We start from the raw sequence: 51,552 nt of genomic DNA, 5'->3' as shown, positions 1-51,552 counted from the left end.
GGCTGGAAGCGCCCGACGGGCTGGTTCGGCTGGCCTCTGATCTGGGTATCTCGGACCGGGTGACGTTCCTGCCGCCGCAGTCGCGCGAACAGTTGGTCGACGTGTACCGGGCTGCGGACCTGGTCGCGGTGCCCAGCTATTCGGAGTCCTTCGGACTGGTCGCGATCGAAGCTCAGGCGTGCGGCACTCCCGTGGTGGCCGCGGCGGTCGGTGGGTTGCCGGTCGCGGTGCGCGACGGTGTCACCGGCACGCTGGTCGCCGGACACGACGACGGTGACTGGGCGCACGCCATCGACGACCTGCTGGCGCGCGGCACCGCGGCCATGGCACCGGCCGCGGTGGAGCACGCCGCCACGTTCTCGTGGGCGCACACGGTCGACGCGCTACTCGGCAGCTACGGGCATGCGATCGCCGACTTCCGGGCGCATCGCCCGCCGGTCGTGCGCCGGAACGGTCGCCTGTTCAGCCGGCGGCGGGGGGTGCGGGCGTGAGCTCAACGGCGGCAAAGGTCATCGAGGAGGCGTGCAAGGAGAACGGCCTGGTCTGCACGCACCACGATGGTGCGCACGGTGGCCTGCCCGGCATCATCGTCGAACTGCCCGGCGAGCGACGGCTGAAGACGAACACGATCCTGTCCATCGGCGAACACTCGGTGCGCATCGAGGCGTTCGTATGCCGCAAGCCCGACGAGAACCACGAGGGCGTGTACCGGTTCCTGCTCAAGCGCAACCGCCGGCTCTACGGCGTGGCCTACACCCTCGACAACGTCGGCGACATCTACCTCGTCGGCCGGATGTCGCTGGAATCGGTCACCTCAGCCGAAGTGGACCGCATCCTCGGCCAGGTGCTCGAAGCCGTCGACAACGACTTCAACACGTTGCTGGAGTTGGGTTTTCGCTCGTCGATCCAGAAGGAATGGGAGTGGCGGGTGTCGCGGGGCGAGTCGCTCAAGAACCTGCAGGCGTTCGCCCACCTCATCGACGAGGACGACTGACTCTCCCTCGCCGAGACCTACGTTTTGGCGGATTTTCCCGACCGGATACCGCCATTTCGTCGATCTCGGCGCGGACCGTGGGCGATCCGAATGCCGTGAGAGGATTGCCCGCATGGGTGACTGCACGCTGATTTTGCTTCGCCACGGCGAGAGCGAGTGGAACGAGAAGAACCTGTTCACCGGCTGGGTCGACGTCGACCTCACCGAGAAGGGCCGCGCCGAAGCGGTGCGGGCCGGCGAGCTGATCAAGGAACTCGACCGGCAGCCCGACGTGCTCTACACCTCGCTGCTGCGCCGGGCCATCACGACCGCGAACCTGGCGCTGGACAAGGCCGACCGGCACTGGATACCGGTGCACCGCGACTGGCGGCTCAACGAGCGGCATTACGGCGCGCTGCAAGGACTGAACAAGGCCGAGACCAAGGAGAAGTACGGCGAGGAGCAGTTCATGGCGTGGCGACGCAGCTACGACACGCCGCCGCCGCCGATCGAGCCGGGCAGCCCCTACAGCCAGGACGGCGACCCGCGGTATGCGGACGTGCCCGGCGGCCCGCCGCGCACCGAATGCCTCAAAGACGTCGTCGAGCGGTTCGTGCCGTACTACACCGAGACCATCGAACCCGACCTGCGGGCGGGCAAGACCGTGCTGATCGCCGCGCACGGCAACTCGCTGCGCGCGCTGGTCAAGCACCTCGACGGCATGTCCGACGAGGAGGTCGTCGGCCTCAACATCCCGACCGGCATCCCGCTGCGCTACGACCTGGACTCCGACCTCAAACCGACCGTGGTCGGCGGCACCTACCTGGATCCCGAGGCCGCGGCCGCGGGCGCCGCCGCCGTCGCATCGCAAGGTGCGAAGTAGGCCGTCGACAGGCGGCACGGCGAACAACGGGTTAACGGAGCAAGACCGCAGCCCGAATTTCGCTCTTTGTGTGTGTGACTTGTCCCGAATCGGCCGCACGCTGCTGGGATGACGTTCACCGGATGCGTACGATTTCCGCGTGAGTGTCGCTACGGCACTGCTGTTCGCAGCGGTGGTCGCACTGCTCGCTTCGGTGACCGGTGTGGCGCTGGGGGCGGCGCTGACGCCCCGGCTAGCCGACCGCAGGCAGCGCCGGGCCGCCGCGCAGACCGGGATCACGGTCTCGCAGATGCTCTCCCACGTCGCTTCGCGCTCGCCGACCGGAATCGTAGTGGTCGATCACTTCCGTGACGTCGTGTACGCCAACGACCGGGCCCGCGAGCTGGGTCTGGTCCGCGACCGGTTGCTCGACGAGCGCGCGTGGCTGGCGGCCGAGCGCACGCTGGCCACCGGCGAGCCCACCGAGGTCGATCTCGCGGCGGACAAGCGGGCCACTCCCGGACGCTCCGGGCTCTCGGTGCGCGGCCACGTGCGGCTGCTGACCGAACAGGACCGCCGGTTCGCGGTCGTCTACGTCGACGACCAGTCCGAACACGCCCGCATGGAAGCCACGCGCCGGGACTTCGTGGCCAACGTCAGCCACGAGCTCAAGACGCCGGTCGGCGCGATGAGCGTGCTGGCGGAGGCGCTGCTCGCCTCGGCCGACGACCCCGCCACCGTGCGCAGGTTCGCCGAGAAGATGGTGGCCGAGTCCAACCGGCTGGCCGACATGATCGGGGAGCTGATCGAGTTGTCGCGGTTGCAGGGTGCCGAGGCGCTGCCGCACCTGGAGGCCGTCGACGTCGACACCGTGGTGGCCGAGGCGCTGTCCCGGCACAAGGTGCCCGCCGACAACGCCGACATCAGGATCACCACCGACGCGCCGACCGGTTTCCAGGTGTGGGGCGATCAACCACTGTTGGTCACCGCGGTGGCGAACCTCGTGTCCAACGCGATCGCGTACTCGCCGAACGGGTCGTCGGTGTCGATCAGCCGCAGGCGGCGCGGCGACGACATCGAGATCGCGGTGACCGACCGCGGTATCGGGATCGCCCGCGAGGACCAGGAGCGGGTGTTCGAGCGATTCTTCCGCGTCGACAAGGCGCGCTCCCGGGCCACCGGCGGCACCGGGCTGGGGTTGGCGATCGTCAAGCATGTGGCGGCCAACCACAACGGAAGCATCCGGCTGTGGAGTCAGCCGGGAACGGGATCGACGTTCACGCTGTCGATTCCGGCCTATCCCCATCCGGAAAGCGATCCGGATGAGCACGTCGAACGAGAGGACCAGCGAGACCAATGACCAGTGTGCTGATCGTGGAGGACGAGGAGTCCTTGGCCGATCCCCTGGCCTTTCTGCTTCGCAAGGAGGGTTTCGAGGCCACCGTCGTCACCGACGGGCCGACCGCGCTCGCCGAGTTCGAGCGCGCCGGCGCCGACATCGTGCTGCTCGACTTGATGCTGCCGGGCATGAGCGGAACGGACGTCTGCAAGCAGTTGCGTTCGCGCTCAAGCGTTCCGGTGATCATGGTGACCGCCCGCGACAGCGAGATCGACAAGGTTGTCGGCCTCGAGCTCGGCGCCGACGACTACGTCACCAAGCCGTATTCGGCGCGTGAGCTGATCGCGCGCATCCGCGCTGTGCTGCGGCGCGGCGCGGACAACGACGACTCGGGCCTCGGCGATGCGGTGCTGGAAGCCGGACCCGTCCGGATGGATGTCGAGCGCCACGTGGTCTCGGTCAACGGGGAGCCGATCACGTTGCCGCTCAAGGAGTTCGACCTGCTCGAGTACCTGATGCGCAACAGCGGCCGGGTGCTGACCCGCGGCCAGCTCATCGACCGGGTATGGGGCGCCGACTACGTCGGCGACACCAAAACCCTTGACGTGCATGTCAAGCGGTTGCGGTCCAAGATCGAGGCGGACCCGGCCAACCCGGTGCACCTGATCACCGTGCGGGGTCTCGGCTACAAACTCGAGGGCTGAGTCCCGTTCAGCCCGTGGCGCCGCCGAGGATCTCGAACACCTCGAAGGTGTTGACCCCGGCGGTGATCGACGGGTCGGCCTCGCCGATGGCCAGCACCTCGGCGCGGTCGGCGGCCCGCAACACGCCCAATCCCCATACGCCTTCGGGATCCGCGACCGGACCGTAGACGACCACCCGGCCGTCGGCCAGCAGCTGCCGCCAGTAATCCTGATGCCCGGCCATCGCCTGCTGTTCGGCCGGCGTCATGGTCTGTGCGAAATCGGCGCGCGGCGGGATCAGCCGGAACAGGAAGAGCGTCATTCGGCGGCCCGGGTCGCCGGATGCACGGCGATGAGCCCTAAAGCGCTGCGCCGCTTGCACATTGCGGCCAGCTCGGCATAAGCCTTCTCGCCGAGCAGTTCGATCAGTTCGGGCCGGTAGGACTCCCACACCGGCTTCACGCCGACGTGCGCGTTCGGGTCACCCGTGCAGTACCAGTGCAGATCCGCACCGCCCTCGCCCCAGCCGCGACGGTCGTACTCGGTGATCCACGTCTTGAGGATCTCCGAGCCGTCGGGGCGCTCGACCCATTCCTGGGTGCGCCGGATCGGCAGTTGCCAGCACACGTCGGGCTTCATGGTCAACGGCTCGACGCCGAGCTTGAGCGCCTTGCTGTGCAGCGCGCATCCGATGCCGCCGGGAAATCCTGGACGATTGAGGAATATGCAGGCGCCCTTGTACTTTCGGGTCCGCAGGTTGGGCTGGTCGTCGTACTCGTCCATCTCGAGGTAGCCCTTCTTGCCGAGGCCCTTCTCGCGGAACTGCCAGTCCTCGTCGGTGAGCGCTTTCACGGCGTCGTCGAGCCGGGCGATGTCGTCGTCGTCGGACATGAACGCGCCGTGCGAACAGCACCCGTCGTCCGGGCGGCCCTCGACGGTGCCCTTGCACGCCGGGGTGCCGAACACGCAGGTCCAGCGGGACAACAGCCACGTCATGTCGGCGGCGATCAGATGCTCGGGGTTGTCCGGGTCGTAGAACTCGACCCACTCCCGCGCGAAGTCCAGTTCGACCTCTCCCGGCCCGGGTTGTTTGCTCTTCGCCTCAGGTTCGACGGCCGATGCGCTCACGGTTTTCCACGGTAGACCCATTAAGTTGGGTGAGTGCGATTAGGCGTGCTCGACGTGGGCAGCAATACCGTCCACCTTCTGGTGGTGGACGCACGCCGCGGCGGGCACCCCACGCCGATGAGTTCGACCAAGGCGTCGTTACGGCTCGCCGAGGCGATCGACGGCTCGGGCAAGCTGACCCGCAAGGGCGCCGACAAGTTGATCGGCACCATCGACGAATTCGCGAAAATCGCCACCAGTTCCGGTTGTTCGGAGTTGATGGCGTTCGCCACCTCGGCGGTGCGTGACGCGAAGAACTCCGAGGAGTTGCTCGCCCGGGTGCTCGCCGAGACGGGAGTGTCGCTGCGCGTGCTGTCCGGTGTCGACGAGTCGCGGTTGACGTTCCTGGCGGTCCGGCGCTGGTACGGCTGGAGCGCCGGGCGCATCATCAACATCGACATCGGCGGCGGGTCGCTCGAGCTGTCCAACGGGGTGGACGAGGAGCCGGAGGTGGCGCTGTCGCTACCGCTCGGGGCGGGCCGGCTCACCCGCGAGTGGCTGCCCGACGATCCGCCCGGCCGCCGCCGGGTGGCGATGCTGCGGGACTGGCTGGCCACCGAACTGGCCGACGCCGGCACCGAGCTGCTCAAGGCCGGTGCCCCGGACCTCGCGGTCGCGTCGTCGAAGACCTTCCGCTCGCTGGCCCGCCTGACCGGAGCTGCGCCGTCCGGGGCCGGCCCGCGGGTCAAGCGGACGCTGACGGCGACCGGTCTTCGGCAACTCATAAATTTCATCTCTAGGATGACCGCGGCTGACCGTGCCGAACTGGAAGGGGTGAGTGCCGATCGGGCGCCACAGATCGTGGCCGGAGCTTTGGTAGCCGAGGCGAGCATGAAGGCCCTCGCCGTCGAGAGCGTCGACATCTGTCCCTGGGCGTTGCGAGAGGGGCTGATCCTGCGGAGACTCGACAGCGAAGCCGACGGCAACGCCCACAGTCCGTCGAACGTCGGCGGCGCCGAGAATCTGGCCTCAGCACAGCCGTTTGTGCGCAATGCTGGACGATAGGTGACGAGGCCAGAAGGCAACTACACGATGACAGGACCAGAAGACGACCACAGCAACACGCGGCCCATCTCGGTCGCGGAGTTGCTGGCGCGCAACGGCACGATCGGTGCCCCGCCGGTCGGCGGGCGGCGCCGGCGTCGCCGCGGCGACACCGACTCCATCTCGGTCGCCGAACTGACCGGTGAGATCCCCGTCGTCCGCGACCATGACGACGCGCCCGCGACCGGGCCCTCTGCCACCGCGGTCGAGACCGCGCCAGAACCTGAGACAGAACCCGAACCGGAAGCCGAAGCGCAGCCGGAACCGGAACCGGAAGCCGAACCGGAACCTGCCGCCGAAACCCCGGCCGACATCGAGGGCGACGTCGCCGCAGAGCCCGACGGCGAGACCACCGAGCCGGCATCCGAGGGCGATGACGACGACGCCGTCGCCGACTACGAAGCCCATGTCGAGCGCCGTGACGCCGACGACGACCTGGACTTCTTCGCACCGCCGCGCCGCTCCAAGTTCGCCTGGCGCCGGTCCCGCGCACAGGCCCCGGTCGATGCCGAGAAGGCCGATGCCGAGAAGGTCGATGCCGGGACGATCGATGCCGGGACGGTCGATGCCGAGACGGTCGATGCCGAGGAGATGAGCCCGGATCCGCTCGAATGGGCTGATTCAGAAGCCGACGAGGAGGACGCCGCCGACGCGGCCGTCGACCTTGCGGAGCCGAATGACGACGACGACCGTGAGGCCTCGCGGACGTTCCTTGGTTCCCCCGACAATGAGCTGTTCGGCGGGCACGACGTCGCCGGCGACGTCGCTCGGCGTGGCCATCCGGACAGCATCGACCTGGACGACGACGCGGCCCCGGCCGGTGCGATGTCGTCGTTCCTGCGCGCGCTCTGGGTCGTCGGCCAGTGCGTGGTCGCGGTCGCGTTCGGGGCAGGCTTGTTCATCGCCTTCGACCAGCTGTGGAAGTGGAACAGCATCATCGCTCTGGTGCTCGGCGTGCTGGTGATCCTCGGCCTGGTGGTCGGCGTCCGGGTGGTGCGCAAGACCGAGGACATCGGCAGCACGCTGATCGCCGTCGCGGTCGGGGCGATGGTCACATTCGGGCCGCTCGCACTGATGCAGGCGGGTTGAGGCGTCCAATAACCCGTGCGTCCAGCCATCAAGGTCGGTCTGTCGACGGCCTCGGTCTACCCGCTGAGAACCGAGGCGGCCTTCGAGTACGCGGCCCGGCTCGGCTACGACGGTGTCGAGCTCATGGTGTGGGCCGAGACGGTCAGCCAGGACGTGGAGGCCGTCGCCCGGTTGTCCGAGCAGTACAACATGCCGGTGCTTTCGGTGCATGCGCCGTGCCTGCTGATCTCTCAGCGGGTGTGGGGCGCCAACCCGATTCCCAAACTCGAACGCAGCGTGCGCGCGGCCGAGGAGCTGGGCGCGCAGACCGTCGTCGTGCACCCGCCGTTCCGGTGGCAGCGTCGCTACGCCGAAGGCTTCTCCGAGCAGGTCGCCCAGCTCGAAGCGGACAGCGAAGTGATGGTCGCCGTGGAGAACATGTTCCCTTTCCGCGCCGACCGGTTCTTCGGCTCGGGCCAGACCTCGATCGAGCGCATGCGCAAACGCGGCGGCAGGCCGGGACCGGGCATCTCGGCGTTCGCACCGTCCTATGACCCGCTCGACGGCAACCACGCCCACTACACCCTCGACTTGTCGCACACGGCGACCGCGGGCTCCGATGCGGTCGACATGGCTCGCCGGATGGGAGAGGGGCTGGTGCACCTGCACCTGTGCGACGGCAGCGGCGCCTCCACCGACGAACATCTGGTGCCGGGCCGCGGCACACAGCCCACGGTGGAGGTCTGCGAGATGCTGGCCGGAAGCGACTTCGCCGGGCATGTGATCCTCGAGGTCACCACGTCGGGCGCACGCACCGCCGCCGAACGCGAGGAGTTGCTGCTCGAGTCGTTGCAGTTCGCCCGCGCGCACCTGCTGCGCTGACACTTTCGAAGGAAACCAACCGATGGCAGGCTCCGCCTTGTTCACCGACGCCATGGCGCTCACCGCCGCCGGAGACGGCGTGTATCACGGTGAGCTGAACGAACATTGGACGATCGGCCCGAAGGTGCACGGCGGCGCGATGCTGGCCTTGTGCGCGAACGCCGCGCGCATCGAACATGGCGCAGACGTCCAGCCGATCGCGGTGTCCGGCAACTTCCTGTGGGCGCCCGACCCCGGCCCGATGCAGGTCGTCACCACGGTGCGCAAACGTGGTCGCCGCATCAGCCTGATCGACGTCGAACTCAACCAGGGTGAGCGGACGGCGGTGCGGGTCGCGGTGACTCTCGGCGACCCCGAGCGCCATGTGGCGCCCCTGCTGAGCGTCAATCCCGTGATCCCGTTGATGCAACCCGAGCCGCCGCCGGGCCTGGAGCCGATCGACGAGAGCCATCCGATGGCGAGCATCGTCCATCTCGCGCACGGCTGCGACATCCGGCCCTCGCTGACCACCATGGAACCGCGCTCCGACGGCGGGCCGCCGGTGATCGAGTACTGGGTGCGGCCGAAGGGCGTCGCCCCGGACGCCCTGTTCGCCCTGCTGTGCGGCGACGTGTCGGCGCCGGTGACGTTCGGTGTCAACCGGTTCGGCTGGGCCCCGACCGTGCAGCTGACAGCCTACCTGCGGGCCCTGCCCGCCGACGGGTGGCTGCGGGTGCTCTGCACGACGGTCCAGATCGGCCAGGACTGGTTCGACGAGGATCACATCGTCGTCGACTCCGAGGGCCACATCGTCGTGCAGAGCCGCCAACTGGCGCTGGTGCCGCAGGCCTAGGGCTCGTCTGCAATGCTTTCCGGCATGGCCAGAATCGCGATCGTCGGCGGGGGAAGCATCGGTGAGGCGCTGCTGTCCGGACTGCTGCGCGCCGGGCGGCAGGTCAAGGACCTGGTGGTAGCGGAGAAGAATCCGGACCGGGCCAAGTACCTGGCCGACACATACTCCGTTCTGGTGACGACGGTGGCCAACGCGGTCGACCACGCCGGCTACGTGATCGTGGCCGTCAAACCCGCCGATGTGGGAGGCCTCGTCGACGAGATCGTCGATGCGGCCGCTCAAGCCGAAAGCGACACGGACGAACAGGTTTTCGTGACCGTCGCCGCCGGAGTCACCACCGACTACTACGAGAACAAGCTGCCCGTCGGCTCGCCCGTGATCCGCGTCATGCCCAACGCGCCGATCGTCGTCGGCGGGGGCGTCAGTGCGCTGTCCGCGGGCCGGTTCGCCACCGAAGAGCAGATGAAAGAGGTCGCCGCGATCTTCGACGCGGTCGGCGGGGTGCTGACGGTACCGGAGACCCAACTCGACGCGGTCACCGCGATCTCGGGGTCGGGTCCGGCGTACTTCTTCCTGATGGTCGAGGCGCTCGTCGACGCCGGCGTCGACGTCGGGTTGTCGCGCTCGGTGGCCACCGATCTGGTCGCGCACACGATGGCCGGCTCGGCCGCGATGCTGCTCGATCGGCTGGACGAGGCCACCGCGCCGGCGGGGTCATCGACGGGTATCACCATGGACACCACGCCCGCGCAGCTGCGCGCGACGGTTACCTCGCCGGGTGGCACCACGGCGGCTGGTCTGCGCGAACTCGAGCGCAGCGGTTTGCGGGCAGCGGTCGCCGATGCGGTGACGGCCGCGAAAACCCGCTCTGAGCAGCTCGGAGTTACATATGAGTAATTCGTTTAATTACCCACACCCGTCGCAGTAACACCATCTGCCACGCTATTCTCCTCGTGTAAGCACGGGTGGGTGCCAGCGGTGGGGAAGCCGCTGGGACTGCCCGTGCCCTGAATGATTGGGTTGCGATGACGTCTATGAACGGGCCCTCCTCGCGGGATTCGGCCAGTGGAAAGTCGGGTCGGGACACCGGATCCGATGGTCAACAGCCACGAGCTCAATTCCTCACCGTCGCCGAAGTGGCCAGCCTGATGCGGGTCAGCAAGATGACGGTCTACCGGTTGGTGCACAACGGGGAGCTGCCAGCCGTCCGTGTCGGCCGCTCGTTCCGCGTGCACGCCAAAGCCGTTCACGACATGTTGGAGAGTTCGTACTTCGACGCAGGCTGATCTTCTGCGTCTGCTCCGCGCCGGCTGGGCACGGTTCGCGGTTACCTGCGCATCCCGGTAAAGTGGCCGGGTCAGTCAACAGTGCTTGTTAGGCAAGTAAGTCACAGGTAGCGGAGTTCATGGGTTCAGTCATCAAGAAGCGGCGTAAGCGCATGTCGAAGAAGAAGCACCGCAAGCTGCTTCGTCGCACCCGGGTTCAGCGCAGAAAACTCGGTAAGTAACCTCCGCGCGCGGTCGTTAGGCTGACCGGTCATGGATTCCGAGGGCCCCGTGCCCTATCCGAAGGTCGTCCTGGTCACCGGGGCGTGCCGGTTCCTCGGCGGCTATCTGACGGCCCGGCTCGCGCAGAACCCGTTGATCAACCACGTGATCGCCGTCGACGCGATCGCGCCGAGCAAGGACCTGCTGCGCCGGATGGGCCGCGCCGAGTTCGTCCGCGCCGACATCCGGAATCCCTTCATCGCCAAGGTGATCCGCAACGGTGATGTCGACACCGTGGTGCACGCCGCCGCGGCGTCCTACGCACCGCGCTCCGGTGGTCGCGCGACGCTCAAGGAACTCAACGTGATGGGCGCGATCCAGCTGTTCGCGGCCTGTCAGAAAGCGCCGTCGGTGCGACGCGTGGTGCTGAAGTCGACGTCGGAGGTGTACGGCTCGAGCTCACGGGACCCGGTGCGGTTCACCGAGGACAGCAGCGCGCGACGGCCGCCGGGTGAAGGGTTCGCCCGCGACAGCATCGACATCGAGGGTTACGCCCGCGGGCTGGGGCGACGCCGGCCCGACATCGCGGTCACCATCCTGCGGCTGGCCAACATGATCGGTCCGGCGATGGACACCGCGTTGTCGCGCTATCTCGCCGGACCGGTGGTGCCGACCGTCGTCGGCCACGACCCCCGGCTGCAGCTGCTGCACGAGCAGGACGCGCTCGGGGCGCTCGAGCGGGCCACGATGGCAGGCAAATCGGGCACCTACAACGTCGGGGCTGCCGGCATCATCATGATGAGCCAGGCGATCCGGCGCGCGGGCCGTATCGCACTTCCCGTACCCAGGCCAGCGCTGTGGGCTGTGGATTCGCTGAGACGCGCGACTAGCTACACTGAACTCGATCGCGAGCAGCTGAACTACATGAGTTATGGCAGGGTCATGGACACCTCGCGAATGCGAAATGACCTCGGCTTCAACCCGAAGTGGACCACGGCGGAAGCTTTCGACGATTACGTCCGGGGTCGCGGATTGACTCCGATCGTCGACCCGCGATGGGTACGCTCAATGGAGAGCCGCGCCGTATCTGCGGCGCAACGGTGGGGACGCTAGGCGCTTTAACTTATCGGGTGGGGAGAAGGTAACGATCGTGGCGGGCGAGTCCAAGGCGAAAGTCATTCCGCTGCACGCGAATTCAGGCCGTGCAGCGGCTCAGCGGCGTAGCGCCGCCCGCGCGCAGGACTCGCGCCGACATCCCTCGCAGTTCTCGGATTCGGTGGGGCGCGCCTCTGCCGAGGAGATCGCCGCCGTCGTCCGCGAGATCGACGACCGCAGGGGCGGTGCTGCCGGGGGCGCTTCGAGCGCCGAGGAGACACCGAACGAACTGGCCAAGGCAATCGCCGCTGTCGCCGAATTCGTGCGCAAGCGGATGTCGGGCGATTACACCGTCGACGAATTCGGCTTCGACAGCCACCTCAACAACGCAATCTTTTTGCCTTTGCTGAGAGTGCTTTTCAAGCAGTGGTTCCGGGTCGAGGTCAGCGGTGTCGAGCACCTGCCCGAGACCGGTGCCGCGCTCGTGGTCGCCAACCACGCCGGGGTGCTGCCGTTCGACGGGCTGATGGCATCGGTCGCGGTCCACGATCACCACCCGTCGCACCGCGACCTGCGACTGCTGGCCGCCGACATGGTGTTCGACCTGCCGATGGTGGGGCAGGCGGCGCGCAAGGCCGGCCACACGATGGCCTGCACCTCCGATGCGCACCGGTTACTGGCCGCGGGTGAGCTGACCGCGGTGTTCCCGGAGGGTTACAAGGGGCTGGGCAAGCACTTCAAGGACCGGTACAAGCTGCAGCGCTTCGGCCGCGGCGGCTTCGTCTCGGCCGCGATTCGCACCAAGGCGCCCATCGTGCCGTGCTCGATCGTCGGCTCCGAGGAGATCTACCCGATGATCGCCGACGTCAAGCTGCTGGCCCGGCTGCTCGGGCTGCCTTACTTCCCGATTACGCCGCTCTTCCCGCTCGCCGGTCCGGCGGGGATGGTCCCGCTGCCGTCGAAGTGGTACATCAAGTTCGGCGAGCCCATCCAGACGGCCGACTACGACGAGTCGGCCGCCGACGACCCGATGGTCACCTTTGAGCTCACCGACCAGGTGCGCGAGACCATCCAGCAGACGCTCTACCAACTGCTCGCGCAGCGCCGCAACACGTTCCTGGGTTGACGCCGAAGCTTCGTCGGGCTAAGGGCTAGCTTCCCGAACGAGTTTGCTTGGCAATCATTTTCGCGATCGCCTCGTCGCGCGCGGCGGCGATGCGCTCGCTCACCTCGTCGGCCTCGGTGTCGGAAGCTGCCTCGCCCATCACCGTCACGACGCTGGTGAGCACGGGGTTGCCGTCGGCGTCGGTGACCTCGCCGCGAACCTCGGTGACGACGGCCCCGTGCGACTCGGTCACCGAGTCGAGGTAGGAGTCGAAGAACAGCTTGTCGCCGGCCACGATCGGGCGGTGGAAGGTGATCTTCTGGTCCCGGTGCAGGACCCGCTCCATGTTGATCGGCACGTCGAACTGGTTGAAGATCTCGAGCTGCACGCGACGGCCGGCGACCGCGAGGAACGTCAGCGGGGCGATCAGCGTGTCGTAGCCGCACTCCTGGGCGGCTTCCTCGGTGAAGTGCGCCGGGTGGTCGTCTTTGACCGCGCGCGCGAACTCACGGATCTTCTCCCGGTCGACCTCGAAGTAGTCGGGGTAGCGGTAGTGCGTTCCGATGATGTTCTCTGCGATGGCCATACGCGGTCTTTCTGCTCGAAAGTTGCGGCGCGAGCCTATCAGCGGCTCGTCAGCGGCCCTCCTGGCGACGGGAGACGACGGCCGCCAAGGCGCCGCCGGCCGCGCCGAGCGCCAGCGCCGACGGCACGCCGATGCGCGCGGCCTTGCGGGCGGTGCGAAAGTCACGGATCTCCCAGCCCCGCTCGCGGGCCAGGTCACGCAGGTCCGCATCCGGGTTGATCGCCACCGCGGTGCCGACCAGCGACAGCATCGGCACGTCGTTGAAGCTGTCCGAGTAGGCCGTGCAGCGCCGCAGGTTGAGCCCTTCGCGGATCGCCAGCGACCGCACCGCATGCGCCTTGCCGGTGCCGTGCAGGATTTCGCCGACCAGGCGCCCGGTGAACACCCCGTCCACCGACTCCGCGACCGTGCCCAGCGCCCCGGTCAGGCCCAACCGCTTGGCGATCGTCGCCGCCAGCTCGTAAGGCGTGGCGGTCACCAGCCACACCTGTTGGCCCGCGTCGAGGTGCATCTGCGCCAACGCGCGGGTGCCGGGCCAGATCTTGTCGGCGATGATCTCGTCGTAGATCTCCTCGCCGACGGCCATCAACTCGGCCGTCGACCGGCCTTCGATGAACGCCAGCGCCTTTCGGCGGCCCTCGGCGACGTCGTCGCTGTTCTCCCGGCCGGTCAGCTGGAACTTGGCCTGCGCGTAGACGAACTTCGCGATGTCGCCGTAGGTGAAGTACTTGCGGGCGGCCAGGCCGCGGGCGAAGTGCAGCAGCGAGGAACCCTGCACCAGCGTGTTGTCGACGTCGAAGAACGCGGCGGCGGTCAGGTCGGGCGGGGGTGGCGGCGGCACGGTGGGCGCATCGAGGACCAGCCCGGTCACGGCCTGCTCGGCGCTCGCCTCGCCGGCACGCTGCTGTCCCTCGGGCGAGGCTGGTCGCGCCAACTGCTCGCCTTCGACGCGACCGGGCTCGGACACGCAGTCAACCCTAAGTCACGCTCGCGGGATACTGGCGGAGTGGATCGGCACAGGGTGGAGCTGCTGACGCGCGACGGTTGCACGATCTGTGAGCGGGTCGCCGGCCAGCTGGCCGGGCTGGCGGCCGAGCTCGGATTCGAGCTGACCGTCACGGACGTCGACGCCACAGCGGCGGCCGGCGCGACCGCGCTGCGGGCCGAGTTCGGCGACCGGTTGCCGGTCGTGCTGCTCGACGGCGCCGAGCACAGCTACTGGGAGGTCGACGAGCCGCGGCTGCGCGCCGACCTGGCGCGGTGAGCTGACTGGGCGGAAATTGCAGGAATTTGGCCGCCTAACTGGTCACCGACTACCGTGGTTGTCGTTCCTGGGGCGAGCGAAGCGACGGGGAGAGATCGGGTGATGAAGCCGTGAGCGTGCTGCTTTTCGGGGTTTCGCACCGCAGCGCGCCGGTGTCGGTGCTCGAGCAACTCAGCACCGACGAAGCCGATCAGGCCAAGATCGTCGAGAAGGTGCTGCAGTCCTCTCTCGTCACCGAGGCGATGGTCCTGTCGACGTGCAACCGCGTCGAGGTCTACGCCGTTGTCGAGGCGTTTCACGGCGGCTTGTCGGTCATCGGGCAGGTGCTCTCCGAGCACTCCGGCATGGGCCTGGGCGATCTGACCAAGTACGCCTACGTCCGCTACGCCGAAGCCGCGGTCGAGCACCTGTTCGCGGTCGCCTCGGGGCTGGACTCCGCGGTCATCGGCGAACAGCAGGTGCTCGGTCAGGTGCGCCGCGCCTACGCGACGGCCGAGACCAACCACACCGTCGGGCGCACCCTGCACGAACTGGCGCAGCGGGCGTTGTCGGTGGGCAAGCGGGTGCACTCCGAGACCGGGATCGACGCCGCAGGCGCCTCGGTGGTGTCCGTCGCGCTCGGCATGGCCGAGGGCAAGCTGGGCTCCCTGGCGGGCCGCACCGCGGTGGTGATCGGCGCGGGCTCGATGGGCTCGCTGGCCGCCAAGCACCTCGCCCGCGCGGGAGTCGACCGCATCCACATCGTGAACCGGAGCCTGCCCCGCGCCAAGCGCCTCGCCGCCAACGTCCGCGACCTCGGCATCGAGGCGCACGCCTTCCCGTTCGACCATCTGCCGCCGCTGCTCACCGACGCCGACGTGGTCGTCAGCTGCACCGGCGCAGTGCGGCCGGTGGTCTCTTTGGCCGACGTCCATCGCGGCCTGGCGCACGGTCAAGAGCCCAAGCAGCTGGTCATCTGCGACCTCGGCATGCCCCGCGACGTCGACCAGGCCGTCGCCGGCCTGCCAGGGGTCTACGTCGTCGACATGGAGCGCATCCAGCGCGAACCGTCGGCGCGTGCGGCCGCCTCCGACGCCGAAGCCGCGCGCACGATCGTCGCCGCCGAAGTCGCCAACTACCTGGCCGGCCAGCGGATGGCCGAGGTGACCCCGACCGTCACCGCGCTGCGGCAGCGCGCCGCCGACGTGGTCGAGGCCGAACTGCTGAGGCTGGACAACCGGCTGCCGCATCTGGACGCCGCGCACCGCGACGAGGTCGCCAAGACCGTCCGGCGCGTCGTCGACAAGTTGCTGCACGCGCCGACGGTGCGCGTCAAGCAACTGGCCAGCGCACCGGGCGGCGACAGCTACGCCGAGGCGCTGCGCGAGCTCTTCGAGCTCGACCAGCAGGCCGTCGACGCCGTCGCTGGGCCCGAAATGCCTTTCATCACAACCGATCTCGACAAGGCCGAGTAACGTTTGACTGCAATTCGGATAGGCACCCGGGGCAGCCTTCTGGCGACCACCCAGGCCGGCACGGTCAGAGATGCGCTCATCGCCAACGGGCACGCCGCAGAACTGGTCACCATCTCCACCGAGGGCGACCGCAACCAGGGCCCGATCGCCGACATCGGCGTCGGGGTCTTCACCGCGGCCCTGCGCGACGCCATCCTCGACGGCCGGGTCGACATGGCCGTGCATTCCCACAAGGATCTGCCGACCGCGTACGACCCCCGGTTCAACATCGCCGCGATCCCGCAGCGCGAAGACCCGCGCGACGCGCTGGTGGCCCGCGACGGGCTGGTGCTCGGGGAGTTGCCGGCCGGCTCACTGATCGGCACGTCGAGCCCGCGACGGATCGCGCAGCTTAGAGCACTGGGTCTCGGTTTGGAAATCCGCCCCCTAAGAGGCAACCTTGATACCAGGTTGAACAGGGTTAGCAACGGTGATCTCGACGGCATCGTAGTCGCGCGGGCGGGACTGGCTCGCATCGGGCGGCTCTCCGATGTCACCGAGACGCTCGAGCCGGTGCAGATGTTGCCGGCGCCGGCTCAAGGTGCGCTCGCGGTCGAGTGCCGCGCAGACGCCACCGAGCTTGCTGCGCTGCTGGCGGAGTTGGACGACGCCGACACGCGCGCCGCAGTCACCGCTGAACGGGCCCTGCTCGCCCGACTGGAGGCGGGTTGCTCCGCGCCGGTGGGTGCGATCGCTGAGGTGGTCGAGTCCATCGACGAGGACGGCAACGTCTTCGAAGAGGTGTCGCTGCGCGGCTGCGTGGCGGCGCTGGACGGATCCGACGTGATCCGCGCGTCCGGTGTCGGCACCCCCGACCGGGCCCGGGAGCTGGGGCTCTCGGTGGCCGAGGAGTTGTTCGACCTCGGAGCGCGCGAGGTCATGGCGGACGGCAACTGAAGCAGTTAGAGCGGAGTGACTGAGATGACAGGCCAGACCAGCGGGCGGGGGCGCAAGCCGAAGCCGGGCCGCATCACGTTCGTCGGTTCGGGTCCGGGTGACCCCGGGCTGCTGACGACGCGGGCCCGCGCCGTGCTCGCCAACGCCGCCCTGGTGTTCACCGATCCCGACGTGCCCGAAGCGGTGCTCGCGCTGGCGGGTTGCGAGTTGCCGCCACCCTCCGGCCCGGAACCCGCGCAGGCCGCGTCGGCCAAGGACGGCGACGCACCGGCCGGCGAGGCGCCGGCGCTACCAGGCGGGCCCGACGTCCGGTCGGCCGTCGGCGATCCGGCCGAGGTCGCCAAGACGCTGATCACCGAGGCGCGCACGGGCGTCGACGTGGTGCGACTGGTCGCCGGTGACCCGTTGTCGGTGGACGCGGTCATCACCGAGGTTTCGGCACTGGCGAAGTCGCACTTGAACTTCGAGATCGTGCCAGGCCTGCCGGACACCACGGCGGTGCCGACGTACGCGGGCCTGCCGCTGGGGTCCTCGCACACCGTCGCCGATGTCCGCGCGCCGGATGTCGACTGGGCGGCGCTGGCCGCCGCGCCGGGGCCGCTGATCCTGCACGCGACGGCGACCCATCTGCCGGATGCGGCACGCACGCTGATCGAATACGGCCTGACGCCGACAACGCCGGTTGTGGTGACCGCGAACGGCACGACGTGCCAACAGCGTTCGGTCGAGACGACGCTGTCCGGGCTGCTCGACAAGGCTGTGCTGGACAAGCCTGCCGGCACCGAGCCGGCAGGCCCGCTGGCCGGTCCGCTCGTCGTGACGATCGGCAAGACCGTCGCCAACCGCGCCAAGCTGAACTGGTGGGAGAGCCGCGCCCTGTACGGCTGGACCGTGCTGGTGCCGCGCACCAAGGACCAGGCCGGCGAGATGAGCGAGCGGCTGGTGTGCCACGGTGCCCTGCCGATCGAGGTGCCCACGATCGCGGTGGAGCCGCCGCGCAGCCCCGCGCAGATGGAGCGCGCGGTCAAGGGTCTGGTCGACGGCCGCTTCCAGTGGGTCGTTTTCACCTCCACCAACGCCGTGCGTGCGGTGTGGGAGAAGTTCAAGGAGTTCGGCCTCGACGCCCGTGCCTTCTCAGGCGTGAAGATCGCCTGCGTCGGCCAGGCGACCGCCGACCGGGTGCGCGCGTTCGGCATCGACCCCGAACTGGTGCCGGCCGGTGAGCAGTCCTCGCTGGGCCTGCTCGACGAGTTCCCGCCGTATGACGACGTTTTCGACCCGGTGAACCGGGTGCTGCTGCCCCGCGCCGACATCGCCACCGAGACGCTGGCCGAGGGCCTGCGTGAACGCGGTTGGGAGATCGAGGACGTCACGGCGTACCGCACGGTGCGAGCCGCGCCGCCGCCCGCGCACACCCGCGAGATGATCAAGACCGGTGGCTTCGACGCGGTCTGTTTCACCTCGAGCTCGACGGTTCGCAACCTGGTTGGCATCGCCGGCAAGCCGCATGCGCGCACCATCGTCGCCTGCATCGGGCCCAAGACCGCCGAGACCGCAGCGGAGTTCGGTCTCCGGGTGGATGTGCAGCCCGAAGTCGCCGCGGTCGGGCCGCTGGTGGAGGCGCTCGCCGAGCACGCCGCCCGGCTGCGCGCCGAGGGTGCGCTGCCGCCGCCGCGCAAGAAGAGCCGCCGCCGCTGATCACGAGGCCGGAAGTGGGTTGGCATGGGTTTTCCTAGGCACCGCCCCCGCAGGCTTCGCGCAACGCCGGCGCTGCGGCGCCTCGTTGCGGAGACCTCCGTGGAGCCAAGGCATCTGGTGCTGCCGATGTTCGTCGCCGACGGCATTACGGAACCGCGCCCGATCTCCTCGATGCCAGGGGTCTACCAGCACACCCGGGACTCGCTGCGCCGGGCCGCCGCCGATGCCGTGTCCGCCGGGGTGGGCGGTCTGATGCTGTTCGGCGTGCCCCGTGACGAGGACAAGGATGCCAGCGGCTCGGTCGGCGTCGCCGAGGACGGCATCCTCAACGTCGCGCTGCGCGAGCTGGCCGGCGACCTCGGCGACGACACCGTGCTGATGGCCGACACCTGCCTCGACGAGTTCACCGACCACGGCCACTGCGGGGTGCTCGACGCCGCGGGACGTGTCGACAACGACCTGACGACGAAGCGTTACGTGGAACTCGCTGTCGCGCAAGCGGATTCGGGTGCCCATGTGGTCGGCCCGAGCGGCATGATGGACGGTCAGGTCGCGGCGATCCGCGACGGGCTGGACGCTGCCGGTCACACCGACACGGTCATCCTCGCCTATGCGGCGAAGTTCGCTTCGGGTTTCTACGGCCCGTTCCGGGAGGCGGTCGGGTCCAGCCTGCGCGGCGATCGTCGTACGTACCAACAGAATCCGGGCAATGCGCGCGAAGCGCTGCACGAGGTGGAACTCGACATCGACGAAGGCGCCGACATCGTGATGGTCAAACCCGCACTGGGTTACCTCGACGTCGTGCGCGCCGCGGCCGATCTCTCGCCGGTTCCGGTGGCGGCCTACCAGGTGTCCGGCGAGTACTCGATGATCAGCGCAGCGGCGGCGAACGGGTGGATCGACCTGCAGACGGTCGCGCTGGAGACGCTGACCGGTATCCGGCGGGCCGGTGCCGACATCGTGCTGACGTACTGGGCGGCCGACGTCGCCGGTTGGCTGGCGTGAGCGAGGATCAGGCCGCCCGACCGGTTGACGTCGACACCGGCTTCTGGCTCTGGGTGACCGCGCTGCCGTTGATGGTCGTCGGGCAAGTCGTCGACCTGCTCGTCACCGCGCGCTCGGCGAAGCTACCGGCGCCGGTGCTGGCGATCTCGGTGGTCTTCGTGATCGTCGTCGCCACCGTCGTGCTGACATTCCAGATCCTGATGCGGCACGGCTACCGGTGGGCCCGCACCGTCTTGACGGGTGCCGGCCTGGCGGCTGTGGTCTATGTGACGACCAGCCTGTTCAACGTCGACCGGCCGCCCGCCGCAGCGCTGACCTACGCCGTCACCGCAATCCTCGGTTCCGTGCTCATCCTCGGCGGCGCCTACTTGTTGCACCGCAAAGACGCCAGCGAATACTTCGTGCGCTGAGGCGCTAGGCTGACCCGACCATGACCGCTCCTGCGCCGCGAACCCGCGTCGGCACCGCCGCCTTCTGGTGCTGGGTCGTCGCTTCGGCGATGCTGATGGCCGGTGGTCTCATTGCCGCCTCCTGGCAGAACGCCCATCCGTTGTTGCGCGGTGCTGGCGTCATCTCCGCCGTCGCCGGCGCCGGGGTCGCGTTCCTGGCCGGTCGCAGCCGGGCCGGAGATGCGCGGTATCGCCGGGCGCTGATCGCGCTCTCGTTGACGATCGTGGGGCTGATCTCGATCTCCGCGGTGGCAGGCATCGGCAACGTAGTCACGCTGCTCGCCGTCATTCCGTTGCTCGCGGGGGTCGTCCTCGTCAGCCGGGCGGGTGCGGCAGAACAGGGGGAGGTTTCGTGACCGAGAACGCCACCCGTCCGCAGGTGCTGTTCTACGAGCAGGGGGCCAGCTGGTGGTGGGTGGCGGCCGGGCCCGTTTCGGCGATCGCCATGGGGCTGATCCAGGCGTCCGCGGGCTACGGCTTCCAGGTGCTGATGCCGGGTATCTTTCTCGTCCTGGTCACCGGCTTCCTCGGGATCCAGGTGAAGGCCGCGCGCATCCACACCTCGGTAAAGCTGACGCCGGAGACCCTGCGCCAGGGCACCGAACGCATCCGCACCGACGAGATCGTCCGGGTCTACCCCGAAGCGACCGGTTCCGAGGCGCCGAAATGGCAGACGGCCAGGGCGCTCGGCGAGCTCACCGGCGTGCCGCGCGGCCGCACCGGCATCGGGCTGAAGATGACCAACGACCGGACGGCGCAAGCGTGGGCCCGCAAACATCAGCGGCTGCGCGAGACGCTGACCCAGCTGATCGAAGAGCGCATCCCGCCGGTATGAGAGCCCGGACAGCGTTGATGCTGGTGCTGGCCGTCGCCGCTGCGATTGGCTGCGTGCTGAGCTGGCTGGCCGCCGTCACGACGGTGGAGGTCGCGCCGATCCTGAAGGACGAGCCGCTCACGACATCGATGCAGTACAACCCGCCGCTGATCGGGCTGGCATTGGTGCTGGCGACCGTGGCGGGCGTCTTGGCCGTCCTGGGGCTTTCCTCCTTTTCCCCGCGAGTGACCGCGTCTGCACGGCGACACGCCGATGCGCGGGGGACAAATGCGGCCGCTCGGCGCGGGTGAGAGACCGCTCACAACCGCTTGGTACAAAGTGCGGAATTTGTAACACTGTGCCAATGACCGAGTTGGCCGAGACGAACAAGTCCATCGACAGCCGATCGGAGGACGCACTGCCGTTGGGTCCGCTATCGCTGGTGTGGCGTTACTTCGGGGACAACCGGATGTATCTGATCGGGCCGCGGCCGGCGGTGCTGCAGAACATGCTCGCCGAACTCGGCCAGGGCGTGCTCGACCACTCGGTGTTCTTCGACGACACCGCCGCCAGGGTCAAACGCTCCCTGCCGCCGATCTTCAACACCGTCTACGGTCTCGATGACGACCACCCCGGCTCCCAGGTGCGCGACTTCCACACCGAGATCAAAGGCGAGATGCCGGACGGCAAGCGCTACCACGCGCTCGACCCGGAGACCTACTTCTGGGCACACGCGACGTTCGTCGAGCAGGTGCTCTATTTCGCCGACACCTTCGTCAAGCGGCTGAGCCGCGAGGAGAAGGAACAGATCTACCTCGAATCGAAGACGTGGTACCGCCGCTACGGCGTGAGTGACCGGCCGATGCCGGCCGACTACGACGAGTTCGAACGCTACTGGGACCGCATGCTCGACGAGATCGTCGTCGCCCATCAGACCGCGCGGTACGGCGTCGGCTACGTGACGAAGGGCTTCCCGTGCCCGAAAGGCGTTCCGCCGTGGGCGTGGCGGCTGATCGCTCCGGTGTTCAACCCCGTCGCGGCGTTCCTCACGACCGGCGGCCTGCCGCCGCGCGCTCGCGAACTGCTCGAACTGCCCTGGAGCGAGCGCCAGGAGCGGCGCTACCAGCGCTTCGCGGCGTTCTGGCGGTCGCGGCCGGTCAACTGGTTGTGGGATCGCCTGCCGATGCGGTTGCGCTACAACGGATATGCGCAAAGAGGCTATGCCCGGGCCTGACTCGGCGACCGAGGCGATCCTCGACGCCGCAGTCATCGAGTTCGAACGCCACGGTGTCCGCCGGGTCGCACTCGACGACGTCGCCCGTCGCGCCGGAGTCAGCCGCACCACGATCTACCGACGATTCGCCAATCGTGACGAACTCGTCGCCGCGGTGATCGAGCGCGAGAACATCGCGCTGTTCGCCGACATCGCCGAAGAGGTGAAACGTGCTGGGCCGCAATCGAATTACTATGTCGAAGCCTTCACCATCTCGATCCTGAAGTTTCGTCGCCACCGTGTGCTGCACCGGATGCTGGCCGACGAGCCCGCGCTGCTGCTGGATCTCGCCCGCACGCACTACGAGGCCGCGATCGAGCGGATGGCCGCCGCGTTGCGCATCATCTTTCCGGCCGGCTTCGCCGAGCGGATCGGGGAGCGGGCCGTCGACGAGCTGGCCGACACCATCCTGCGGTACGCCGCGATGGTCCTCTTGCTGCCGAGCGCACAACCGCTGGAATCGGCCGACGACATCCGGGCCTTCGCCCGCCGGCACTTCCTGCCCAGCCTGCCCGCCGCATTGCGCGCCGTGCCGACTTCTTAGCGCATCTCTGTTTCGTCGATCACACCTTCGGGCAGATATAGGCAATGAGCACCGACGACAAGCAGCAGGAAGACGAACGGCTGACCGAGGAACAGCGGAAAGCCGAACCGGAGACCGACGAGCACCACCAGGTCACCAGCGAGCCGGAGGAATCCGAGCCGACAGAGAAACCCGAGATCACCGACGAGCATCGGGAAAAGGCCAAAGAGATGCACAAGGCCTACGAGGAGGAACGGCCGACGACCAAGATGCCCGGCACCGGCGGCGCGGTTGCCGGTACCGCCGTGAACGACTGGCTCGACGACGACGGCAACCCCAAATACGACGAGAACTCGACCGACGAGTCGAGTGACAAGTCAGACGACACGTCGAAAGACAAGTCGGACGACAAGCCAGACAAGGCGAGCGATACGTCCAAAGACGAGGCCGAAAAGCCCGCGTAGAGTGCCGGCGTGACTTCGCCGAGCACGCTCGACGTCCACGCGTTGCCGCTGGCTCCCCGTAACCCGCTGCCGATCCGGCAACTGGTCAAGCTGGTCCGCAGGCTCGACACCGGGCAGGAACTGATCCGCGACGCCGGTGGGCCGATCACACGGATTCAGTTCGGGCCGAAGAAGGTGATCCCGCCGATCGTCGCCGTGATGTCGCCGAACGGCATGCGTGACGTGCTGGGACGATCCGACGCCTCCTCGGAGCGGTGCATCTACCACGACGAAGTGCGCCACATGGCCGGCGACAGTCTCTTCGTGCTGCCCAACGCTCTGTGGCGCCCACGCAAACGCGCGTTGCAGCCGGTGTTCACCAAGCAGAACGTGCGCAACTTCGGCGGCCAGATGGCTGCGGCGGCACAAGCATTCGTCCAGCGGTGGCCCATCGGCGGTGACGTCGACCTCGACGTCGAATGCCGAAGAGTCGCAATGCAATCGCTGGGTCGTTCGGTGCTGGGCGTCGACCTCAACGAGCGTGCCGACACCATCGCCCGATGCATGCACGTCGCGTCGTCGTACACCGCCGACCGCGCGCTGCGCCCGGTGCGCGCGCCGCGCTGGCTGCCCACGCCCGCGCGCAGGCGCACCCGCAGAGCGGTCGCCGAGATGAAGCAGATCACCGACGAGATGGTGCGCGCCTGCCGCACCGATCCGGGACGCGACGCCCCGCTGGTGCGGGCGTTGATGGCGGCGCGGGACCCGGACACGGGTTCGCCGATCTCCGACGACGACATCTCCAACGACCTGCTGATCTTCATGCTGGCGGGGCACGACACGACGTCGACGGCGCTGACGTACTCGCTGTGGGCGCTCGGGCATCACTCCGAGGTCCAGGCGCGGGTCGCTGCGGAGGCCGACGCCATCGGCGACCGGCAGTTGACGCCCGACGACGTTCCCCGGCTCGGATACACCGTGCAGGTGCTGCATGAGGCGCTTCGGTTGTGCCCGCCCGCGGCAGGAGTCGCGAGGCTGGCGACCCGCGACATCGCGGTCGACGGCTATCGCGTGGAAGCCGGCACGCTGGTGGCGGTGGGATTGTATGCGCTGCACCATGATCCGGCGCTGTGGCCGAACCCGATGAAGTTCGATCCGGACCGCTTCAGCCCGCAGAACACCCGCGACCGCGACCGCTGGCAGTTCCTGCCGTTCCTCGGCGGCGGGCGGCCGTGCATCGGTGAACATTTCGCGCGGCTGGAGACGACGCTGGCGCTGGCCACCATCGTGCGCGCCATGGAGATCCGGTCGCTCGACGGCACTTTCGAGTGTGACGTCCCGTTCACGACTGTCGCGAAGGGGCCGATCCGGGCCCGGCTGCGGCCCCGTGACTCCTCGGCTACGGCCGAATAGCGGTTCGCGGGAAAACGCGTTTCGGGCAATTGCTCAGCGTGGCTTCTGCGCAATTGAAAAGCCCCGGCGAACTTCAGTTCATCGAAAAGGTGCGCCGGCCGGGGCGGATCCCGGCCGGTCGCGAAATCCGCTAATTAGCGGCTTATTTGCTTGCGCCGCGGAATGCTCTCCTGAGCGGTTCTTTCCCGCTTGGCGGCGCGGCGTTCCTTGAGGGTCATCGACGGCTTTTTCAGGTTTTGAGACTTGGCCACAATTTCTCCTTCCGCCTTTTTTCGTGGCGTCCGCATCAAATCGCGACCATACCCGAGAAAAAATTAAAAGCCAGTCGCCCGAAAATTGCGAAACGACGTCAGACGTATCGGTTGCGGCCGGCCAGCATTCCGGCGCCGATCTGCACGGCGTAGACGGCGAGCACCATCAGCCATGGCACGGTCCAGCCGCCTGTCGCGTCGTGCAGCACACCGAACAGGAACGGGCCGATCCCGGCCAGCAGATAGCCGATGCCCTGCGCCATGCCGGACAGCCGGGCCGTGTCTGCGGAGTCGCGCGCTCGCAGCGCGATGATCGTCAAGGCAAGTGAGAAGGCGCCCAGGCCGATTCCGAACAGCGTGCTCCACAGCAGCGGTGCGGCGGCCGGCGCGAGAAGCAGGCCGACGACGCCGGTCACTCCCGCCACGCCCAGTGCCAGAACCCACGGTGCCTGACTCGACGACCGAGCGGCGAGCGGAGAGCCGATCAGCGCGATCGGCACCCCGAGCAGCGACGTCAGACCGCTCAGCAGACCCGCCTGCGTCGAGGACAGGCCGCTGTCGATGAGGACCTCGGGCAGCCAACCCATCGCGATGTAAGCCAGACACGCCTGACTGCCGAAGAACAACGTCACCGTCCACGCCAGCCCGCTGCGCATCAGCGAACGTTCTCGCGGCGCGGCGGTCACGCCGACATCGGCCTTGCCGAGATTCCTGCCGCCGAGCAGCCAGGCCGCCAAGGCCAGCACCGCGAGCAACGCCCAGCCGCCCAGGGCTTCGCGCCACCCGCCGAGCACCTTCTCGAGCACCGGACTGGCCGACGCGCCCAACGCGCCGCCGCCTTGGAGTGCGGCGGTGTAGACGCCGGTCATCACGCCGATCTGGGCGGGGAACGCGTCCTTGATGACAACCGGGATCAGCACGTTGATCAGCGCGATGCCCGCGGTGGCGACGAGGGTGCCGCCCAGGACGACGAAGGCGCCGTCGAAGGGCCGCACGACGAGCCCGACGATCAGGACCACCAGCGCGCCGGCGATCCCGCGTCCGAGTCCGAACCGCCGGGCCAGCGCCGGCGCCGCGAGGCCCGCGCCCGCGAAGCACAATCCGGGCAGCGTGGTCAGCAGGCCGGCCCACGTCGCCGAGGCGTCCAGCGAGGTGCGCATGTGCCCGAGCAGCGGCCCGACGCTGGTGATCGCGGGACGCAGATTGAGCGCGGTGAGCACGACCGCGACGACCAGCAACGCCCGCCCGGCCAGCACCGGCGTCTGGTCGGCGCCGTGGCCGTTCTCGTCGACCGCGTCGCCGAGCCTGCTGGAAGTCACGTGTTGTAGGGTCTCATACATCCCATGATCGGATGAAAGGCGTCGGCTGTGACTCTCGCGACAACGCGCCGGACCGGCCTCGTCGACCAGGTCATCGAGCAGCTGCGCGCGTCGGTGGCGTCGGGCGAATGGCCGGTCGACACCCGCGTCCCCACCGAGCCGGAACTGGCCGCAGCGCTCGGCGTGGGCCGCAACACCGTGCGTGAGGCGGTTCGGGCGCTGGCGCACAGCGGCTTGCTGGAGGTCCGCCAGGGCGACGGCACCTATGTCCGCGCCACCAGCGAGGTGTCCGGCGCCGTTCGCCGACTGTGCGGCGCCGAACTGCGCGAAGTGCTCCAGGTGCGGCGCTGTCTGGAGGTGGAGGGGGCGCGGTTGGCCGCTCGCGCCAGAACCGCCGCTGACCTGGCCGAGCTGCGACGGCTACTCGAGCGCCGTGACGAGATCTCCCCGGCCGACGACCCTGAGGCGTTCGCGCGGGCGGACACCGAATTCCACATGGCCGTCGTGCAGACGTCGCACAACGTCGTGCTGAGCGAGCTGTACCGCGGGCTCACCGAGGTGGTGCGGGCCAGCGTCGCGACCGCGGCCGAGCAGCCGGCGACCGCCGTCATCGACCACGGCCGGCTGGTCGAGGCGATCGCGGCACGCGACGTCGATACCGCGGCTCTTGAAGCCGGCGGCTTCATCGACGAGATCCTGAGTGAGTTCGACCTGTCGGGCGAGACGTCGTAGGCGAAACATCATCCGCGCGTCAGCAGCACCGCGTGCTCGAACGGCAACAGGGTGAAGACGGGCCGCATCCATCCGGTCACCGACGGCGCCGCGTCGCGCTTCGCCATCACCCGCGGGTCCCTGACGGTGAAGGTCCTGCCGTAGCGGGTTATTCGGCCTTCACCGCGAGCCGCGATGTTCTTCAGCCAGTCCCGATCCGGCCCGTAGGTCAGCACGATCGCCACGCCGTCCTTGGTCGGGAAGACCGTCAGCGGGGTGCGGTATCTACGTCCCGATCGACGGCCGACATGCTCGAGGATCCCCATCGTCGGCGCCCAACCGGCGCACAGGCGCAGGACCGGATTGGTGACCCGCCGGTTGAACCGCGCGAGCCATTGCGGTAGCTGCATGACACCCATCAAACTCAGAAACCATGACCTACCTCAAGCCCCCGTGGTTCGTGCGCAAGATCTTCAACAGGATCGCGATGGCGACGGGGGTCGGCAACAGCCAGACGTTGACGGTGACCAAACGAGTCAGCAAGCAGCCGCAACACATCCCGGTGGTGGTCCCCGAGGTCGACGGCGTCAAATATCTGGTGTCCACCCGAGGCGAGGCCGAGTGGGTGCGCAACGTCCGCGCCAACCCGCACGTCACGCTCGGCGACGTGGCGTATGTGGCCACGGAGGTACCGGTGGACAAGCGCGGGCCGATCATCGCCGCCTACCGGCCGCTGGCGGGCAAGGTCGTCGACTCCTACTGGGCGCAGCTGCCGTCCGATGCCGATCACCCCACGTTCGCGCTCGCCCGCCGGTGAGCCACTACACCCCGTAGTACCCCGTAGTTGACGGTCTGGGGGCGGCTGGGACACTGGTGGCCATGCGTGCTGACCACATCGCCACCGAGGCGTCGGCGCGGCTGTTCACCGAGGCCTCGGCCCTGATTCCGGGCGGGGTCAACTCGCCGGTGCGGGCGTTCACCTCGGTCGGCGGCACCCCCCGGTTCATCACCTCGGCCGGCGGCTACTGGCTGACCGACGCCGACGGCAACCGCTACGTCGACCTGGTCTGCTCGTGGGGACCGATGATCCTGGGCCACGCCCATCCCGACGTGGTCGCAGCGGTGCAGCGCGTGGTGACCGACGGGCTGTCGTTCGGCGCGCCGACCCCGTCGGAGTCGGAACTGGCGGCCGAGATCATCGACCGGGTCGCGCCGGTCGAACGACTGCGCCTGGTGAACTCCGGCACCGAGTCCACGATGAGCGCCATCCGGCTGGCCCGCGGCTACACCGGCCGCGCCAAGATCGTGAAGTTCTCCGGCTGCTACCACGGACACAGCGACGCGCTGCTGGCCGACGCTGGGTCCGGCGTCGCCACCCTCGGGCTGCCGTCCTCGCCGGGTGTGACCGGCGCCGCGGCCGCAGACACCGTCGTGCTGCCGTACAACAACGTCGCCGCCGTCGAGGAGACGTTCGCGCGCTTCGGCGACGAGATCGCTTGTGTGATCACCGAAGCGAGCCCCGGCAACATGGGCACCGTGCCTCCGCTGCCGGGCTTCAACGCGGCACTGCGCGGGGTCACCGCCGAGCACGGTGCGCTGTTGATCGTCGACGAGGTCATGACCGGCTTCCGGGTCAGCCGGTCCGGCTGGTACGGCCTCGATCCCGTCGACGCCGACCTGTTCACCTTCGGCAAGGTGATGAGCGGCGGTCTGCCCGCCGCCGCGTTCGGCGGCCGGGCCGAGGTGATGGAGCGACTGGCTCCGCTGGGACCCGTCTACCAGGCCGGCACGCTGTCCGGCAACCCGGTCGCGATGGCGGCGGGGCTGGCGACGCTGCGCGCCGCCGACGAAGCCGCCTACGCCCGACTCGACGCCAACGCCAACCGGCTGACCGGACTGCTGGCCGCCGCATTGACCGAAGCCGGTGTGGCACATCAGATTCCACGCGCCGGCAACATGTTCAGCGTGTTCTTCACCGACGATCCGGTGACCGACTTCGCCTCGGCGCGAGCCTCCGAGACCTGGCGCTTTCCGGCGTTCTTCCACGCATTGCTCGACGCCGGCGTGTATCCGCCGCCGAGCGCTTTCGAGACCTGGTTCGTCTCAACGGCTTTGGACGACGAGGCGTTCGACCGCATCGCCGAAGCCCTGCCGCGCGCCGCGCGCGCCGCTGCGGAGGCGGTCTCACCGGCATGACCGAGAAGACGATCGTGCACGTGATGCGGCACGGCGAGGTGCACAACCCGGACAAGATCCTGTACGGACGGCTGCCCGACTACCACCTCTCCGAGCGCGGTCGGGCGCAGGCGCAGGCGGTCGCGGACTGGCTGTCGTCGCGCGACGTCGTCTACGTGGTCGCCTCGCCGCTGGACCGGGCGCAGGAGACCGCGGCACCCATTGCGGCCGGCCTGGGGCTGTCGGTCGACACCGATGACGACCTGATCGAATCGCTGAACATCTTTCAGGGGCAACGGGTCTCGCCGGGTGACGGCGCGCTGCGCAACCCGCGCAACTGGTGGCATCTGCGCAATCCCCGGCGACCGTCGTGGGGTGAGCCGTACCACGAGATCGCCGAGCGGATGACCGCCGCGCTGCAGCGCGCGAGAACGAAGGCCGAGGGCCACGAGGCGGTGTGCGTCAGCCATCAACTGCCCGTCGAGACGTTGCGCCGGTCGATGACCGGTCATGCGCTGCACCACTTTCCGACCCGACGCCGGTGCAACCTGGCTTCGCTCACCTCGTTCTACTTTCACGGCGACACGTTCGTCGGCTGGGGCTACGCGGAGCTGGCAGGGCAGTGAGGCGGTGGGTCCCCTTGGTGGGCGCGGCGATTGTCGCGCTCACCGGCTGCTCCACCGGTGACGACGCCGTCGCGCAAGGCGGGACATTCGAGTTCGTCGCGCCCGGCGGCCAGACCGACATCTTCTACGACCCGCCGGCCGACCGTGGCCGCCCGGGACCGGTGAGCGGTCCCGACCTCATGGACCCGGCCAAGACGATCTCGCTCGACGACTTCGCGGGCAAGGTGGTGGTGCTCAACGTGTGGGGGCAGTGGTGCGGGCCGTGCCGAACCGAGATCACCCAGCTCCAGCAGGTCTACGACGCCACCAAGGCTAGCGGTGTGGCATTCCTCGGCATCGACGTACGCGACCAGAACCGCGACGCCGCACGGGATTTCATCGTCGACCGCAAGGTCACCTTCCCCTCGATCTACGACCCGCCGATGCGGACCATGATCGCGTTCGGCGGCCGCTACCCGACCACGGTCATTCCCTCTACGGTGGTGCTGGACCGCGAACACCGGGTCGCCGCGGTCTTCCTGCGCGAACTGCTCGCCGAGGATCTCCAACCGGTAGTGCAACGCCTTGCGGCCGAACCGGAGCCGAAGGCATGAGCCTGAATCAGGTGGACCAGTTGGTCGCTGGGGGGCCGGTGCTGTTGGCCTTGCTCGTCAGCGCGCTGGCCGGGCTGGTGTCGTTCGCCTCGCCCTGCGTGGTGCCGCTGGTGCCGGGCTACCTGTCGTATCTGGCCGCCGTCGTGGGTGTCGACGCCGATGACGCCCCGAACCTGGTTCGCCGACACCGACGTTCTGGCGAAGAATCGCGGGAAGAATCCGCCAAAACGTCGGTCTCGACGGGCGCGGCCACCCGCGGCGCGGCTCGCACCACGCGGCTGAGGGTGGCCGGCGCGGCCGCACTCTTCGTCGCGGGTTTCACGGTCGTGTTCGTGCTGGGCACGGTCGCGGTGCTGGGAATGACGACGTCGCTGATCACCAATCAGCTTCTGCTGCAGCGCATCGGCGGCGTCCTGACGATCGTGATGGGGCTGGTGTTCGTCGGGTTCATTCCCGTCCTGCAGCGGGAGGCTCGGTTCACCCCGCGGCAGATCTCCACACTCGGCGGCGCCCCGCTGCTCGGCGCGGTGTTCGCGCTCGGATGGACTCCGTGCCTCGGTCCCACGCTGACGGGCGTGATCGCGGTCGCTTCGGCGACGGACGGCAGCAACGTCGCCCGCGGCGTCGCGCTCGTCGTCGCGTACTGCCTGGGCCTGGGAATCCCGTTCCTGCTGTTGGCTTTCGGATCGGCCCGGGCTGTGCAGGGCCTGGCGTGGCTGCGCACCCACAGCCGCACGATCCAGATCTTCGGCGGCGTGCTGTTGATCCTCGTCGGCGCCGCGCTGGTGACCGGAGTCTGGAACGACTTCGTCTCCTGGGTCCGCGATGCGTTCGTCAGCGACGTGACCCTGCCGATATGAGCGTGCTCGCGCTGATCCGCAACACGTGGCGGACGCTGACGTCGATGGGCACCGCGTTGGTGCTGCTGTTCCTGTTGGCGCTCGGCGCGATACCCGGCGCCCTGCTGCCTCAGCGCAGCCTCAACGAAGCGAAGGTCGACCAGTACATCGCCGAGCATCCGACGATCGCTCCGTGGCTGGACCGGCTGCAGGGCTTCGACGTGTTCTCCAGCTTCTGGTTCACGGCGATCTACGTGCTGCTGTTCGTCTCGCTCGTCGGCTGCCTGACCCCGCGCTTGATCGAACACTTCCGCAGCATGCGGGCGACCCCCGTGGCGGCGCCACGCAACCTCAGCCGGCTGCCCAAACACCATGGCGCAGAACTGGAAGCGGATCCGGACGCGCTGGCGGTGACGGTGAAAGACCGGCTGCGCGGGTGGCGCACGGCCACTCGCCACGACGGCGACGTCATCGAGATCTCAGCGGAGAAGGGCTATCTGCGGGAGTTCGGCAACATCGTGTTCCACTTCTCGCTGCTCGGCCTCCTCGTGGCGGTGGCGGCGGGCAAGTTGTTCGGTTATGAGGGCAACGTCATAGTCATCGCCGACGGCGGACCCGGGTTCTGCTCGGCATCGCCCGCGGCCTTCGACTCGTTCCGCGCGGGCAACACCGTCGACGGCACCTCGCTGTATCCGATCTGCTTGCGGGTCAACGATTTTGATGCCGACTATCTGCCGACGGGGCAGGCGACGTCGTTCGCCGCCGACATCGAGTACCAGGCGGCCGGCGACCTCGCATCCGGTACCTGGCGGCCCTACCACCTGAAGGTCAACCACCCGCTGCGCGTCGGCGGCGATCGGATCTATCTGCAGGGCCACGGCTACGCTCCCACGTTCACGGTGACGTTCCCCGACGGGCAGTCGCGTACCCAGACGCTGCAGTTCCGTCCCGACGACCCGACCACGCTGCTCTCGTCGGGCGTGATGCGCTTCGACCCGCCCGGCGGCACATACCCGGACGCCGACGATCGCCGCAAGAACCAGCTCGCGATCCAGGGCCTGTTCGCGCCCACCGAACTGCTGCACGGCGCCCTGCTGTCGTCGAGCTTCCCCGCGCTGAACGACCCGGCCGTCGCCGTCGACATCTACCGCGGCGACACCGGCCTCGACACCGGCCGGCCGCAGTCGCTGTTCACCCTCGACCCCCGCCTGATCGAACAGGGCCGGCTGACCAAGAAGGCGAGGGTCAACCTCGGCGAGGGTGAGTCGACGCGCCTCGACGACGGCACCGTCGTGCGGTTCGACGGAGCGGTGCCCTTCATCAACGTGCAGGTCTCCCACGACCCCGCGCAGGTATGGGTGCTGGTGTTCGCTTTGACCATGATGGCCGGCCTGCTGGTGTCCCTGGTCGTGCGCCGGCGCCGAGTCTGGATTCGGATCGTTCCCGCAGGCGCGGGTACCGTATCCGTCGAGCTGGGCGGGCTGGCGCGGACCGACAACTCCGGGTGGGGCGACGAGTTCGAGCGACTGACGCAGCGCCTGCTTCCCGATGCGACGCCGACGCGCGCCGCAGGAGAGAAGGTGAGATGAATACCAAGCGAGAAGCGAAGGCGGATCGCGCATGAACACCGTACAGATCGACATCGGCCTCGCCCGGTACTCCGACTGGGCGTTCACGTCGTCGGTCCTGGTACTGGTCGGCGCGATGGTGCTACTGGCCGTCGAGCTGGCCTACACCCGCAGCCGCAAGGCCGACTCCCGTGAGCTCGCCTCCGTCGCGGTGGGTGCCGACAGCGCCGGACCCGGCGTCGTCGCCGAGGCCCCCCGGCGCCCGATCGACGAGCGCATCGGCGGCGCCGGTCTCGCGCTGACCTACCTCGGCATCGGCCTGCTGCTGGTCTGCATCGTGCTTCGCGGCCTGGCGACCTCGCGTGTTCCGTGGGGCAACATGTACGAGTTCATCAACCTCACCAGCTTCTGCGGATTGGTGGCCGCTGCGGTGGTGTTGCGGCGCCCGCAGTACCGGGCGCTGTGGGTCTTCGTGCTCGTGCCGGTGCTGATCCTGCTGACGGTTTCGGGCCGCTGGTTGTACACCAACGCCGCGCCGGTGATGCCGGCGCTGCAGTCCTACTGGCTGCCGATCCACGTGTCGGTGGTCAGCCTCGGCTCCGGGGTCTTCCTCGTCGCAGGCGTCGCCAGCATCCTGTTCCTGCTCAAGATGTCGCGGTTCGGCGAACCCGAGACCGACGGCGCGCTCGCGCGCGTCGTGCGCAGGCTCCCCGACCCGCAGACCTTGGACCGGATCGCTTACCGCACCACGATTTTCGCGTTCCCGGTGTTCGGTTTCGGCGTCATCTTCGGTGCGATCTGGGCCGAGGAGGCGTGGGGCCGCTACTGGGGTTGGGATCCAAAGGAAACCGTGTCGTTCATCGCGTGGGTGGTCTACGCCGCCTATCTGCACGCCCGCTCGACCGCCGGTTGGCGCGACAAAAAGGCCGCCTGGATCAACGTCGTGGGCTTCGTCGCGATGGTGTTCAACCTGTTCTTCATCAACCTGGTTACCGTCGGACTGCACTCTTACGCCGGAGTGGGCTGAGCCGGCGCACCCGCCGCTTCGCTAAGATCGAGCACCTAAGCCTGCGAAGCCACGGGAGGCCGTCAGCGTGCCTGAACATCCGGCGCACCGCGCTGCGGATCGTCAGGGCACGCAACCCGCCTCACCGGCGGTGATCCCCGAGAACGCTTATGCGCCAGGCGGATTCCGGGCCCAGAGCAGGTTCAGTGATCCTGCTGCCGCACCGCCGCCGGAGTGGACTGCGCCGACACCGCCCGAAGGGCTGCCGGTGGTCACGCCGGCGCAATCGCCTGACCCGCCGCCGTACCTCGACCCGTCGACGGTCGCCCTGCTCGGACAACCCCGACGGGTGCCCTCGGCGGGGTGGCGCAAGTGGTTGTATCTCGCGTCGTTCACGACGCTCAACCTCGGCGACGGGCCGAAGGCCATGCGTAGCCGGGCCCTCACCGCCCAGATTCAGCGGCCGCTGCGCGATTGTCACCGCATCGCGGTGCTGTCGCTGAAGGGCGGGGTCGGCAAGACCACGATCACCGCGACGCTCGGTGCGACGCTGGCCTCGATCCGGGGTGACCGGGTGATAGCCGTCGACGCCAACCCCGACCGCGGCACGCTGAGCCAGAAGGTGCCGCTCGAGACACCGGCCACCGTTCGCCACCTGCTGCGCGACGCCGAAGGCATCCAGGCCTACAGCGACGTCCGCCGCTACACCTCGCAGGGCCCGAGCCGACTGGAGGTGCTCGCCTCCGAGAGCGATCCCGCCGTGTCCGAAGCGTTCAGTTCCGAGGACTACGCCCGCACCGTTCAAGTCCTCGAACGGTTCTACCGCCTGGTGCTCACCGACTGCGGCACCGGGCTGATGCACTCGGCGATGGCGGCGGTGCTCGCCACGGCCGACACACTGGTCGTGATCAGTTCCGGTTCGGTCGACGGGGCGCGCAGCGCCTCGGCCACGCTGGACTGGCTCGATGCCCACGGGCGTCAGGACCTGGTCCGCAACTCCGTAGCGGTGATCAACGCGGTGCGACCGCGCTCGGGCAAGGTCGACATGACGAAGGTCGTCGATCACTTCAGCCGGCGCTGCCGAGCGGTGCTCGAGGTGCCCTTCGACCCGCATCTTGAAGAGGGCGCCGAAATCGACCTGGACCGGCTCAAGCCGGAGACCAGGGAGGCGTTGCTCGAACTCGCCGCGGTCGTGGCGGCCGGGTTCCCTGGCGCACCACGCTGAATCACGACGTCACGGTCGGGGGTTGTCCTCCTGGCCGAGTCTGCGCAGGAACTCCGGGTCGTCGTCCGGCCCGATCACCCGGGTCCGCGGGCGGCTCGAAGACACTCGCATCAGCCGCCAGCCGACGTACGCCAGTAGGCCGAGCACGAGAATCAGGAGCAGATACGCCACGACAACAAAACCTCCTTGGTTCGAATATACGCGCCGTCGGTAGGCTCGGTTTCGTGTCTGATGGTCGTCCCGGAACTCGGCTCGTGCTCGATGTGCTGGCCTATATGCTGGCCCGTCTGCTGCTCGTCGCGGTGTTGGCAGGGGTGATCTTCGGCGCCGGACACCTGCTCGGGGTGCGGGATTTCCCGCTCGTCGTGGCGTTGCTCTTCGCGTTGGTGATCGCGCTTCCACTGGGCATCTGGTTGTTCGCTCCGCTGCGCCGCCGCGCCACCGAGAGCATCGCGGTCTTCGACGAGCGTCGACGCCGGGACCGCGAGCAACTGCAGGCACGGTTGCGCGGCGAAGATTCACCGCCCGAACGGTGACGACGAGGTTCGGCCGCACCCTTCGCGAAGTGGATTGCGCGCCCGCACCCGGCCCGGTAAGCAGACGGACATGACCTCACCCAAAGACCTCTACGCGCGGTGGATAACCGAGTTGTGGGCCGGCGTTCCCGTCGCGGCCGAGCTGGTCACCGACGACTTCGTCGGACACTGGCCGCACCGGGTGGTTCGAGGTCCGGCGCAACTGGAGGCGGTGGTCTCCGAAACCCACCGAATGCTCAGCGATCTGGAGTTCATGATCGAAGTGGAGCCGTTCGTCGGCGGTGACATGCTCGCGGCCAGGTGGATCGGTACCGGCGCGACGCAGGACGGCCCGAAGCGGTTCACGGGCAACGACATTCTGCGGATCGCGGACGGACGGTTCGCCGAGTACTGGACGGGCACCGCCACCGGTTAGTGGGCAGCGTCCCGCAGGATCTGCTGGAGCTTCTCCAGCGGATCGCCCTCGCCGGGATTGAGCCGCAACGCTTCTCGGGGTGTCTCCGAGTCGGGAGGAAGCGGAACGGGTGGCGGTGCCTCGGGTGGCGGCGGAGCAGGCGCAGGTGCCGGCGGCGGCGGGGGCGGAGCAGCCAGGCCCGCCAACTTGGCCGTCAGCCGGGGCGCCGCATCGGCGCGGACGGCGCGCCGCTGCGGATCGGGGTCGGAGTTGCCCTCGAAGCAGTGCTCCGGCGCGTTGTGCACCAGGGCCAGCGCGCTGAGGTACCGCTCACGGGCCGCGTCGGGCCGGTTCTCCCATGCGTCCACATCGCCACTGCGCTCCCGGACCAGTTCCAAGTTGACCAGCACCGGGCAGGCCTGCTCGCGGGGAGTGCGATGCAGCGAATCGGCGAAGTGGCTCTCGGCGTCGTCGAGGCGGTCGTCGAGCACCGCGAGGGTGCCCGCCGCGAACGGCGCCTTCGCGGGTTCGACGACGTTGAGCAGACCCATCACCGAGACATCGGTCCGCAGCGCATCGGCGTCGCGCTGCGCGAAGTTTGAGACGGCCGAATCACCGGACAGCACAGTGGAGATGAGCTTCAGCGCGATCGACAGAACCACGACAGCCAGCGGTGCCGATGCCAGCAACAGCCGGCGTCGCAGCCGCAGCCTCGCGGGACGCCCGGCGCGCATCACACGACCTCTCGGCGGGCGGCCCGGCTGGTCCGGTATTCGCGCATAGTGAGATAGACCTCGAACAGCAACAGCACGGCCGCGACCATGGTGAACACCCAGTACAGCTCCGTGTTCTCCGGCGCGGCAGTGGACTGCGCCGGTGCGACGGCCGTCGCCTCCGGTGCGGCCTCGGTGACCGGCTGTGCGGCGTCTCGCGCGACGAACGGCACTCCCAGTTGATCGGCGATGCGCCGTAGGCCCGGTTCGTTGTGTGCTGCGCCGTAGCCGAGGACTGCTCCACCGTCCACGGAGCCGGGCACCGGGTCGAACGTGCCCTGCGGGGCCTGCGACGCGGGTGCGCCTGAGCCGAGGTAGAACACCAGGTTCTGCGCACCCGGGTCGCGTTGGCCCGCCGCGATCAGTTGATAGCGCAGAACATTCGCGGCCGCGGCCGCGTTCACGCCGCCCCCGGTGTCGTCCTGATACGGTCTGACCCCTGCGACGACCGGCTTGAGGCTCCAATTGTCCTCGGACAGCGGCCATTCCAACGACGACCGCGTCGCGAACGTGATCAGCGCGAAGCGCGCTCGCGGGTAGCGGTCGATCAGCGCGGCGATGTCGTCGCGGATGCCGGTGATCCGCGGTTGTCCGTCGCCGTAGTCGGCGACGGCCGTGTCGGCGGAGCGATCGACGACGAGAAACACGTTGGCCGTCGCGTCCCCAGCCGACCTGCCGGCCGACGTCGCCGCTTCCGACTCCGGTGCACCGGGCCCGATCGCGGGCCTGGCCGCGGCGATCAACAACAACACCACTGCCAGCGTCAGCGACGACCATCGCCAGACCGTTGTCCATCGCTGGCCCGCGGTGCGGGCCAACTGCAGCATCGTGACGACCCGCAGCACGATCGCGGCCGCGGCGATCGCGATCAGCAGCACCGGGGGTACCACGGGGGAGAACGTCATCGCCGCAACACCGCCAGAGACAGGCACAGCAGGGCCGAGACCGCGACCCCGATCGCCAGCGGGACGGCCGGGGTGTCGCCGCGGAAGCCGCTGAGCACAGCGGAATCACCGGCGTCGGGCGGATGGGCCCGGATTCCGTCCAACTGGGCGGCGATGTCGGGCCCTATCGGCGCGAACCGCCCATAGGTGGCCTGCACGATCGGTCGCAGCCCGCCCGGCGACGAGACGAGCGCATTGATCTGGACACCGCGCTCGCGTGCCATGTCGGTCACCTGCTGGTCGGTGAACAAGGAGGGACGCGTTTCGGCGGCGGGCAATTCACCGGGTCCCAGGTAGATCAGCGAGCGCCTGCGTTCGCCGGGCGGTTCCTGCGCCGGGAAACCCGACAGGCACAGCGCGAGGATGTCGGCGACGCTCTCGGCGTAGTCCACATAGGTCACCGGTGCGGTGAGCGACGTGCTGTCCGCTGGCAGGCCGGCGAGACCGGCTGCGTCGCTGAGCTTTTCGATCGCGAACTGGTGATCGCGGGTGAGTGGGATCACGCGGCGGTTTGCGGAGGTCAGCCCGATGCGTTGCGTGCCGTAGGTCCCGGCCTGCTTGGCGAAGTAGGACAGGAATTCACCGGTCGCTGGCTCGGTCACAGGCTCACCGACACACAGCATGACGTCCTCGGGTGCCTCGGTCGTCTGCAGTGACCACCACAGGCCGCTCGGGCGGGCGCTGGAAAGCACCGCGACAGCGAACAGCAGGATGAGCAACACGATCGTCACGATCATCGATACGGTGCGTGTCCGCGCGACCCGCGCGTACTCCGGCAGTCGGGTCAACCGCGCGGTGTTCGCCAGCGGCCGCAGCTGCCGCTGTGCCTGCCTCGTCGGCGTCAGCACCGCGAGCGCGACGGCGCCTGCCAGACAAGCGAATCCGACGACCGCGACCGGCCACCAGGTCAGGGCCACGAGCGGATCAGCTCCTCGATCGCGACGCCGACCTCGCCGACGCGCACCGGTGAAGCCGCGTTGAACTGGGCGTCGTCGAGCGCGGTCAACATCGGAGCGGCAGGCGCCAGTTCACCCGCCGCGATGTCGTCGAGGTGCATGTACTGTGCCCGCGCCCCCGTCGCCTGGTTGAGGAAGCTGCGCAGCGCCCGGCTCATCTCGGCACCGGCTTGGGCGGCGGTGAGTTCCCCGTCGCGATGCCGGGAGGCGATCCGCTGCACGGCGCGAGCGAAGCGGCGCCGCAACAGCCGTGCGTGCAGCGAACGCACTGCGGGGATGCGCCGGAGCCGATGCGACGGCAGTGTCCACGTGAAAACACCGGCATACCAGGCGATCACAAGGACGAGGAGCAGCAGACCCAGCCAGAGCCAACCCGTCGAGTACGGCATCGGGCCGCCGACGAACCGCAACAGGTCATCCGGCACGGGCGAACACCTCGGTCAACGCGACGAGCCGGGTGCGGATCTCGCTGCTGGCCCCGATCCTGGTGTGGGGCACCGCGCAGCTGACCATGAACTCGTCGAGTCGCCGCCCCCGAAGCTGCTCGGCGCGGCGATATGCGGCCACCACCCGCGGGCCCAGAGTTGGGGTGTCGACCACGAAACGCCCCGTCGAGACGTCGAAACCGGCACGATCGTCTGCCGCGCTTACTGCCGGCATGTCCGAGACGGTCGTCCACATCAGGTCGTGGCGGCCGGCCAACCGAGTGACGGCGTCCCTCAGCCGGTCGTCCACCTCGGGCTCGTCGGACACCACCACGACCAGCATCGGGTGCCGGTAATGCGTTGCTACGTAATCCAACTGGCAGACGACGTCACTGCGGCCGGGGGCGCCGGCGGTGTGGGCGTAGAACCTGTGCAGCAGGCTTTCGATATGTGTCTCACCGCGACGTTGGCGGATGTTGACGCAGCCGCGGCTGTCGCCGAACACCATTCCGATCTGGTCGTAACGGCCGAGGGTGATCAAGCCGAATGCACCCAAGATGTGCACGGCCACATCGCGTTTGAGCTCACCGCCGGGCGCCGGCGCGGTCATGTTGCGGCCCGCGTCGGCGACGAGGAGCACCTTGTGGTGCTTTTCGGAGACGAACCGCTTGATGAGCACGTGGCCTGAGCGTGCCGACGCCTTCCAATCGATGTCGCGGACGTCGTCGCCGGGTACGTACGGGCGAAGATCGTCGAATTCCAGGCTGCGAGTGTGCAACAGGGCGTATCGACCGCCTTCGAGCATTCCGCGGGTATCGGCGCCGAAGTGTGTCCTCGCATTCGTGAGATGTTTGCCCATCTCGGTCTCAGGGGACTCGAACCGCTTGCAGGACAGCGTCGATGATCAGCTCGGGAGTGACATCGGCGCTGGCGGCTTCGAAGCCGAGGATCAGCCGGTGCCGCAGCACCCGGTGGGCGAGCTTGGCGATGTCGCCGGGCAGGACGTGGTCGCGGCCGGAAAGCAGGGCCAGCGCCCGGGCCGCGGAGCAGAACGCGATGGTGGCGCGGGGGCTGGCGCCGTACTCGATGAGCCGGGCCAGCTGGCGCGGCAGGTGCTGGTCCGGCTCTCGGGTGACGCCGACCAACTGGCTGGCGTAGTGCATCAGCGCACGATCCATGTGGACGTGGCGCACGACGCCCTGCAGCCGGCGGATGTCCTCGAGTCCGGCGACCGGCCGGCTGCGGTGGTTCTTGTCGTACAGGCCGGCGTCCATCCGGAACATCACCTCCACCTCCTGCTCGGCGGAGGGATAGTGCACGACGTCTTTGAGCATGAACCGGTCGGTCTGCGCCTCCGACAGCGGATAGGTGCCTTCCTGGTCGACGGGGTTCTGCGTCGCGATGACCAGAAACGGTTCCGGGATCGGATATTCGGTGCCCGCGATCGTGGTCTGGCGTTCCTCCATGGCCTCGAGCATCGCGCTCTGCGTCTTGGCGCTCGATCGGTTGATCTCGTCGAGCAACACGATGTTGGTGTGCACCGGGCCGAGTTGGGTGACGAACGAGTTGGTGGCCGACTCGTACACCTGGGTGCCGATGATGTCGCTCGGCAGCAGGTCGGGTGTGCACTGGATGCGCCGGAATCCGCCGTCGATGGCTTCGGCTATGACGCGCGCCGCCGTGGTCTTCGCCAGCCCCGGCACGCTCTCGATGAGGATGTGGCCGCCCGCAAGCAGGCCGATGAGCAGCGTCTCGCGGAGGTTCTCCTGGCCGACCACCTTGGCCGAGAACGCGTCGGAGACCGTCGCGACGACGCGCTGCGCCTCCGCAAGATCACGTTGGCCGAGTTGTGTGCGGGCTGCGGTCATGAATCCCTCTCGTGTCCGACTGCCGGATGCGGATACCCGAGCCAGGGTATTCACACACGCTTGTCATACGACACTGTCGTCAACTAAAGTTGACGGCATGTCAGATGACGACGCGCTAGAAGCCCTGCTCGACGGCGCGACCGGCACAAATCCTGCCGAGGGACTGCGTGTGATCCGGGCGCTGCAGCGATTGCAGGAACGGCTGGAGGCCATCCACGTCGCCAACGCCCGCGAGCAGGGGTGGAGTTGGCAGGACATCGCCGCCGCGCTGGGTGTGAGCCGACAGGCCGTGCACAAGAAGTACAACCGGAAGGTGTGAAGATGTTCGAACGATTCGCCCGTAGCGCCCGCGTCGCGGTGGTGTTGGCGCAAGAGGAAGCGCGTGAGCTGAGCGCAGAAGAGATTCGGCCCGAACACCTGTTGGTGGGGGTCCTGCAGAGCGCCGGCCGTGGACTGGCCGGGCTGCTCAGCGCGCACGGATTGACCGCCGAAGCGGTCCGCGACCGCGTGCAACCGACCGATTCACCGGCCGACGACATGTTTGACGACGACGCGGAAGCGTTGCGCACCATCGGGATCGACCTGAACGCCGTCCGTGACAAGATCGCCCGCACCTTCGGCGAGGATGCTTGGAACGACGCGCTGCGCAAGTCGGGCCGGCGCGGGCGCCGGTTCGGGCACCTTCCATTCACCAGGGCGTCGAAGAAGGCGCTCGAACTAGCATTACGAGAAGCGTTGGCCCACAAGGACTCCAGGATTGGCTGCGAGCACCTGATGCTCGGCCTCCTGCGGGGCGGTGACCAAGCGGCCGTCGGGCTGATCGGCGAGCACGTCGATGCGGGTCGGCTACACGACGAAATCGTCGCGCTGCTCGACCAGGCTGCTTAGGACAGGAAGCGCGCGACGTAGGGCGCGAAGCGATCCCGAAGTTCCTCGGGATCCAGGCCGAACATCTCCGCCGACGTCGCCACCCGGCCGAGCCGGCCGCGCTGGTGGCCGGCGAGATAGTCGCCCATCGCGGCGCGTGCGTCGTCAGTCAGCGGTTCACCGGCGAGCGCGAATATCTCTGCTGCCGTGCCCATTTCGTCGGCCATGAAGTCGTCGAACCTCACGTCGATCGAGCGTTCAGCAGGGATCACCTCGCGGTCGCGGATCAGCGAGTTGAGCATGAGCTCGAGCCGGTCGATCCAGCTCTCCGCGATTTCGCGGACCGGCACCGGAGCACAGTGCATACGCGCGGAGTAGGTGAGCATCGCGAGCATCGACAGCACCACCGGCACCGGGTCGCGATGGGTCGCGATCACCACCACCTCGGGAAAGACCCGGTCGAGGACGGGCAACTGCTCGAGGTGCTGCGGCGACTTGAGCAACCAGCGCCTACCGCCACGCAAGAACTGCAACGCCTTCAACTGGGTGGCGAGATGCTCGTAGTGCGGCGTCTGGTCGTGCGCCAGGTAGTAGTCGCGCCAGCGCGGTACATGCGCCAATGTCTCGAACAGCATCGAGGAAAAGTCGTTGGCCAGCAGCTGGATTTCCTCGTGCACATGGTCGGTCGTCATCTCGTGCATCAGCGCGAAGTGGGGCATCACCGCGTTCATGAACTCCACCGCAGCGTCCATCCGGACGCGGCGCGGATCCGGCTCGACACCGGCTTCCGCGGGCAGCGGGAACGGCTCGTTGCTCTCCCAGTACGGCAGCGTGCGGAAGGTCGGCCCAGCCGCCAGCAGGTTGTGCAGATGCGTGGTGCCGGTGCGCGGCAACCCCGCGATCACGACGGGCGGCGCCAACTCGATGTCGTGGATCTCGGGATGCCTGGCCAGCAGATCGGTCAGCAGCAGCCGGTTCTTCAGCCACTGCAGTAGTTGCGCGTGGAAGTTCACGACGCCGGCGGCACTGACTCCCGGAATCTCTTGCAGCGCAGTGAGGTACACGGTCAGACGCTCGCGGTAGTCGTCGGCGCCGAAGTCGTCGAGTCCGGTTTCGGCGCTGGCCTTGGCGTGCAGCAGGTCGGCGTCGAGCGGGCAGTCGGGCGCCATCGCCGCCATCATGTCGCGAAGCGGTTCCACGTCGGCGGGGAAGCGCGGCTCCTCGAGGTCCTCGAGTACGACGGGCGCGGGTGTGGTGTCGGTCACGTTTTATTATGTTACTGTCGGTTTCGTAATGACGACGGAAATCGGCCGGCCCCGTGACAAACGCATCGATACCGCGGTGCTCTCGGCGACGGTGCAACTGCTCGGGGAGACGGGCTATGCGGACCTCACCGTCGACGCGATCGCCCGTCGCGCAGGCACCAGCAAGCCTGCGATCTACCGCCGCTGGCCGGGAAAGGCGCACCTCGTCCACGAGGCGGTGTTCCCACTCGGTGCCGCGACCGAACTCCCCGACACCGGATCGCTGCCCGGTGACCTGCGCGAAATGGTGCGCCGGACGGTCAGTGTGCTGACCACGCCGGCCGCACGCGCCGCGTTGCCGGGACTGGTGGCGGAGATGGCCGCCGACCCGGCGCTGCACGCCGTGCTGCTCGAGCGCTTCGCCGATGTGCTCTCGCGCGGACTGACCGGACGGCTGCGCGCGGCCGTGAGGCGAGGCGAGGCGCGGCCCGAGGTGTCGGCCGCCGACGTCGTCGAGGCGATGGCCGGCATGACGTTTCTGGCGCTGATCACACGCGCGGACGGCCTCGACGACGCGTGGGTCGACCGCACCGCCGAATTCATCACAAGAGGAGTCTGCGCATGACCGAGCACGATGTCGCCACCGATGCGGCTCCCGAGCGCGAAGTCACCAAGGCCTGGCGTGAACTGCTCGAGACGCTGGGCAACCTGGATGACACGTTCCTCGTGGGCGATCGCGCCGTTACCGACGACCGTCACATCGCCGACGGCTACCGCATGCTCGCCACCACGCTGGGCGTCGCGTTCGACACGTATCTGTTCGCCGAGCCGAGCAGGCCGGTCTGGATTGAGCTCAACACGCCGTTTCGCCGCGACCGCCGGTGGGGTGGCGACAACACCGACGCCTACTACTTCATGTGTCCGGTCGACCCGAAGCGCCGCTATCGCATCAGCGGCAACAAGGGTGACAGCGTCTACTTCTCGGTGACCTCCTACAACGAGCCGGCACCGGGCGCATGGTCGGACCGCGTGGTCGCGATCATCCGCGACGACGACATCGACATCGGTCCGGACGGCGAGTTCTCGTTCGACTACGGCCCGACCGACGACGGCGTGGTGCTGGTGACGCGCGACTACCAGGCCGACCCGTTGACGGGCCGTCCGGTCTCGTGGCGGATCGAGGCGCTCGACGAGCCCGACCCGATCCGGCACGGTGACGCCGAGACCGCCGCCGCGCTGCGGGCCAGCGCGGCGTGGCTGCGCGCGATGTTCGCGATCGTGCCGCTCGCGGTCGGTGTGCGGGTGGACGGCTCCCACACGTTGGGCCACGAGATTTCCCAGGTGGCAAACCAATTCGCCGATCCGTACCAGGTGCCCGACGCGAACTTCGGCTGGTCTGCACGTGATGCCTGCTACGCGTACGGCAGCTTCGAGCTCTCCGACGACGAGGCGCTCGTCGTCACGCACCGGCCGCCGGCCTGCCGGTTCTGGAACCTGGTCGTGTGGAACCAGTTCATGGCCGGCGTCACCGATGTGAAGACGTCGGTCAACGGCTACAGCGCGGTGCCGAATTCCGACGGGTCGGTCACGGTCGTCATCTCCCGCGGCATGACCGCACACCCGAATTCGATTTCCACCGTCGGCTATCCGCGCGGCAACCTGGCGTTCCGGTGGTTCCTCGCCGATGCCGTGCCGGCCCGGCCCGAGGTCAAGCTGGTCAAACTCCGTGATTTGTGAGTGATTTCGTTCGGTCAGCGATCGTTTTCACGCACAAATCGCGAGGGCGAGGGCCACTGCGACTGCCCACACCAGCATCGTCAGCCCGGTGTCGCGCAGCACCGGGATGAGGTCCCTGCCCCCGAGTTGTCGGCGCACCGGCCCTCCCGCGCGCACGGCTAGTGGCAGCGCGATGAGCCCGGCCGCTGCCCACGGCGTCGCGAGCATGAGCACCAGCGTCGACGCGAACGCCGCCGCGAGCAGCACCTGATACAGCAGCCGGGTGCGGGCGTCGCCGAGTCGCACCGCCAGCGTGATCTTCCCCGACTCCCTGTCGGTCGGGATGTCGCGCAGATTGTTGGCCACCAGCACCGCTGACGACATACAACCCATCGCCACCGCGATGACGCCGCCCACCCAGTCGATCCGCAGCGCCTGCGTGTACTGGGTGCCGAGCACCGCGACCAGCCCGAAGAACACGAACACCGCGATCTCGCCGAGCCCGAGGTAGCCGTACGGTTTCGACCCGCCGGTGTACAACCACGCCCCCGCGATGCACACCGCGCCGACCGCGATCAGCCACGGCGCGCTCACCGCCGCCAGCGCCAGGCCGGCCACCGCCGCGACGGCCAAGCTCACGACCGCGGCGGTCAGCACCGCCCGCGGAGTGGCGACCTTCGATCCGACCAGCCGCAGCGGGCCCGCCCGCACGTCGTCGGTGCCGCGGATGCCGTCGGAGTAGTCGTTGGCGTAGTTCACCCCGATGATCAAGGCGACCGCCACAGCCAACGCCAGCAGTGCTTTCCACCAGCTGACGGCATGCAGCCAGGCCGCCGCGCCCGTGCCCGCGAGCACCGGGGCGATCGCGTTGGGCAGCGTGCGCGGGCGCGCTCCCTCGACCCACTGGGCGAATGTGGCCACGAGCGCCAGTCTCGCACGGCGCCGGCCCGTGGCAGACTGAGCGCATGGAGGACCGGCTCAGCAAGGCGGAGATCCGCAAGGACGCCGTGCAGGAGATCTTCGACTCCGGCGTTTCGACCGTCGGTGAGGTGGCGTCGATCATCACCACGGCGGTCAAGGACGTCGCCAACGCGATCGGCGGATTCGCGACCGACGCGTTCGAGATCCGTGACACCGCGCGGCGCGCAACGCAGCGCAACAACGAAGACGACGACCAGCAGCACGGCTAGACCGTGCTGGGAGTCATCGGCGGAAGCGGTTTCTACAGCTTCTTCGGGTCCGACGCGCGCAGCGTCGACCTCGACACGCCCTACGGGGCGCCGAGCGCGCCGATCACCGTGGGCGCCGTCGGCGATCACGAGGTGGCGTTCCTGCCCCGGCACGGCGTCGACCACGGGTTCTCTCCGCACACGGTGCCGTACCGGGCCAACATGTGGGCGCTGCGCGCACTCGGGGTGCGACGCATCTTCGGCCCGTGCGCGGTCGGCAGCCTGACCCCCGGACTCGGGCCGGGCGCCATGGTGGTGCCGGACCAACTCGTGGACCGCACCAGCGGCCGCGCTGACACCTACTTCGACTCGGGCGGCATCCACGTCGGGTTCGCCGACCCGTACTGCCCGACGCTGCGCGCGGCGGCCGCCGCCCTGCCCGACGTCGTCGACGGCGGCACGATGGTCGTGGTGCAGGGTCCGCGGTTCTCGACCCGCGCCGAGAGCCGGTGGTTCGCGAACCAGGGCTTCACGCTGGTCAACATGACCGGCTATCCCGAGGCGGTGCTCGCTCGTGAGCTCGAGATGTGTTATGCCGCAATTGCATTGGTGACCGACCTGGACGCCGGCATCGAGACCGGTGCGGGGGTGCGCACCGTCGACGTGTTCGCCGAGTTCGAACGCAACCTGGTGCCGTTCAAGCAGCTCGTGCACGACGCCGTGAATCGGCTGGCGACCGAACGGACCTGCACGCACTGCCTGGCGCACGACGGGGTCCGCCTGCCGTTCGAGCTGCCGTGAGGGTTCTGCTGACCGGCGCGGCCGGCTTCATCGGCGCGCGGATCGACGCGGCGCTGCGCGCGGCCGGTCACGAGGTGATCGCCGTCGACGCCATGCTGCCCGCGGCTCACGGGCCCGGCGCCGAAGCGCCCGCCGACTGTCATGTGCTCGACATCCGTGACGCCTCGGCGCTGGCGCCGCTGATGAAGGGCGTCGACGTGGTGTGCCACCAGGCGGCCGTGGTCGGGGCGGGCGTGAACGCAGCCGACGCGCCGTCCTACGGCACGCACAACGACTACGGGACCGCTGTGGTGCTGGCCGAGATGTTCGCGGCAGGCTGCCAGCGGCTGGTGCTGGCATCGTCGATGGTGGTCTACGGACAAGGCCGCTATGACTGCCCCGAGCACGGGCCCGTCGACCCGCACCCGCGCACCCGCGCCGACCTCGACTCGGGCGTGTTCGACCACCGGTGCCCGCGCTGTGCGGCGATCGTGGCGTGGCGGCTGGTGCCCGAGGACGCGCCGCTGCGGCCGCGCAGCCTGTATGCCGCCAGCAAGACGGCGCAGGAGCATTACGCGCTGGCGTGGACGGAGGCGGTCGGCGGCGCCGTGACGGCCCTGCGCTACCACAACGTCTACGGCCCCTACATGCCGCGCGACACCCCGTATTCCGGTGTCGCGGCGATATTCCGCTCCGAGCTCGAGTCTGGCGATGTGCCAAGGGTTTTCGAGGACGGCGGACAGATGCGTGACTTCGTGCACGTCGACGACGTGGCTGCGGCCAACGTGGCGGCCGTCGAATCCGCACGGGACGGCTTCGACGCCTTCAATGTCTGTTCTGGACGGCCGATTTCGATACTGGAGGTCGCCACTGAACTGTGTGAGACCCGCGGCGACGCCTTGCCGGTCGTCACCGGGCAGTACCGCAGCGGCGACGTCCGCCACATCGTCGCCGACCCCGGGCGGGCGTCTCGGATTCTGGGGTTCCAGGCGGCGGTGGATCCGCGCGACGGGTTGCGCGAGTTCGCGTTCGCTCCGTTGCGGGCTTGACTCCACTGGCCATACTGGCCTGGTGAAACCAGCGATTCTCGAGCAGTTCGGCGTCGACTTCCCGCTGTTCGCGTTCAGCCACTGCCGCGACGTGGTGGCGGCGGTGTCCAGCGCGGGTGGCTTCGGGGTGCTCGGCGGGACGGCGTACACGCCCGAGCAGCTTGACCGGGAGCTGACCTGGATCGACGACCACGTCGGCGGCCGACCATACGGCGTCGACCTGATCGTGCCCGCCCGCTACGAGGGCAAAGGCGAGCAGCTGACGACGGCAGACCTCGCCGGCCGCATCCCCGATGAGTATCGCGCCTTCGTCGCGGAGCTGCTCGCCGCGCACGACATCGAACCGGACCAGTCGCCGCGGCTCGGCAACGCCGCCCTGTCGGGCAACACCGGCAGGGAACTGCTCGAGGTCGCGATGAACCACCCCATCCGCCTCATCGCCAACGCCCTGGGCGTCCCGCCGGACTACATGATCGAGGCGGGCAAGGAGCGTGGCGTTCCGGTGGCCGCGCTGGTCGGTGCCAAGGAGCATGCGGTCAAGCAGGCGCGGGCCGGCGTCGACCTGATCGTCGCGCAGGGCACCGAGGCCGGCGGGCACTGTGGCGAGGTGAGCACGCTGGTGTTGGTGCCCGAGGTGCTGGAGGCGCTGGCCGCCAACGGCAGCGAGATCCCGGTGCTCGCCGCGGGCGGCATCGTCACCGGCAGGCAGATGGCGGCGGCGGTCGCGATGGGTGCCGACGGGGCGTGGACCGGGTCGGTGTGGCTCACGACCGAGGAGGCGGAGACCGCCCCGCACACCAAACAGAAGTTCCTGGCCGCGACGTCACGCGACACCGTGCGTTCCGCCGGTAGGACGGGAAAGCCTGCGCGCCAACTGGTTTCGGACTGGACGCAGGCATGGCTGCCGAACGACGGCGGTCAGAAGCCGCTGCCGCTGCCGTTGCAGTCGATGCTCGCCGAACCCGTCGTGCGTCGTATCGACGTGTTGGCGGCCCAGGGCCACCCGGGCGCTCAGGCGCTCGCGACTTATTTCGTCGGCCAGGGCGTCGGGCTGATGAACAAAGTCAAGCCCGCGCGCGAAGTCGTCCGCGAGTTCATCGAGGACTACGTCGCCGCTACCGAACGCCTGAGCAACTCGCTACCGGACTGATCAACCGTCGGCGGCCAGCGGCAGCCGCACCTCGAACCGCGCCCCGGTGCCCAGGTTTCGGGCCGACAACGTCCCGCGATGTGCCTGCACCAGGCCCGCGGCGATCGCCAGCCCCAGGCCCGAGCCGCTCGGCAGCGACGAATCCGCCCGCGGCACACGGTCGTTCGAGCCCCGGTAGGCGACATCGAACACCCGCGGCAGGTCGGTCTCGTCGATTCCCACGCCGGTGTCGTCGACGCGCGCCCATGCGCCGTTCTCGTCCGAGCCCAGCGACAGCAGCACCCGGCCCCCGCTCGGCGTGTGTGCGATCGCGTTGGCCACGAGGTTCGACAGCACCCGCACCAGGGCGCGGTCGCTGCCCAGCACCCGCACCGGCGTGCTGGGCACCTCGGCCGTCAGCGCCACTCCGGCACGCTCGGCGGCGATCCGGTGTGCGGTCAAGACGTCGTCGACCACCTCGTCGAGCGCCACCTTGTCGAACACCGGCTGGATCGCCCCGGCGTTGATCTTCGACATCTCGAACAGGTCGTCGACCATCTCGGACAGGCGGATCGACTCCTGCTCAATGGTTTTCGCGTGCACGCGCACTTCGGCGTCGGGCACCACCCCGTCGGCGATCGCCTCGGACACCGCCCGGATACCGGCCAGCGGGGTCCGCAGGTCGTGGCTGACGAACGCGACCAGCTTGCGGCGCGACTGCTCGGCGGCCCGTTCGGACTCGCGGATCTCCTGCTCCCACACCGTGCGACGGGCCTGATAACGCGCCAGCATCACCGCGGCGGGGATCGTCACCACCGAGACGATCACCAGCACGATCGCGGTCTTCTCGAACGTTTCGGTGATCATGAAACCGCTCGCGCCGAGCACACCGGAGAACGTCGCCAACACCGGGATGAGCACCAGGGCCACCATGCTGACGGCCAGCGACCAGGACCGGGCCAGGCGGATGACGAGCGCACCGGCGAGGACCACGGGGACCGAGCAAGCCAACGCCAACCCGATGATCTCCCAGAGGTCGGTGGGCACTACGCGCTCTGCCCTTCCGGCGACCGCGCTTGGCTGCTCCACAGGTAACCGCGGCCCCACACCGTCTGCACGCGGTGATGTTCACCGAGTTTGGACCGCAGCCGCTTGACGTGCACGGTCACTGTCGAGAGATCGCCGAAGTCCCAGTGCCACACCCGCTTCAGCAGCTCTTCACGGCTGAAGACGACGTCGGTGTGGGTCAAGAAGAACAGCAGCAGGTCGAACTCGCGGTTGGTCAGCGACACCGGCACCCCGTCGACGGACACCGTGCGCGCCGCGGTGGACACCGTCAGGCCGCCGACGGTGATGTCCATCGGCAGCCGGCCTGTGGGGGAGGGGGTGCGCCGCAGCACCGAGCGCACCCGCAGGGCGAGTTCACGCGGGCTGAACGGTTTCGTGAGGTAGTCGTCCGCGCCGGCCTCCAGGCCCGCGATCCGGTCGTCCTCCTCGCCCAGTGCGGTCAGCAGGATCACCGGAATCGTGTAGCCGCCGCGCTGCCGCAGGTTGCGGCACAGCGTCAACCCCCCGGGACCGGGCATCATCACGTCGAGGACGGCGACGTCGATGCGCTGGGAACTGAGCAGCCGCAGCGCCTCGGTCCCGTCGTGGGCGATCGCCACGTCCAGACCGTCGCGCTCGAGGTAGCGGCGCACGACGTCGCGCACGACGGTGTCGTCGTCGGCGATCAAAACGCGCGTCACACTGTCCGAGACTAACCGTCACCGGTCGCGACCTGCGCCGCTGTCACCGATTCGTCACGAAACGACTAGTTTGCTCTCAACTGCGGTGGCTAGCCTCGAAGCCATGCCCGACTGTCCGGTGACCGTGGTGTTGCCGTGCCTGAACGAGGCGGAATCACTACCCGGCGTACTGGCGGCCATCCCGGACGGATACCGGCCGCTCGTGGTGGACAACAACAGTGACGACGGGACCGCCCAGGTGGCCGAGGCGCTCGGCGCGCAGGTGGTCGCCGAGAGGCGCCCCGGTTACGGGGCGGCCGTACATGCCGGGGTAGTGGCGGCGACGACGCCGATCGTGGCCGTGCTGGACGCCGACGGCTCACTGGACCCGCGTGACCTGCCGGCACTGGTCCGCGAACTCGACCGCGGCGCGGACATGGTGATCGGCCGGCGCCGGCCCGTCAAGGGGCTGAAGTGGCCGTGGCACGCCAGGCTCGGCACCGCGGCGGTGTGCTGGCGGTTGCGCCGCCGCCACGGTCTCGCGGTTCACGACATCGCGCCGATGCGGGTCGCGCGCCGCGATGCGCTCCTCGATCTGGGGGTTAACGATCGCCGCTCCGGGTATCCGCTCGAACTGCTGGTCCGAGCAGCGGCCGCGGGCTGGCACGTCGTCGAGCGCGACGTGGACTACAGCGCGCGGACCGGAGGCAAGTCCAAGGTCAGCGGATCGGTGCGCGGCAGTGCGGTGGCGGCCCTCGACTTCTGGCGGGTGATTTCGTGACCGTGCTCCCGGTGACGGTGCTCGTCGTGGCCAAGGCGCCGGTGGCGGGGCTGGCCAAGACTCGGCTTGCGGCGTCGATCGGCGACGCCGCCGCTGCGGACATCGCGGCCGCCGCGCTGCTCGACACGCTCGACGCGGTGGCTTCGACGCCCGTCGTGCGCCGGGTCGTCGCGTTGACCGGCGACTTGAGTCGAGCCTGCCGCGGCGACGAACTGCGCGCGCGTCTGGCCGATTTCACCGTGATCGCCCAGCGCGGCGGCGATTTCGCCGACCGGTTGGCCAACGCCCATTCCGACGCGTCGGCCGGGACCCCCGTGCTGCAGATCGGCATGGACACGCCGCAGGTGACCGCCGGCTTGCTCGCCGAATGCGGCCGCAGCCTCGTCGGCTGCGACGCGGTGCTCGGTCCTGCCGAGGACGGCGGATGGTGGGTGCTGGGCGTCTCGCGGCCAGAGATGGCCGATTGCCTGCGCACCGAGTCGGTTG

General features: G+C 68.7%; 65 protein-coding genes. 48 read left to right on the top strand and 17 right to left on the bottom strand.

Annotated elements, in window-relative coordinates; genetic code table 11:
* The 5 genes from A5663_RS18370 to regX form a co-directional block, all read left to right on the top strand.
* Positions 1–491 (top strand): glycosyltransferase (locus tag A5663_RS18370; protein ID WP_156744545.1); only part of this gene is annotated, 491 nt, incomplete at its 5' end.
* Entirely contained in the window at positions 488–994 is a 507-nt protein-coding gene (locus tag A5663_RS18365) for a YbjN domain-containing protein (RefSeq protein WP_068152305.1), read from the top strand. The genes A5663_RS18370 and A5663_RS18365, both read left to right, overlap by 4 nt.
* A 112-nt stretch (positions 995–1,106) precedes the next feature.
* A complete protein-coding gene (locus A5663_RS18360) occupies positions 1,107–1,856 on the top strand; it encodes a phosphoglyceromutase (RefSeq protein WP_068152297.1) in 750 nt (249 codons plus the stop codon).
* A gap of 139 nt (positions 1,857–1,995) precedes the next feature.
* Complete coding sequence (locus tag A5663_RS18355) at positions 1,996–3,195, top strand: cell wall metabolism sensor histidine kinase WalK (protein ID WP_068152295.1); 1,200 nt, start codon at positions 1,996–1,998, stop codon at positions 3,193–3,195.
* Complete coding sequence (gene regX, locus A5663_RS18350) at positions 3,192–3,878, top strand: two-component sensory transduction protein RegX (protein WP_068152292.1); 687 nt, start codon at positions 3,192–3,194, stop codon at positions 3,876–3,878. Before A5663_RS18355 ends, regX begins: the two co-directional genes overlap by 4 nt.
* Positions 3,879–3,885: 7 nt before the next feature.
* Here the strand turns inward: regX and A5663_RS18345 are convergent, their stop codons facing one another.
* Positions 3,886–4,179, bottom strand: coding sequence for a YciI family protein (locus A5663_RS18345; protein WP_068152289.1), 294 nt, complete (start codon positions 4,177–4,179; stop codon positions 3,886–3,888).
* Complete coding sequence (locus A5663_RS18340) at positions 4,176–5,006, bottom strand: hypothetical protein (protein ID WP_231976824.1); 831 nt, start codon at positions 5,004–5,006, stop codon at positions 4,176–4,178. The genes A5663_RS18345 and A5663_RS18340 overlap by 4 nt, the downstream gene beginning before the upstream one ends.
* Before the next feature lie 12 nt (positions 5,007–5,018).
* Between A5663_RS18340 and A5663_RS18335 the strand changes: the two genes are divergently transcribed.
* The 9 genes from A5663_RS18335 (at position 5,019) to A5663_RS18300 (ending at position 12,558) form a co-directional block, all read left to right on the top strand.
* Positions 5,019–6,029, top strand: a complete 1,011-nt coding sequence (locus A5663_RS18335) for a Ppx/GppA phosphatase family protein (protein WP_068152283.1) — start codon at positions 5,019–5,021, stop codon at positions 6,027–6,029.
* Between the two features lie 27 nt (positions 6,030–6,056).
* Entirely contained in the window at positions 6,057–7,157 is a 1,101-nt protein-coding gene (locus A5663_RS18330; protein ID WP_068152314.1) for a hypothetical protein, read from the top strand.
* A gap of 15 nt (positions 7,158–7,172) precedes the next feature.
* Positions 7,173–8,018, top strand: a complete 846-nt coding sequence (locus tag A5663_RS18325; RefSeq protein WP_068152279.1) for a sugar phosphate isomerase/epimerase — start codon at positions 7,173–7,175, stop codon at positions 8,016–8,018.
* A 22-nt stretch (positions 8,019–8,040) separates the two neighbouring features.
* Positions 8,041–8,850 carry a thioesterase family protein gene (locus A5663_RS18320; RefSeq protein WP_068152276.1) on the top strand — a complete coding sequence of 270 codons (810 nt, stop codon included), beginning with the start codon at positions 8,041–8,043 and terminating at the stop codon, positions 8,848–8,850.
* 24 nt (positions 8,851–8,874) lie between these two features.
* On the top strand, positions 8,875–9,747 hold the full coding sequence (proC, locus tag A5663_RS18315) for a pyrroline-5-carboxylate reductase (RefSeq protein WP_156744543.1): 873 nt from the start codon (positions 8,875–8,877) through the stop codon (positions 9,745–9,747).
* Between the two features lie 128 nt (positions 9,748–9,875).
* Entirely contained in the window at positions 9,876–10,136 is a 261-nt protein-coding gene (locus tag A5663_RS18310; RefSeq protein WP_068152262.1) for a helix-turn-helix domain-containing protein, read from the top strand.
* 119 nt (positions 10,137–10,255) lie between these two features.
* Entirely contained in the window at positions 10,256–10,357 is a 102-nt protein-coding gene (locus A5663_RS22760) for a 30S ribosomal protein bS22 (protein WP_003402602.1), read from the top strand.
* A 31-nt stretch (positions 10,358–10,388) separates the two neighbouring features.
* Positions 10,389–11,450, top strand: coding sequence for an SDR family oxidoreductase (locus A5663_RS18305; protein WP_068152260.1), 1,062 nt, complete (start codon positions 10,389–10,391; stop codon positions 11,448–11,450).
* A 37-nt stretch (positions 11,451–11,487) separates the two neighbouring features.
* Positions 11,488–12,558, top strand: a complete 1,071-nt coding sequence (locus A5663_RS18300; protein ID WP_068152258.1) for a lysophospholipid acyltransferase family protein — start codon at positions 11,488–11,490, stop codon at positions 12,556–12,558.
* 25 nt (positions 12,559–12,583) lie between these two features.
* Here the strand turns inward: A5663_RS18300 and A5663_RS18295 are convergent, their stop codons facing one another.
* Together A5663_RS18295 and A5663_RS18290 are read right to left on the bottom strand one after the other, a co-directional pair.
* Positions 12,584–13,123 (bottom strand): MaoC family dehydratase N-terminal domain-containing protein, encoded by a 540-nt coding sequence (locus A5663_RS18295; protein WP_068152256.1) that lies wholly within the window; start codon positions 13,121–13,123, stop codon positions 12,584–12,586.
* A 49-nt stretch (positions 13,124–13,172) separates the two neighbouring features.
* Positions 13,173–13,994, bottom strand: a complete 822-nt coding sequence (locus A5663_RS18290; protein ID WP_231976828.1) for an HAD family phosphatase — start codon at positions 13,992–13,994, stop codon at positions 13,173–13,175.
* 135 nt (positions 13,995–14,129) lie between these two features.
* On the opposite strand from A5663_RS18290, the gene A5663_RS18285 reads away from it, so the two are divergent.
* The 13 genes from A5663_RS18285 to A5663_RS18225 all read left to right on the top strand — a co-directional run bounded on the left by A5663_RS18285 (position 14,130) and on the right by A5663_RS18225 (position 24,395).
* Positions 14,130–14,387: a glutaredoxin family protein gene (locus A5663_RS18285; RefSeq protein WP_156744542.1), complete on the top strand. Its 258-nt coding sequence runs from the start codon at positions 14,130–14,132 to the stop codon at positions 14,385–14,387.
* Between the two features lie 110 nt (positions 14,388–14,497).
* Positions 14,498–15,841, top strand: a complete 1,344-nt coding sequence (locus A5663_RS18280; protein WP_068152251.1) for a glutamyl-tRNA reductase — start codon at positions 14,498–14,500, stop codon at positions 15,839–15,841.
* Between the two features lie 12 nt (positions 15,842–15,853).
* A complete protein-coding gene (hemC, locus tag A5663_RS18275; RefSeq protein WP_231976827.1) occupies positions 15,854–16,777 on the top strand; it encodes a hydroxymethylbilane synthase in 924 nt (307 codons plus the stop codon).
* A gap of 24 nt (positions 16,778–16,801) precedes the next feature.
* Positions 16,802–18,475, top strand: coding sequence for a uroporphyrinogen-III synthase (locus tag A5663_RS18270; RefSeq protein WP_068152245.1), 1,674 nt, complete (start codon positions 16,802–16,804; stop codon positions 18,473–18,475).
* A gap of 24 nt (positions 18,476–18,499) precedes the next feature.
* On the top strand, positions 18,500–19,480 hold the full coding sequence (gene hemB / locus A5663_RS18265) for a porphobilinogen synthase (RefSeq protein ID WP_068152244.1): 981 nt from the start codon (positions 18,500–18,502) through the stop codon (positions 19,478–19,480).
* Positions 19,477–19,890, top strand: coding sequence for a hypothetical protein (locus A5663_RS18260; RefSeq protein ID WP_068152242.1), 414 nt, complete (start codon positions 19,477–19,479; stop codon positions 19,888–19,890). The genes hemB and A5663_RS18260 overlap by 4 nt, the downstream gene beginning before the upstream one ends.
* A gap of 20 nt (positions 19,891–19,910) precedes the next feature.
* The gene (locus A5663_RS18255) at positions 19,911–20,285 is read left to right on the top strand and encodes a hypothetical protein (protein WP_068152239.1); all 375 of its coding nucleotides are present in this window, start codon (positions 19,911–19,913) and stop codon (positions 20,283–20,285) included.
* Positions 20,282–20,764 (top strand): DUF3093 domain-containing protein, encoded by a 483-nt coding sequence (locus A5663_RS18250; protein WP_068152235.1) that lies wholly within the window; start codon positions 20,282–20,284, stop codon positions 20,762–20,764. Before A5663_RS18255 ends, A5663_RS18250 begins: the two co-directional genes overlap by 4 nt.
* Positions 20,761–21,054, top strand: coding sequence for a hypothetical protein (locus A5663_RS18245; protein WP_068152232.1), 294 nt, complete (start codon positions 20,761–20,763; stop codon positions 21,052–21,054). The genes A5663_RS18250 and A5663_RS18245 overlap by 4 nt, the downstream gene beginning before the upstream one ends.
* 53 nt (positions 21,055–21,107) lie before the next feature.
* Positions 21,108–21,977: an oxygenase MpaB family protein gene (locus tag A5663_RS18240; protein ID WP_068152229.1), complete on the top strand. Its 870-nt coding sequence runs from the start codon at positions 21,108–21,110 to the stop codon at positions 21,975–21,977.
* Positions 21,964–22,560: a TetR/AcrR family transcriptional regulator gene (locus A5663_RS18235; RefSeq protein WP_068152225.1), complete on the top strand. Its 597-nt coding sequence runs from the start codon at positions 21,964–21,966 to the stop codon at positions 22,558–22,560. Before A5663_RS18240 ends, A5663_RS18235 begins: the two co-directional genes overlap by 14 nt.
* Before the next feature lie 44 nt (positions 22,561–22,604).
* Positions 22,605–23,003, top strand: coding sequence for a hypothetical protein (locus A5663_RS18230; protein ID WP_068152224.1), 399 nt, complete (start codon positions 22,605–22,607; stop codon positions 23,001–23,003).
* Positions 23,004–23,012: 9 nt separating this feature from the next.
* Complete coding sequence (locus tag A5663_RS18225) at positions 23,013–24,395, top strand: cytochrome P450 (protein WP_068152222.1); 1,383 nt, start codon at positions 23,013–23,015, stop codon at positions 24,393–24,395.
* Positions 24,396–24,744: 349 nt separating this feature from the next.
* Here the strand turns inward: A5663_RS18225 and A5663_RS18220 are convergent, their stop codons facing one another.
* Positions 24,745–25,965 carry an MFS transporter gene (locus tag A5663_RS18220; RefSeq protein WP_369816663.1) on the bottom strand — a complete coding sequence of 407 codons (1,221 nt, stop codon included), beginning with the start codon at positions 25,963–25,965 and terminating at the stop codon, positions 24,745–24,747.
* Between the two features lie 48 nt (positions 25,966–26,013).
* Here A5663_RS18220 and A5663_RS18215 point away from each other — a divergent pair, with 48 nt between their 5' ends.
* On the top strand, positions 26,014–26,697 hold the full coding sequence (locus A5663_RS18215; RefSeq protein ID WP_068152211.1) for a FadR/GntR family transcriptional regulator: 684 nt from the start codon (positions 26,014–26,016) through the stop codon (positions 26,695–26,697).
* 8 nt (positions 26,698–26,705) lie between these two features.
* On the opposite strand, the gene A5663_RS18210 is transcribed toward A5663_RS18215, so the two are convergent.
* Positions 26,706–27,086 carry a nitroreductase family deazaflavin-dependent oxidoreductase gene (locus A5663_RS18210; RefSeq protein ID WP_068152207.1) on the bottom strand — a complete coding sequence of 127 codons (381 nt, stop codon included), beginning with the start codon at positions 27,084–27,086 and terminating at the stop codon, positions 26,706–26,708.
* Between the two features lie 23 nt (positions 27,087–27,109).
* Between A5663_RS18210 and A5663_RS18205 the strand changes: the two genes are divergently transcribed.
* The 8 genes from A5663_RS18205 to A5663_RS18170 all read left to right on the top strand — a co-directional run bounded on the left by A5663_RS18205 (position 27,110) and on the right by A5663_RS18170 (position 34,708).
* Complete coding sequence (locus A5663_RS18205) at positions 27,110–27,493, top strand: nitroreductase/quinone reductase family protein (RefSeq protein WP_068152202.1); 384 nt, start codon at positions 27,110–27,112, stop codon at positions 27,491–27,493.
* Positions 27,494–27,555: 62 nt separating this feature from the next.
* Positions 27,556–28,872 (top strand): glutamate-1-semialdehyde 2,1-aminomutase, encoded by a 1,317-nt coding sequence (gene hemL / locus A5663_RS18200; RefSeq protein ID WP_068152199.1) that lies wholly within the window; start codon positions 27,556–27,558, stop codon positions 28,870–28,872.
* Positions 28,869–29,477 (top strand): histidine phosphatase family protein, encoded by a 609-nt coding sequence (locus A5663_RS18195; RefSeq protein WP_068152196.1) that lies wholly within the window; start codon positions 28,869–28,871, stop codon positions 29,475–29,477. The genes hemL and A5663_RS18195 overlap by 4 nt, the downstream gene beginning before the upstream one ends.
* A 14-nt stretch (positions 29,478–29,491) precedes the next feature.
* On the top strand, positions 29,492–30,070 hold the full coding sequence (locus A5663_RS18190; protein WP_369816665.1) for a TlpA disulfide reductase family protein: 579 nt from the start codon (positions 29,492–29,494) through the stop codon (positions 30,068–30,070).
* Positions 30,067–30,930, top strand: coding sequence for a cytochrome c biogenesis CcdA family protein (locus tag A5663_RS18185; RefSeq protein ID WP_068152191.1), 864 nt, complete (start codon positions 30,067–30,069; stop codon positions 30,928–30,930). Before A5663_RS18190 ends, A5663_RS18185 begins: the two co-directional genes overlap by 4 nt.
* Positions 30,927–32,498 carry a cytochrome c biogenesis protein ResB gene (locus tag A5663_RS18180; RefSeq protein WP_068152188.1) on the top strand — a complete coding sequence of 524 codons (1,572 nt, stop codon included), beginning with the start codon at positions 30,927–30,929 and terminating at the stop codon, positions 32,496–32,498. The genes A5663_RS18185 and A5663_RS18180 overlap by 4 nt, the downstream gene beginning before the upstream one ends.
* A gap of 31 nt (positions 32,499–32,529) precedes the next feature.
* Complete coding sequence (ccsB, locus tag A5663_RS18175) at positions 32,530–33,504, top strand: c-type cytochrome biogenesis protein CcsB (protein WP_068152187.1); 975 nt, start codon at positions 32,530–32,532, stop codon at positions 33,502–33,504.
* A gap of 67 nt (positions 33,505–33,571) precedes the next feature.
* Positions 33,572–34,708: a MinD/ParA family protein gene (locus tag A5663_RS18170; RefSeq protein ID WP_156744541.1), complete on the top strand. Its 1,137-nt coding sequence runs from the start codon at positions 33,572–33,574 to the stop codon at positions 34,706–34,708.
* Between the two features lie 9 nt (positions 34,709–34,717).
* On the opposite strand, the gene A5663_RS23410 is transcribed toward A5663_RS18170, so the two are convergent.
* A complete protein-coding gene (locus A5663_RS23410) occupies positions 34,718–34,879 on the bottom strand; it encodes a hypothetical protein (protein ID WP_197503450.1) in 162 nt (53 codons plus the stop codon).
* A 53-nt stretch (positions 34,880–34,932) separates the two neighbouring features.
* Here A5663_RS23410 and A5663_RS18165 point away from each other — a divergent pair, with 53 nt between their 5' ends.
* Positions 34,933–35,244: a DUF4229 domain-containing protein gene (locus tag A5663_RS18165; RefSeq protein ID WP_068152185.1), complete on the top strand. Its 312-nt coding sequence runs from the start codon at positions 34,933–34,935 to the stop codon at positions 35,242–35,244.
* A 70-nt stretch (positions 35,245–35,314) separates the two neighbouring features.
* Positions 35,315–35,659 carry an ester cyclase gene (locus A5663_RS18160; RefSeq protein WP_068152181.1) on the top strand — a complete coding sequence of 115 codons (345 nt, stop codon included), beginning with the start codon at positions 35,315–35,317 and terminating at the stop codon, positions 35,657–35,659.
* Here the strand turns inward: A5663_RS18160 and A5663_RS18155 are convergent.
* The 6 genes from A5663_RS18155 to A5663_RS18130 are packed head-to-tail and all read right to left on the bottom strand — an operon-like array spanning position 35,656 to position 40,604.
* On the bottom strand, positions 35,656–36,372 hold the full coding sequence (locus A5663_RS18155) for a hypothetical protein (protein ID WP_068152176.1): 717 nt from the start codon (positions 36,370–36,372) through the stop codon (positions 35,656–35,658). The genes A5663_RS18160 and A5663_RS18155 overlap by 4 nt on opposite strands.
* Entirely contained in the window at positions 36,372–37,316 is a 945-nt protein-coding gene (locus tag A5663_RS18150; RefSeq protein WP_068152171.1) for a VWA domain-containing protein, read from the bottom strand. Before A5663_RS18150 ends, A5663_RS18155 begins: the two co-directional genes overlap by 1 nt.
* A complete protein-coding gene (locus A5663_RS18145; protein ID WP_068152169.1) occupies positions 37,313–38,272 on the bottom strand; it encodes a hypothetical protein in 960 nt (319 codons plus the stop codon). The genes A5663_RS18150 and A5663_RS18145 overlap by 4 nt, the downstream gene beginning before the upstream one ends.
* A complete protein-coding gene (locus tag A5663_RS18140; RefSeq protein WP_068152167.1) occupies positions 38,263–38,736 on the bottom strand; it encodes a hypothetical protein in 474 nt (157 codons plus the stop codon). The genes A5663_RS18145 and A5663_RS18140 overlap by 10 nt, the downstream gene beginning before the upstream one ends.
* Entirely contained in the window at positions 38,726–39,595 is an 870-nt protein-coding gene (locus A5663_RS18135) for a DUF58 domain-containing protein (protein ID WP_068152165.1), read from the bottom strand. Before A5663_RS18135 ends, A5663_RS18140 begins: the two co-directional genes overlap by 11 nt.
* 7 nt (positions 39,596–39,602) lie before the next feature.
* Positions 39,603–40,604 carry a MoxR family ATPase gene (locus A5663_RS18130; RefSeq protein ID WP_068152162.1) on the bottom strand — a complete coding sequence of 334 codons (1,002 nt, stop codon included), beginning with the start codon at positions 40,602–40,604 and terminating at the stop codon, positions 39,603–39,605.
* Between the two features lie 97 nt (positions 40,605–40,701).
* On the opposite strand from A5663_RS18130, the gene A5663_RS18125 reads away from it, so the two are divergent.
* A complete protein-coding gene (locus A5663_RS18125) occupies positions 40,702–40,923 on the top strand; it encodes a helix-turn-helix domain-containing protein (protein WP_068152159.1) in 222 nt (73 codons plus the stop codon).
* A 2-nt stretch (positions 40,924–40,925) separates the two neighbouring features.
* On the top strand, positions 40,926–41,492 hold the full coding sequence (locus A5663_RS18120) for a Clp protease N-terminal domain-containing protein (protein WP_068152308.1): 567 nt from the start codon (positions 40,926–40,928) through the stop codon (positions 41,490–41,492).
* Here the strand turns inward: A5663_RS18120 and A5663_RS18115 are convergent.
* Entirely contained in the window at positions 41,489–42,652 is a 1,164-nt protein-coding gene (locus A5663_RS18115) for a sulfotransferase (protein ID WP_197503451.1), read from the bottom strand. The genes A5663_RS18120 and A5663_RS18115 overlap by 4 nt on opposite strands.
* A 112-nt stretch (positions 42,653–42,764) precedes the next feature.
* Between A5663_RS18115 and A5663_RS18110 the strand changes: the two genes are divergently transcribed.
* Positions 42,765–43,340: a TetR/AcrR family transcriptional regulator gene (locus A5663_RS18110; RefSeq protein WP_068152155.1), complete on the top strand. Its 576-nt coding sequence runs from the start codon at positions 42,765–42,767 to the stop codon at positions 43,338–43,340.
* Positions 43,337–44,452, top strand: coding sequence for a DUF1214 domain-containing protein (locus tag A5663_RS18105; protein ID WP_068152150.1), 1,116 nt, complete (start codon positions 43,337–43,339; stop codon positions 44,450–44,452). Before A5663_RS18110 ends, A5663_RS18105 begins: the two co-directional genes overlap by 4 nt.
* Positions 44,453–44,479: 27 nt before the next feature.
* On the opposite strand, the gene A5663_RS18100 is transcribed toward A5663_RS18105, so the two are convergent.
* Positions 44,480–45,352, bottom strand: coding sequence for a 1,4-dihydroxy-2-naphthoate polyprenyltransferase (locus A5663_RS18100; protein WP_068152149.1), 873 nt, complete (start codon positions 45,350–45,352; stop codon positions 44,480–44,482).
* Between the two features lie 44 nt (positions 45,353–45,396).
* On the opposite strand from A5663_RS18100, the gene A5663_RS18095 reads away from it, so the two are divergent.
* From A5663_RS18095 to A5663_RS18080, 4 genes are read left to right on the top strand one after another with little or no spacing between them, the layout of a single operon-like run.
* Positions 45,397–45,621, top strand: coding sequence for a hypothetical protein (locus A5663_RS18095; protein ID WP_068152148.1), 225 nt, complete (start codon positions 45,397–45,399; stop codon positions 45,619–45,621).
* Positions 45,622–45,624: 3 nt separating this feature from the next.
* Entirely contained in the window at positions 45,625–46,401 is a 777-nt protein-coding gene (locus A5663_RS18090; protein WP_068152147.1) for an S-methyl-5'-thioadenosine phosphorylase, read from the top strand.
* Positions 46,398–47,429, top strand: coding sequence for an NAD(P)-dependent oxidoreductase (locus A5663_RS18085; RefSeq protein WP_068152145.1), 1,032 nt, complete (start codon positions 46,398–46,400; stop codon positions 47,427–47,429). The genes A5663_RS18090 and A5663_RS18085 overlap by 4 nt, the downstream gene beginning before the upstream one ends.
* Before the next feature lie 22 nt (positions 47,430–47,451).
* The gene (locus tag A5663_RS18080; protein ID WP_068152143.1) at positions 47,452–48,579 is read left to right on the top strand and encodes a nitronate monooxygenase family protein; all 1,128 of its coding nucleotides are present in this window, start codon (positions 47,452–47,454) and stop codon (positions 48,577–48,579) included.
* On the opposite strand, the gene A5663_RS18075 is transcribed toward A5663_RS18080, so the two are convergent.
* Together A5663_RS18075 and A5663_RS18070 are read right to left on the bottom strand one after the other, a co-directional pair.
* Entirely contained in the window at positions 48,580–49,605 is a 1,026-nt protein-coding gene (locus tag A5663_RS18075) for a cell wall metabolism sensor histidine kinase WalK (RefSeq protein ID WP_068152141.1), read from the bottom strand.
* A complete protein-coding gene (locus tag A5663_RS18070; protein ID WP_068152137.1) occupies positions 49,605–50,306 on the bottom strand; it encodes a response regulator transcription factor in 702 nt (233 codons plus the stop codon). The genes A5663_RS18075 and A5663_RS18070 overlap by 1 nt, the downstream gene beginning before the upstream one ends.
* Before the next feature lie 103 nt (positions 50,307–50,409).
* On the opposite strand from A5663_RS18070, the gene A5663_RS18065 reads away from it, so the two are divergent.
* Both A5663_RS18065 and A5663_RS18060 read left to right on the top strand, forming a co-directional pair.
* A complete protein-coding gene (locus tag A5663_RS18065) occupies positions 50,410–51,066 on the top strand; it encodes a glycosyltransferase family 2 protein (protein ID WP_068152135.1) in 657 nt (218 codons plus the stop codon).
* Positions 51,063–51,552: DUF2064 domain-containing protein (locus tag A5663_RS18060; protein WP_068152132.1), on the top strand; the 490-nt coding region annotated here is incomplete at its 3' end. The genes A5663_RS18065 and A5663_RS18060, both read left to right, overlap by 4 nt.

Origin of the sequence: Mycobacterium sp. E740 (assembly GCF_001672895.1) — a bacterium.
Classification (GTDB): Bacteria; Actinomycetota; Actinomycetes; order Mycobacteriales; family Mycobacteriaceae; genus Mycobacterium.
This window is presented reverse-complemented; position numbering and strand designations above follow the sequence as displayed.

Bases quoted from the DNA above. Each gene is read 5' to 3' on its own strand.
- A5663_RS18360 (WP_068152297.1), top strand. From the start codon at position 1,107: ATGGGTGACTGCACGCTGATTTTGCTTCGCCACGGCGAGAGCGAGTGG.
- regX (WP_068152292.1), top strand. From the start codon at position 3,192: ATGACCAGTGTGCTGATCGTGGAGGACGAGGAGTCCTTGGCCGATCCC.
- A5663_RS18345 (WP_068152289.1), bottom strand. From the start codon at position 4,179: ATGACGCTCTTCCTGTTCCGGCTGATCCCGCCGCGCGCCGATTTCGCA.
- A5663_RS18340 (WP_231976824.1), bottom strand. From the start codon at position 5,006: ATGGGTCTACCGTGGAAAACCGTGAGCGCATCGGCCGTCGAACCTGAG.
- A5663_RS18330 (WP_068152314.1), top strand. From the start codon at position 6,057: ATGACAGGACCAGAAGACGACCACAGCAACACGCGGCCCATCTCGGTC.
- A5663_RS18320 (WP_068152276.1), top strand. From the start codon at position 8,041: ATGGCAGGCTCCGCCTTGTTCACCGACGCCATGGCGCTCACCGCCGCC.
- proC (WP_156744543.1), top strand. From the start codon at position 8,875: ATGGCCAGAATCGCGATCGTCGGCGGGGGAAGCATCGGTGAGGCGCTG.
- A5663_RS18310 (WP_068152262.1), top strand. From the start codon at position 9,876: ATGACGTCTATGAACGGGCCCTCCTCGCGGGATTCGGCCAGTGGAAAG.
- A5663_RS22760 (WP_003402602.1), top strand. From the start codon at position 10,256: ATGGGTTCAGTCATCAAGAAGCGGCGTAAGCGCATGTCGAAGAAGAAG.
- A5663_RS18305 (WP_068152260.1), top strand. From the start codon at position 10,389: ATGGATTCCGAGGGCCCCGTGCCCTATCCGAAGGTCGTCCTGGTCACC.
- A5663_RS18295 (WP_068152256.1), bottom strand. From the start codon at position 13,123: ATGGCCATCGCAGAGAACATCATCGGAACGCACTACCGCTACCCCGAC.
- A5663_RS18270 (WP_068152245.1), top strand. From the start codon at position 16,802: ATGACAGGCCAGACCAGCGGGCGGGGGCGCAAGCCGAAGCCGGGCCGC.
- hemB (WP_068152244.1), top strand. From the start codon at position 18,500: ATGGGTTTTCCTAGGCACCGCCCCCGCAGGCTTCGCGCAACGCCGGCG.
- A5663_RS18255 (WP_068152239.1), top strand. From the start codon at position 19,911: ATGACCGCTCCTGCGCCGCGAACCCGCGTCGGCACCGCCGCCTTCTGG.
- A5663_RS18245 (WP_068152232.1), top strand. From the start codon at position 20,761: ATGAGAGCCCGGACAGCGTTGATGCTGGTGCTGGCCGTCGCCGCTGCG.
- A5663_RS18240 (WP_068152229.1), top strand. From the start codon at position 21,108: ATGACCGAGTTGGCCGAGACGAACAAGTCCATCGACAGCCGATCGGAG.
- A5663_RS18235 (WP_068152225.1), top strand. From the start codon at position 21,964: ATGCCCGGGCCTGACTCGGCGACCGAGGCGATCCTCGACGCCGCAGTC.
- A5663_RS18230 (WP_068152224.1), top strand. From the start codon at position 22,605: ATGAGCACCGACGACAAGCAGCAGGAAGACGAACGGCTGACCGAGGAA.
- A5663_RS18210 (WP_068152207.1), bottom strand. From the start codon at position 27,086: ATGCAGCTACCGCAATGGCTCGCGCGGTTCAACCGGCGGGTCACCAAT.
- A5663_RS18205 (WP_068152202.1), top strand. From the start codon at position 27,110: ATGACCTACCTCAAGCCCCCGTGGTTCGTGCGCAAGATCTTCAACAGG.
- hemL (WP_068152199.1), top strand. From the start codon at position 27,556: ATGCGTGCTGACCACATCGCCACCGAGGCGTCGGCGCGGCTGTTCACC.
- A5663_RS18195 (WP_068152196.1), top strand. From the start codon at position 28,869: ATGACCGAGAAGACGATCGTGCACGTGATGCGGCACGGCGAGGTGCAC.
- A5663_RS18185 (WP_068152191.1), top strand. From the start codon at position 30,067: ATGAGCCTGAATCAGGTGGACCAGTTGGTCGCTGGGGGGCCGGTGCTG.
- A5663_RS18180 (WP_068152188.1), top strand. From the start codon at position 30,927: ATGAGCGTGCTCGCGCTGATCCGCAACACGTGGCGGACGCTGACGTCG.
- ccsB (WP_068152187.1), top strand. From the start codon at position 32,530: ATGAACACCGTACAGATCGACATCGGCCTCGCCCGGTACTCCGACTGG.
- A5663_RS18160 (WP_068152181.1), top strand. From the start codon at position 35,315: ATGACCTCACCCAAAGACCTCTACGCGCGGTGGATAACCGAGTTGTGG.
- A5663_RS18155 (WP_068152176.1), bottom strand. From the start codon at position 36,372: ATGCGCGCCGGGCGTCCCGCGAGGCTGCGGCTGCGACGCCGGCTGTTG.
- A5663_RS18150 (WP_068152171.1), bottom strand. From the start codon at position 37,316: ATGACGTTCTCCCCCGTGGTACCCCCGGTGCTGCTGATCGCGATCGCC.
- A5663_RS18135 (WP_068152165.1), bottom strand. From the start codon at position 39,595: ATGGGCAAACATCTCACGAATGCGAGGACACACTTCGGCGCCGATACC.
- A5663_RS18130 (WP_068152162.1), bottom strand. From the start codon at position 40,604: ATGACCGCAGCCCGCACACAACTCGGCCAACGTGATCTTGCGGAGGCG.
- A5663_RS18125 (WP_068152159.1), top strand. From the start codon at position 40,702: ATGTCAGATGACGACGCGCTAGAAGCCCTGCTCGACGGCGCGACCGGC.
- A5663_RS18120 (WP_068152308.1), top strand. From the start codon at position 40,926: ATGTTCGAACGATTCGCCCGTAGCGCCCGCGTCGCGGTGGTGTTGGCG.
- A5663_RS18115 (WP_197503451.1), bottom strand. From the start codon at position 42,652: ATGATGGCGGCGATGGCGCCCGACTGCCCGCTCGACGCCGACCTGCTG.
- A5663_RS18110 (WP_068152155.1), top strand. From the start codon at position 42,765: ATGACGACGGAAATCGGCCGGCCCCGTGACAAACGCATCGATACCGCG.
- A5663_RS18105 (WP_068152150.1), top strand. From the start codon at position 43,337: ATGACCGAGCACGATGTCGCCACCGATGCGGCTCCCGAGCGCGAAGTC.
- A5663_RS18095 (WP_068152148.1), top strand. From the start codon at position 45,397: ATGGAGGACCGGCTCAGCAAGGCGGAGATCCGCAAGGACGCCGTGCAG.
- A5663_RS18065 (WP_068152135.1), top strand. From the start codon at position 50,410: ATGCCCGACTGTCCGGTGACCGTGGTGTTGCCGTGCCTGAACGAGGCG.